52 protein-coding genes, 1 tRNA gene and 2 pseudogenes (1 of these 55 running past the window's edge) are annotated in these 57,671 nt (G+C 68.4%); 20 read left to right on the forward strand and 35 right to left on the reverse strand.

All coding sequences use genetic code 11. From position 1 onward, the window contains the following. Positions 1 to 91: 91 nt before the first annotated feature. Positions 92 to 823, reverse strand: coding sequence for a hypothetical protein (locus ACIBR0_RS25730; protein WP_396719823.1), 732 nt, complete (start codon positions 821 to 823; stop codon positions 92 to 94). 128 nt (positions 824 to 951) lie between these two features. Between ACIBR0_RS25730 and ACIBR0_RS25735 the strand changes: the two genes are divergently transcribed. The 3 genes from ACIBR0_RS25735 to ACIBR0_RS25745 all read left to right on the forward strand — a co-directional run bounded on the left by ACIBR0_RS25735 (position 952) and on the right by ACIBR0_RS25745 (position 3,523). Next, positions 952 to 1,389: a DUF6228 family protein gene (locus tag ACIBR0_RS25735; protein ID WP_396719825.1), complete on the forward strand. Its 438-nt coding sequence runs from the start codon at positions 952 to 954 to the stop codon at positions 1,387 to 1,389. 469 nt (positions 1,390 to 1,858) lie between these two features. Further along, on the forward strand, positions 1,859 to 2,419 hold the full coding sequence (locus ACIBR0_RS25740; RefSeq protein ID WP_396719827.1) for a hypothetical protein: 561 nt from the start codon (positions 1,859 to 1,861) through the stop codon (positions 2,417 to 2,419). Positions 2,420 to 2,533: 114 nt separating this feature from the next. Continuing rightward, on the forward strand, positions 2,534 to 3,523 hold the full coding sequence (locus ACIBR0_RS25745; RefSeq protein WP_396719829.1) for a DUF1152 domain-containing protein: 990 nt from the start codon (positions 2,534 to 2,536) through the stop codon (positions 3,521 to 3,523). Between the two features lie 103 nt (positions 3,524 to 3,626). Here the strand turns inward: ACIBR0_RS25745 and ACIBR0_RS25750 are convergent, their stop codons facing one another. After that, a complete protein-coding gene (locus ACIBR0_RS25750) occupies positions 3,627 to 3,968 on the reverse strand; it encodes a hypothetical protein (RefSeq protein WP_396719831.1) in 342 nt (113 codons plus the stop codon). 103 nt (positions 3,969 to 4,071) lie between these two features. Here ACIBR0_RS25750 and ACIBR0_RS25755 point away from each other — a divergent pair, with 103 nt between their 5' ends. After that, the gene (locus tag ACIBR0_RS25755; protein ID WP_396719833.1) at positions 4,072 to 4,581 is read left to right on the forward strand and encodes an STM3941 family protein; all 510 of its coding nucleotides are present in this window, start codon (positions 4,072 to 4,074) and stop codon (positions 4,579 to 4,581) included. 376 nt (positions 4,582 to 4,957) lie between these two features. On the opposite strand, the gene ACIBR0_RS25760 is transcribed toward ACIBR0_RS25755, so the two are convergent. Further along, the gene (locus ACIBR0_RS25760) at positions 4,958 to 5,191 is read right to left on the reverse strand and encodes a hypothetical protein (protein ID WP_396719834.1); all 234 of its coding nucleotides are present in this window, start codon (positions 5,189 to 5,191) and stop codon (positions 4,958 to 4,960) included. Positions 5,192 to 5,638: 447 nt separating this feature from the next. On the opposite strand from ACIBR0_RS25760, the gene ACIBR0_RS25765 reads away from it, so the two are divergent. Continuing rightward, entirely contained in the window at positions 5,639 to 6,607 is a 969-nt protein-coding gene (locus tag ACIBR0_RS25765) for a hypothetical protein (protein WP_396719836.1), read from the forward strand. Positions 6,608 to 6,853: 246 nt separating this feature from the next. Here the strand turns inward: ACIBR0_RS25765 and ACIBR0_RS25770 are convergent, their stop codons facing one another. From ACIBR0_RS25770 to ACIBR0_RS25780, 3 genes are all read right to left on the reverse strand, one after another. Continuing rightward, on the reverse strand, positions 6,854 to 7,192 hold the full coding sequence (locus ACIBR0_RS25770; RefSeq protein WP_396719837.1) for a hypothetical protein: 339 nt from the start codon (positions 7,190 to 7,192) through the stop codon (positions 6,854 to 6,856). Positions 7,193 to 7,620: 428 nt separating this feature from the next. Beyond that, entirely contained in the window at positions 7,621 to 8,121 is a 501-nt protein-coding gene (locus ACIBR0_RS25775) for an HPP family protein (RefSeq protein WP_396719839.1), read from the reverse strand. A 3-nt stretch (positions 8,122 to 8,124) separates the two neighbouring features. After that, entirely contained in the window at positions 8,125 to 8,994 is an 870-nt protein-coding gene (locus ACIBR0_RS25780) for an alpha/beta fold hydrolase (protein ID WP_396719841.1), read from the reverse strand. 89 nt (positions 8,995 to 9,083) lie between these two features. Between ACIBR0_RS25780 and ACIBR0_RS25785 the strand changes: the two genes are divergently transcribed. After that, positions 9,084 to 9,644, forward strand: a complete 561-nt coding sequence (locus ACIBR0_RS25785; RefSeq protein ID WP_396719843.1) for a TetR/AcrR family transcriptional regulator — start codon at positions 9,084 to 9,086, stop codon at positions 9,642 to 9,644. Between the two features lie 176 nt (positions 9,645 to 9,820). Here the strand turns inward: ACIBR0_RS25785 and ACIBR0_RS25790 are convergent, their stop codons facing one another. Next, positions 9,821 to 11,233 carry an MFS transporter gene (locus ACIBR0_RS25790; RefSeq protein ID WP_396719845.1) on the reverse strand — a complete coding sequence of 471 codons (1,413 nt, stop codon included), beginning with the start codon at positions 11,231 to 11,233 and terminating at the stop codon, positions 9,821 to 9,823. 84 nt (positions 11,234 to 11,317) lie between these two features. On the opposite strand from ACIBR0_RS25790, the gene ACIBR0_RS25795 reads away from it, so the two are divergent. Further along, complete coding sequence (locus ACIBR0_RS25795; RefSeq protein ID WP_396719847.1) at positions 11,318 to 11,923, forward strand: TetR/AcrR family transcriptional regulator; 606 nt, start codon at positions 11,318 to 11,320, stop codon at positions 11,921 to 11,923. A gap of 182 nt (positions 11,924 to 12,105) precedes the next feature. Here ACIBR0_RS25795 and ACIBR0_RS25800 read toward each other — a convergent pair. After that, positions 12,106 to 12,602 (reverse strand): annotated as a pseudogene (locus tag ACIBR0_RS25800) (YcxB family protein). Between the two features lie 243 nt (positions 12,603 to 12,845). Between ACIBR0_RS25800 and ACIBR0_RS25805 the strand changes: the two are divergent. After that, complete coding sequence (locus ACIBR0_RS25805) at positions 12,846 to 13,352, forward strand: hypothetical protein (protein WP_396719848.1); 507 nt, start codon at positions 12,846 to 12,848, stop codon at positions 13,350 to 13,352. Between the two features lie 167 nt (positions 13,353 to 13,519). Here the strand turns inward: ACIBR0_RS25805 and ACIBR0_RS25810 are convergent, their stop codons facing one another. From ACIBR0_RS25810 to ACIBR0_RS25825, 4 genes are all read right to left on the reverse strand, one after another. Continuing rightward, a complete protein-coding gene (locus tag ACIBR0_RS25810) occupies positions 13,520 to 13,969 on the reverse strand; it encodes a hypothetical protein (protein ID WP_396719850.1) in 450 nt (149 codons plus the stop codon). A gap of 153 nt (positions 13,970 to 14,122) precedes the next feature. Continuing rightward, the gene (locus tag ACIBR0_RS25815) at positions 14,123 to 15,097 is read right to left on the reverse strand and encodes a hypothetical protein (RefSeq protein WP_396719852.1); all 975 of its coding nucleotides are present in this window, start codon (positions 15,095 to 15,097) and stop codon (positions 14,123 to 14,125) included. A 96-nt stretch (positions 15,098 to 15,193) separates the two neighbouring features. After that, positions 15,194 to 15,805, reverse strand: coding sequence for a hypothetical protein (locus ACIBR0_RS25820; RefSeq protein ID WP_396719854.1), 612 nt, complete (start codon positions 15,803 to 15,805; stop codon positions 15,194 to 15,196). A 272-nt stretch (positions 15,806 to 16,077) separates the two neighbouring features. Beyond that, the gene (locus ACIBR0_RS25825) at positions 16,078 to 16,644 is read right to left on the reverse strand and encodes a hypothetical protein (RefSeq protein WP_396719856.1); all 567 of its coding nucleotides are present in this window, start codon (positions 16,642 to 16,644) and stop codon (positions 16,078 to 16,080) included. Between the two features lie 670 nt (positions 16,645 to 17,314). On the opposite strand from ACIBR0_RS25825, the gene ACIBR0_RS25830 reads away from it, so the two are divergent. Then, a complete protein-coding gene (locus ACIBR0_RS25830; protein ID WP_396719858.1) occupies positions 17,315 to 18,229 on the forward strand; it encodes an aminoglycoside phosphotransferase family protein in 915 nt (304 codons plus the stop codon). Positions 18,230 to 18,419: 190 nt separating this feature from the next. Here the strand turns inward: ACIBR0_RS25830 and ACIBR0_RS25835 are convergent, their stop codons facing one another. The 3 genes from ACIBR0_RS25835 to ACIBR0_RS25845 form a co-directional block, all read right to left on the reverse strand. Beyond that, entirely contained in the window at positions 18,420 to 18,890 is a 471-nt protein-coding gene (locus tag ACIBR0_RS25835; protein ID WP_396719859.1) for a UPF0158 family protein, read from the reverse strand. A 71-nt stretch (positions 18,891 to 18,961) separates the two neighbouring features. Beyond that, positions 18,962 to 19,177: a hypothetical protein gene (locus ACIBR0_RS25840; RefSeq protein WP_396719861.1), complete on the reverse strand. Its 216-nt coding sequence runs from the start codon at positions 19,175 to 19,177 to the stop codon at positions 18,962 to 18,964. A gap of 63 nt (positions 19,178 to 19,240) precedes the next feature. Next, on the reverse strand, positions 19,241 to 19,915 hold the full coding sequence (locus ACIBR0_RS25845; RefSeq protein ID WP_396719863.1) for a hypothetical protein: 675 nt from the start codon (positions 19,913 to 19,915) through the stop codon (positions 19,241 to 19,243). Between the two features lie 231 nt (positions 19,916 to 20,146). On the opposite strand from ACIBR0_RS25845, the gene ACIBR0_RS25850 reads away from it, so the two are divergent. Then, positions 20,147 to 20,707 (forward strand): GNAT family N-acetyltransferase, encoded by a 561-nt coding sequence (locus ACIBR0_RS25850; RefSeq protein WP_396719865.1) that lies wholly within the window; start codon positions 20,147 to 20,149, stop codon positions 20,705 to 20,707. A 49-nt stretch (positions 20,708 to 20,756) separates the two neighbouring features. Here ACIBR0_RS25850 and ACIBR0_RS25855 read toward each other — a convergent pair whose 3' ends face one another. Then, positions 20,757 to 21,026: a hypothetical protein gene (locus ACIBR0_RS25855; RefSeq protein WP_396719867.1), complete on the reverse strand. Its 270-nt coding sequence runs from the start codon at positions 21,024 to 21,026 to the stop codon at positions 20,757 to 20,759. Positions 21,027 to 21,031: 5 nt separating this feature from the next. Then, complete coding sequence (locus ACIBR0_RS25860) at positions 21,032 to 21,211, reverse strand: hypothetical protein (protein WP_396719869.1); 180 nt, start codon at positions 21,209 to 21,211, stop codon at positions 21,032 to 21,034. A gap of 261 nt (positions 21,212 to 21,472) precedes the next feature. On the opposite strand from ACIBR0_RS25860, the gene ACIBR0_RS25865 reads away from it, so the two are divergent. Then, the gene (locus ACIBR0_RS25865; RefSeq protein ID WP_396719871.1) at positions 21,473 to 22,405 is read left to right on the forward strand and encodes a hypothetical protein; all 933 of its coding nucleotides are present in this window, start codon (positions 21,473 to 21,475) and stop codon (positions 22,403 to 22,405) included. A gap of 133 nt (positions 22,406 to 22,538) precedes the next feature. On the opposite strand, the gene ACIBR0_RS25870 is transcribed toward ACIBR0_RS25865, so the two are convergent. Next, positions 22,539 to 23,072 (reverse strand): DUF4240 domain-containing protein, encoded by a 534-nt coding sequence (locus tag ACIBR0_RS25870; RefSeq protein ID WP_396719872.1) that lies wholly within the window; start codon positions 23,070 to 23,072, stop codon positions 22,539 to 22,541. A 155-nt stretch (positions 23,073 to 23,227) separates the two neighbouring features. Here ACIBR0_RS25870 and ACIBR0_RS25875 point away from each other — a divergent pair, with 155 nt between their 5' ends. The 6 genes and pseudogenes from ACIBR0_RS25875 (at position 23,228) to ACIBR0_RS25900 (ending at position 28,605) form a co-directional block, all read left to right on the forward strand. Next, the gene (locus ACIBR0_RS25875) at positions 23,228 to 23,602 is read left to right on the forward strand and encodes a hypothetical protein (protein ID WP_396719874.1); all 375 of its coding nucleotides are present in this window, start codon (positions 23,228 to 23,230) and stop codon (positions 23,600 to 23,602) included. A 104-nt stretch (positions 23,603 to 23,706) separates the two neighbouring features. After that, positions 23,707 to 24,068, forward strand: a pseudogene (locus ACIBR0_RS25880) (cyclic-phosphate processing receiver domain-containing protein). Positions 24,069 to 24,191: 123 nt separating this feature from the next. After that, positions 24,192 to 24,677 (forward strand): DUF1963 domain-containing protein, encoded by a 486-nt coding sequence (locus tag ACIBR0_RS25885; protein WP_396719876.1) that lies wholly within the window; start codon positions 24,192 to 24,194, stop codon positions 24,675 to 24,677. A gap of 919 nt (positions 24,678 to 25,596) precedes the next feature. Beyond that, positions 25,597 to 26,616: a hypothetical protein gene (locus ACIBR0_RS25890; protein WP_396719878.1), complete on the forward strand. Its 1,020-nt coding sequence runs from the start codon at positions 25,597 to 25,599 to the stop codon at positions 26,614 to 26,616. A 133-nt stretch (positions 26,617 to 26,749) separates the two neighbouring features. After that, entirely contained in the window at positions 26,750 to 27,088 is a 339-nt protein-coding gene (locus tag ACIBR0_RS25895) for a hypothetical protein (RefSeq protein WP_396719880.1), read from the forward strand. A 407-nt stretch (positions 27,089 to 27,495) separates the two neighbouring features. Continuing rightward, a complete protein-coding gene (locus tag ACIBR0_RS25900) occupies positions 27,496 to 28,605 on the forward strand; it encodes an IS110 family transposase (protein ID WP_396719882.1) in 1,110 nt (369 codons plus the stop codon). A gap of 111 nt (positions 28,606 to 28,716) precedes the next feature. Here ACIBR0_RS25900 and ACIBR0_RS25905 read toward each other — a convergent pair whose 3' ends face one another. After that, on the reverse strand, positions 28,717 to 31,356 hold the full coding sequence (locus ACIBR0_RS25905; protein ID WP_396719883.1) for a transcriptional regulator: 2,640 nt from the start codon (positions 31,354 to 31,356) through the stop codon (positions 28,717 to 28,719). 540 nt (positions 31,357 to 31,896) lie between these two features. Here ACIBR0_RS25905 and ACIBR0_RS25910 point away from each other — a divergent pair. Further along, on the forward strand, positions 31,897 to 33,561 hold the full coding sequence (locus tag ACIBR0_RS25910) for an Hsp70 family protein (protein ID WP_396719885.1): 1,665 nt from the start codon (positions 31,897 to 31,899) through the stop codon (positions 33,559 to 33,561). A 325-nt stretch (positions 33,562 to 33,886) separates the two neighbouring features. Here the strand turns inward: ACIBR0_RS25910 and ACIBR0_RS25915 are convergent, their stop codons facing one another. Beyond that, a complete protein-coding gene (locus tag ACIBR0_RS25915) occupies positions 33,887 to 34,222 on the reverse strand; it encodes a hypothetical protein (protein ID WP_396719887.1) in 336 nt (111 codons plus the stop codon). A 144-nt stretch (positions 34,223 to 34,366) separates the two neighbouring features. On the opposite strand from ACIBR0_RS25915, the gene ACIBR0_RS25920 reads away from it, so the two are divergent. Then, on the forward strand, positions 34,367 to 34,519 hold the full coding sequence (locus ACIBR0_RS25920) for a phosphatase PAP2 family protein (RefSeq protein WP_396719938.1): 153 nt from the start codon (positions 34,367 to 34,369) through the stop codon (positions 34,517 to 34,519). Between the two features lie 1,169 nt (positions 34,520 to 35,688). Here the strand turns inward: ACIBR0_RS25920 and ACIBR0_RS25925 are convergent. The 12 genes from ACIBR0_RS25925 to ald all read right to left on the reverse strand — a co-directional run bounded on the left by ACIBR0_RS25925 (position 35,689) and on the right by ald (position 54,328). After that, positions 35,689 to 41,928: an RHS repeat-associated core domain-containing protein gene (locus ACIBR0_RS25925; protein WP_396719889.1), complete on the reverse strand. Its 6,240-nt coding sequence runs from the start codon at positions 41,926 to 41,928 to the stop codon at positions 35,689 to 35,691. Between the two features lie 203 nt (positions 41,929 to 42,131). Next, complete coding sequence (locus ACIBR0_RS25930; protein WP_396719891.1) at positions 42,132 to 44,945, reverse strand: LamG domain-containing protein; 2,814 nt, start codon at positions 44,943 to 44,945, stop codon at positions 42,132 to 42,134. 350 nt (positions 44,946 to 45,295) lie between these two features. After that, positions 45,296 to 45,841, reverse strand: a complete 546-nt coding sequence (locus tag ACIBR0_RS25935; RefSeq protein ID WP_396719940.1) for an NlpC/P60 family protein — start codon at positions 45,839 to 45,841, stop codon at positions 45,296 to 45,298. Continuing rightward, positions 45,796 to 45,869: transfer RNA gene (locus ACIBR0_RS25940), tRNA-Pro, on the reverse strand. Before ACIBR0_RS25940 ends, ACIBR0_RS25935 begins: the two co-directional genes overlap by 46 nt. A 161-nt stretch (positions 45,870 to 46,030) precedes the next feature. Next, a complete protein-coding gene (gene der / locus ACIBR0_RS25945) occupies positions 46,031 to 47,434 on the reverse strand; it encodes a ribosome biogenesis GTPase Der (RefSeq protein WP_396719893.1) in 1,404 nt (467 codons plus the stop codon). After that, positions 47,431 to 48,111, reverse strand: a complete 681-nt coding sequence (gene cmk, locus ACIBR0_RS25950) for a (d)CMP kinase (protein WP_396719895.1) — start codon at positions 48,109 to 48,111, stop codon at positions 47,431 to 47,433. The genes der and cmk overlap by 4 nt, the downstream gene beginning before the upstream one ends. 178 nt (positions 48,112 to 48,289) lie before the next feature. After that, entirely contained in the window at positions 48,290 to 49,060 is a 771-nt protein-coding gene (locus ACIBR0_RS25955; RefSeq protein WP_357036370.1) for a pseudouridine synthase, read from the reverse strand. Next, entirely contained in the window at positions 49,047 to 49,985 is a 939-nt protein-coding gene (gene scpB / locus ACIBR0_RS25960; protein ID WP_396719897.1) for an SMC-Scp complex subunit ScpB, read from the reverse strand. Before scpB ends, ACIBR0_RS25955 begins: the two co-directional genes overlap by 14 nt. 5 nt (positions 49,986 to 49,990) lie before the next feature. Next, on the reverse strand, positions 49,991 to 51,070 hold the full coding sequence (locus ACIBR0_RS25965; RefSeq protein ID WP_396719899.1) for a segregation and condensation protein A: 1,080 nt from the start codon (positions 51,068 to 51,070) through the stop codon (positions 49,991 to 49,993). A gap of 41 nt (positions 51,071 to 51,111) precedes the next feature. Beyond that, positions 51,112 to 52,035 (reverse strand): AAA family ATPase, encoded by a 924-nt coding sequence (locus tag ACIBR0_RS25970; RefSeq protein WP_357040821.1) that lies wholly within the window; start codon positions 52,033 to 52,035, stop codon positions 51,112 to 51,114. Positions 52,036 to 52,208: 173 nt separating this feature from the next. Then, entirely contained in the window at positions 52,209 to 53,201 is a 993-nt protein-coding gene (locus ACIBR0_RS25975; protein ID WP_396719942.1) for a site-specific tyrosine recombinase XerD, read from the reverse strand. Positions 53,202 to 53,212: 11 nt separating this feature from the next. After that, positions 53,213 to 54,328 carry an alanine dehydrogenase gene (gene ald, locus ACIBR0_RS25980; protein WP_396719901.1) on the reverse strand — a complete coding sequence of 372 codons (1,116 nt, stop codon included), beginning with the start codon at positions 54,326 to 54,328 and terminating at the stop codon, positions 53,213 to 53,215. 243 nt (positions 54,329 to 54,571) lie between these two features. Here ald and ACIBR0_RS25985 point away from each other — a divergent pair, with 243 nt between their 5' ends. Beyond that, positions 54,572 to 54,877, forward strand: a complete 306-nt coding sequence (locus ACIBR0_RS25985; RefSeq protein ID WP_396719903.1) for a TM2 domain-containing protein — start codon at positions 54,572 to 54,574, stop codon at positions 54,875 to 54,877. A gap of 72 nt (positions 54,878 to 54,949) precedes the next feature. On the opposite strand, the gene ACIBR0_RS25990 is transcribed toward ACIBR0_RS25985, so the two are convergent. The 3 genes from ACIBR0_RS25990 to ACIBR0_RS26000 all read right to left on the reverse strand — a co-directional run. Further along, complete coding sequence (locus tag ACIBR0_RS25990) at positions 54,950 to 55,555, reverse strand: NUDIX domain-containing protein (RefSeq protein WP_396719905.1); 606 nt, start codon at positions 55,553 to 55,555, stop codon at positions 54,950 to 54,952. A gap of 88 nt (positions 55,556 to 55,643) precedes the next feature. Next, complete coding sequence (locus tag ACIBR0_RS25995; RefSeq protein WP_396719907.1) at positions 55,644 to 57,392, reverse strand: CTP synthase; 1,749 nt, start codon at positions 57,390 to 57,392, stop codon at positions 55,644 to 55,646. A gap of 150 nt (positions 57,393 to 57,542) precedes the next feature. Further along, positions 57,543 to 57,671, reverse strand: the 3' portion of a protein-coding gene (locus ACIBR0_RS26000) for a hypothetical protein (RefSeq protein WP_396719909.1). It continues 2,259 nt past the right edge of the window; only the last 129 of its 2,388 coding nucleotides appear in the window; its start codon lies beyond the right edge, outside the window; it ends in the stop codon at positions 57,543 to 57,545.

Below are 57,671 nucleotides of genomic sequence, written 5' to 3' on the forward strand. Positions count from 1 at the left end.
GTCGCTAACCCACTTACCGGAGACCTCTTCAGTTATCGATCACCGCCACGCCGTGACCCCACCCGGCCAACACCCACTTACGAAACGCGCCCTAGACGCGGCCGGTCCAGGGTCTTCCGATGCCGGCGCGTACCGCGCTACGCCCGGGCGGCAGGTCAAGCACGTCGATCAAGCTGGGGTCCTCGTCTACGGCATGGTGCAGGTGCCCGAGCTTGCCGATGCTGCCGGCCGCGTCGGAAGCTCCGACCAGCTGCCAGACTCCGTCGTCCGGGCCGTGACTGATCATCAGAACAGGCTCGTGGCGTTCGAAAACCTCAGGAGTCTGGATACAGGTGGTGCCCAGCAGCCAGTGCCGCATCCACCATGCTCGCCGATCGTGCTGCAGGACGTGGTCGGTGACCCACCACACGAACGGCAGGTCCTCGTGGGCGCGCGACTGGTCCGCAGTCAGGTCCGGGCCGCCCTGCGGGACCCGCTCGAACGGCTCGTCAGTGAGCGAGAACGCGTGGCCGTCCTCGTTCGCGAAGATGACAGCGTGGAAAGTGCCCCCGCCGGGATTGCCGGCACCGATCCCGATGGATAGGCGGGCGACGTGTGGGTCCGAGTCGGTGGTCCAGCCGAACGCGTACGAGGCCAGTTCACCACGCGGCCCCACGAACTCGCCGAACACGCGCCGGTCCATGCCTGTGACACCGGCCGTCGGCACCTCAACGAGCGCCCCCTCCAGCACCTGGATCTCCACGCCGGGAACATAGCTGATCGAAAGCATCGTCGCGCAGGCGCACACCACCGCTACCCAGCGCGCCACCCCGGCGACGATCACCGGCCCAACGCCGTGCGGTTCCCTGGCGGCTGTCGCGCTTGGGCCAGACGCCCGGACGACGGCAGAGTGAGCCGCCGCGACGCGGGAGTGGGCGTCAAAACGTCGCGACACCGGCAGGCACCAGTGGCATGCTCTTCCCGGTGTTGAGGCAGTTGGACGACGGGGTCGAAATCACCGCCGAGGCGGGGCGTGGTTCTGCCCGTCTTCGTAGCGCCGAGCGGCCGTGGCACGACGAGGTACTTGACTTGCGATGCGAGCTGGCCGATGACGGCGTCAGTGCGGTGACCTGGGTCCGGACTGTCAACGGCGACGGGACCATGTCGTGGGCAGCCGACCTCGCCGAGTCGTACGAGGGATGGGTCGGCGTGCGGGCCTGGGAGTCGCGAGAACACGACCTCCGCATCAACGCGACGCATGACCGACGAGGCCACGTCAATCTCCGTCTCGTCATCCGGGGCCCTCGGGGCCACGACCCGAGTGCGTGGGAGGCCTCCGTCGTGGTGACCCTTGACGCCGGCGAAGACATGCGACGTCCCGTCGCCGAACTCGGTGACTTGGTCTCGTAGCGGCTCCAAGTCGGGAGCGCTAAACGAACGGTGTGTCCCGGCACGGCCGGGCGACCAGCGGCAGATCCGGTGCTCTACCGTGCGGGTCCGTGGTGCTTGCCAGGCTTGTAAGGCATCTGTTTGGCTGCCTGGATGCCCGCGTACTCTGCACATACCCGCCGCGCATTCTGGGTCGACTCGGAGAAGGACCCGCGCAATACCGGCGAACCACCAGTGGGCGAGGTGACGACTCTGCGAAAGTACCTCGACCACTACCGGATGACCTTCGAGATGAAGTGCGATGGTCTCTCTTCGAAACAGATGGCCGCACCGGCCAGTAAGCCCTCGTCGCAGTGGCGGCCTTTGACCTTCATGCGGTACTCGTCATCGGCCCGGCCACTCCTGAACGAAAGCGGCGCGCCGCTGGAGCCAGTCCATCACGATGGCCCCTCCGATAGAGACAATCGTGACAACAATCAGGGGGACGTCGATGAGTCTGCTGGAGACGATGATTACGCAGGTGCCGACGCTGATCGGCGTGGCGGTCGGCACTGCCGGCACGATCATTGCCACGACAGTGGCCGAACGGGCGCGGTGGCGGCGCAGTCAAACGGTGCGGTGGGACGAGCGGCGGCTGGACGCCTACGCCGATTTCACGCGTGCCGTGAAGGAGATCCATCTGCTGGCGCTGGGAATGCTCAGCGCCCACCGGCCCGGCGCCCGTACCCCGCCACTTGGCCGCGAGGAGGGGTTGGCCCGGTTGGCTGAGGCGGATGTGCGGCACACGCTGACATGGGAGGCGGTTCTGCTGCTCGGTGATGAGGTCACCGTAGGGGCGGCGTCCGCATGGCGTCACGCCGTACGAGCTCTGGAGCAGGCGGCACGTTCCTTGCCGGACCCGCCCGACGATCTTGCGGGTCTGGTTCGGCGGGCCGATGAGACTCGTGACGGCTTCTACCGTGCCGCGCGAGGCAGCCTCGGTGTCCGCGGCGGCATCGTCGACCAGGTGCGACGGCCAGCGGACAATCGGGCGCCGGCCACTCGCCTCTGACGTAGGTCCATGGCACGAACACTTCGCGGCATGTGCGTACACCCGATCGCTGTTCCGGTCGCGGTGGGCCACGAGGGCTTGGAAGGGAGGGGCGTGGCTGATCATTGAGCGGTGATGAACCCTGCCGCGCTTCCGGCCGACCCCGGTGCGTTCTCGTTGGCCGTTCCGCCGCTGTTTGCCGCGCTGGCTCCGGCGCGGAGCATCCTCATCGCCGGAGCGGGCGGGGGGTTCGACGTGTATGCCGGCCTGCCCTTGGCGTTCGCCCTGTGGCGCGGCGGCGCACAGGTGCACCTGGCCAGCCTGTCCTTCTCCCAGCTCGAATTGATCGGCCGGGACGCGTGGGTAGCGGAGCACGTCGCGGCGGTGCAGCCGGACACCACCAGCCCGGACTGGTACTTCCCTGAACGGACGCTCGCCCGGTGGCTGGCGGCTCAGGAGCTGCCGTCGACCGTGTACGCCTTTCCGCCGCTCGGTGTCCAGCCGTTACGGGCGGCGTACCGGCACCTGGTCGAACAACTCAACATCGATGCGGTGGTGCTGGTCGATGGCGGCACCGATGTCCTGCTGCGCGGCGACGAAAGCGATCTCGGCACCCCGGTGGAGGACATCACCAGCCTGGCCGCCGTGGCCGCGCTGGACGTACCGGTCAAGCTAGTGACCAGTCTCGGCTTCGGCATCGACGCCTACGACGGCGTCAACCACGTCCAAGTGCTGGAGAACCTCGCCGCACTCGACCGCGACGGCGGCTACCTCGGTGCCCTGTCCATCCCCGGATCGAGCCGGGAGGCGGCACTGTACCGCGATGCTGTCGCCGACGCCCAGGCTGCCACCCCGGACCGGCCGAGCATCGTCCAAGGACAGATCGCCGCCACCAGCGGCGTGTTCGGAGACGTCCGGTTCACCCCGCGCACCAGCGGCGGCGACCTGTTCGTCAACCCGCTGATGGCGATCTACTTCACCGTCGACCTCGACAAACTCGCCGCCCGATGCCTCTACCTCGACCGCATCCAGAACACCATCGGCAGGCGACAGGTCATCACCCGCATCCAAGCGTTCCGCGACGAACTCCTCAGCGCACGCATCCCCCGCGCGTTTCCCCACTGAACGCCTGGACCGCGGCGGAAGCGTACATCTGCTGGCCGAGGTGCGATCCGCGGCGAAGCCGGGTCCGGTTCAGCCGGATAGTTTTCTGCGGTAGCTAATGTCATCATCCTGAGCGATCATCACGGCGGCGCTTGACGCTGCACCGGCGCAACGACGGCGGGTACTTGCTGACCTCGTGGTGACCGGTGGCGACTTCTCTTGGCTGAACGCTCGTGTCGAGCCGAGGGAAGGGCTCGCGGAGGTCCGGTCGCTCTTCGCCGAGGAACTGCGGCTGCTCGATGGTGTCGATGAGGATGTCGACTCCTGGGAGCATGCGTACGAGGCCGTCCGGAACGCCGTGACGCTTCGGTACCCGGATGGCCAGGAGGTTCCTGAGTTCCTTCTCCACATCGATGGTAACGAGGCGTGGTGGCGGTGGAGTGGCGAGCCGTTTGACGAGCAGCATGCCTAACCAGCGCGCCCGCCCGGCGTCAAGTGAGGATGGTTCGCTGTTTGCCGATCACCCAACGGTGTCGTGGTTCGAGGGCACGTGACAGTACGCTCTCATCGTGAAAACGGTCCGCGTTTACGCCCCCCGATCGAAGCTGCTGCTTCTGTTGCTCGCGTCCGCCGCCTTCGTGTTGGCAAGTCTGTGGATTATTGATGCCTCGCGTGGGTTTCTCGGCATCCTCACCGGAGTAGTTGGCATTGCGTTCTTTGGCCTGGGCGGCGTCTACTTTTTCCTCGAGCTGGTCTATCGGCGACCGACCCTGCAGATCGACGCGGAGGGCATCACCGATCGGGCGTCACTGGCCTCGGCTGGCCGGCTCGATTGGCCTGAGATCGGCACCGTGAAGATCCACTCCGTCGCGGGGCAACGAATGTTGGCGATTATGGTGCACGACCCGAATGCGGTGATTACCCGAGCCGGGCTCGTGCGCCGCGCCTTCCTGCGGATGAATCTTGCAACCGGCTTTCCGCCGGTCAATGTCCCAGAGTCCGCTCTGCCGTACTCGCTGGAGGCGCTCGTCGACGAGATGCGCCGACACAACCCCGACGTTCAGGTGTCCACTGATTAAACACGCCACGGTGACACCGGGTAGCGGGTCGATGCCTCATCACAGGCAGATGGCAATCGGCGAGCTTCGTCGAAGGGACCGGTCCAAGGCCTCCCGCAACTGTGGGTCTTTCGGCGCATCGATCCGTTGGGCCATCTCGGCGAGCACCTTCGGGTCGCGCTGCCCGTTCCGAATCGCAGCACTGACGATGTCAGCAATGGAGTCGCGAGCAACTCCGCAGCGGTCAACACCGGCAGTTCTTCAAGCTGAACAGGCGGTAGTTCTAACAGGATTGCTCAGGGTCCCGCCGGCATGATCGGAGGCACCGACATCGGCAGAGTCGGACGTCTGGGAGCCTGGCCGAACGCGCGCGTCGCGGCAAATGAGTGAACACCGCTCAGCTGGGCGATGAGTCGTCCGGCGCATTGAGGACCAATACCGTCATGTCCAACAGTCGCTGGTAGTACGCGGCCTCATCGTCGTCCAACTCCGGGATGACACGGAGGAGTTCCTGCTCGCATGCCGCAAGGATGTCCCACCGCCCGTCATCGTTGCTTCCGCCTCGATGCAGCCAGGTACTTACACAGCCAGCCACGTTGGAATCGAGCAACATCATGCTGACGCCGGCCACGTCAACACTTCTCGGCCGGCCAGGAAACGGGGCCCGCGTGTGCGCCTCCCAGAGTTCGGCGACTGCCGCCAGTCGGTCTGTCATGCGACCCAGCACTCCCATCATCGACCAGGTACCGAATGTAGACACACTCTTCTCGGCATGATCGGACGCTGACCTGGCGCGCGGTCAGCGGCATGTGCGGACACCCCTGGCTGGGCCGGGTGAACTACGCTTTGAGGCCGGCCTGCCCAACGCGCGGCGCCGGTACCGCGCGTCACTGAGCCCAGGGGTGGCAGCACCGTTCGAGTCGGGCCAGGCTCCGGGGAGCCCGCTCATAATGAGCGGGCTCCCGAAAACAACCCAGTCGGGCCCAACCGTGCATCTGCAACCGCGCGGAGCGCGCCGGCACGACAGGGTGGCGTATGCGATCTCCACTCGCGCACCTAAGCTCCTCTCGTGTATTTCGTGGAGCGGTCGCGTGTGGATTCTCCGTTCAGCAAGTTGGTCTTCTACGTGCCGGAAACGACGGTGCTCGGCTGGTTCCAGCGCGCCTGGCGCCACGAGGACCCGGAAGCGCTTCTCGACGCCGAGATCGGCGGCGGCGCCTACGGTTTCGACTCGATCTTCGAGGCGATCGAGGAGCACCGCCTCCCCTGCCCACAGACCCTCGTCGAGCTGCGCGAACTCCTGGACGAGCACCTCTGGGTCGAGTCTGACGACCCGATACGCCTCGACGAGCGGGGGCTGCGGGTGCGTACCAACGACGACGAGGTGGACCTGGCCTACTTCTTTTTCGAGGACGAGGCGATCGTCGCCCACGCCGACCGGCTCGCGTACCTCGTAAACGACACTTGGCCGCTGCCGTCCGGCGCCGCCGCGCCCGGCGCGACCTTCACCCCTGACGTGGCGCTCCGCATCGTCGGCCCACCCGGGCCTGGTCCGGATTCCGTCTACGCGGTCCGCATCACCTGGCAGCACCCCGACCACAACGGCACGAACCTGGACCAGCGGGAAGCGACCGTCTTCCCCGGCGTCCGCCTGCCCGGACTTGCCGACCACCTACGCGGTATCGCCGATCCCGTGTCCCGGGAACGCTTCGACGCCGACCTGCTGCGCTCCCTCGTCGGACCCGGCGACGATGGCATCGGCCCCGCCTTGGACCGTTACGTCTGCCTCGAACCATACGACTTGTCGATTTCCGGAAAGTGGACCGCACCCAGCCACGAGCAGATCCTGCAATGGAAGCTGCCGGAGCCACCACCGGAGGCCCGCGTCGCGGTGGATGAGCACCTCGCCCAGGCCGCCCGCTACATCGACGACTTCTTCGGCCACGAGCAACTGTTCCTCTTCGACACGCAATGGGCCGCCGCCCACCCCGACCTGGCGCTGTCCCTCCTCCGCTATGCCACCCACTGGGACCCGTTTGCGCCGTGACGGGTTCCCGAACACTGAGTTACGTCACGGGCTCCTGGCCACCCGAGTAGGTTCACCCCGGAGGCGGGGACTGAACTTGCCCTATCCGCTCTTCGGCACGAGCGCGCGCAGTGGGCATCGCGCATCGCGCCTCGTGACCACGTCTGCTGGCTGCCGCGCGCTCGGCGGCATGAGAGCGCGTTGCATCCCCGCCTTGCGCGGTGCCGACCGGCCTCGATGGCGCGGGCCGGACGCTGCCCCGACGGCCTACCGCAGCCACCGCAGTGCGGCGTCCGCGGTGTCCTCGGGGCTGCTGTTGAAGGCGATGGCCGCGCCGGGAGCATGCTGTCGGACAAGGTTGACCAGCTTCTCGAAGAGCTCGAGCAACGGCTCGTGCTTGCGAATGCCGCCCCCGACCACCACGCAGGCGTAGTCCTTCCGGGTCAGCGCCTCGACGATCGCTTCCTCCGGGTTCTCGTCGGGCGCAACCAAGCACAGGTCGGCATCGATGCCGAGATCGCTGAAACGGGCCTGACCGCGTGCTATCGCCGCCACAACCGGCTCAGGGTCCCAGCCCGGGATCCTGACGGGGTCGAGACCGATCACCAGCACTCGCCCAGTGCCATGCATCCTGCTACCTCCTACAAACCGATCTGGCCCCCAGCACCCCGACACGTGGGCACCGAGCTCACCTAACACCGTCAACTTCGTCGGAGGGGCGTGTCACGATTCAGATGCTGTCACGGGTGGCATCAGACTGCCCGATACCCGGCCCTCTGGTGGCGCCCGGCCGCGATGTGGAGTCTCCGCATCTTCAGCAGTCCCGGCCGTCTTCGGCCGGCCTGCACACGGCCTGTTCGTCGTGCTGGCACTCGCTCGGGCATCTCCAGGAGGCCGGGGGGGGGGGGGGGGGGGGGGCGGGGGGGGGGGGGGGGGGGTGGGGGGGGGGGGGGGGGGCGGGGGGCGCCGGGGCCGGCCCCCCCCCCCCCCCCCCCGGGGGGGGGGGGGCCCCCGGGCCGCGGCAGCCGGTTGGTTCAGCGCCAGGCCGACGGGTAGTCGTAGCGGGTGAGCAGCCGCCCGGCGAACAGTGCCGTGCCGAGCACGATCAGCACGGCGGGCAGCACCGTGTGCACTGGATAGCCGAGACCGGGGCCGGTCAGTCCGATGAACGCGGCGCAGACGGCGGCCGGCGCGTGCGGCGCCGCCAGTAGCAGCATCGCCACCACCGACGCCGTCGCGGACACCGACGCCGTTGCCACCGACGGGCCCATCGCAGCGGTGACCCCGGCCGCGATGATGGCGCACGCCGGATAGCTCACCAGCATCGCGGCCGGCCGGGCCAGCGGCGCGCGGGGCGCCATGGCGAGCACCGCGGCCGAGGCGACGAACGGAAGGGCGAAGACGTCCAGGCCGGTGAGCTTTTCCATCGTGGCCAGCACGGCCGTCGCGCCGAGCAGCATCGCGCCCGCGCTGAGCGCGACGGACCAGGCGATCCGCCAGTTGGTCGTCGGGCGGCGAAGGGTGGCGGAGGACATCCGCTACCGGGTACGGCGCAGGAAGGCGCGGATCAGCTCGGCGATCTCGCCGCCGTGCGTCTCCAGTGCGAAGTGACCGGTGTCCAGCAGGTGGATCTCGGCGTTCGGCAGGTCCCGGGCGTACGCCTCGGCACCTGCGGGGCCGAAGATCTCGTCGTGGCGGCCCCAGGTGACCAGCGCGGGCGGCTGATGCTGACGGAAGTAACCCTGGAAGTCCGGATAGACGTCCAGGTTGAACTGGTAGTCCCAGAAGAGCTGGAGCTGGATCTCCCGGTTGCCGGGCCGCTCCAGGCCGGCCTGGTCGAGCAGCCACGTCTCCGGGGCGATCCGGTCGAGGCGGTCCGCCGGCACGCCGTGGGTGTATTGCCAGCGGGTCGCCTCCGCCTCCAGCAGTCGCCGGACCGCCGGCTCGTGGGTCTGCCGGTCTTTGGCGTGATCGAACAGGACGTCCCAGAACGGCGTGAAGCCCTCGGTGTAGGCGTTTCCGCTCTGCGTGATCAGGGCGGTGATGCGGTCCGGGTTCCGGCTGGCGATGCGCAGCCCAATTGGAGCGCCGTAGTCATGCAGGTAGAGGGCGAACCGGTCGATGCCGAGCGTGTCGAGCAGGGACATGGTGACCTCGGTGAGCCGTTCGAAGCTGTAGTCGAACTCCGTCACCGGCGGTGCGGACGACTGTCCGAAGCCGATGTGGTCGGGGGCGATGAGGTGGTACTCGTGGGCGAGCGCGGGCATCAGGTTGCGGAACATGTGCGAGCTGGTGGGAAAGCCGTGCAGCAGGACCAGCGTCGGCCGGGACGGATCGCCGGCCTCTCGGTAGAACACCTGCTGGCCGGCAACCGCGACGGTGTGGTGACGGGTGGCGAACGCGGACATGATGACTCCTCGACAGGTGGGAGAACCGTCGTTCTCCGGTCGGCTGCTAATCTAGGAGAACAACGGTTCTCCGCGCAAGGGGCTTTGACATGGACCACACAACGGCCGAGGATCGGCTGCTCGCCGCCGCCGACGCGCTCTTCTACGATCGGGGCGTCCAAGCGGTCGGCATGGATGACATCCGGCAGGCGTCCGGCGTCTCCCTCAAGCGCACCTACCAGCTTTTCCCCTCCAAGGGGCACCTGGTCGAGGCGGTGCTGCGCCGGCGCGACCGGGCTATCCGCGCGGAACTCGACGCGTACACCTCGGCGCGGCCGACCCCAGCGGAGCGCCTGCTGGCGGTCTTCGACTACCTCTACGACTGGTTCAGCCAGCCCGACTTCCGGGGGTGCGCGTTCATCAACACGTTCGCCGAACTCGGTGGGGCGTCGGCGAACGTGGTCGACATCGTCCGCACCCACAAGCAGGCCGTCGCCGACCACATCGCCGCCCTCGTCGCGTCGGCCGACCGACCGCCGGCGCTGGCCGGGCAGCTGCTCATCCTGGCCAACGGCGCGATGGTCACCGCCGCGATCGTCGGCAGCCCCGAGCCGGCCCGCGAGGCCCGCGAGGCGGCGCGGCGTCTGCTCGACGTCGACACTCCAGCCTGATCGACCACTGCCGGAAGTACGGCATGACGAACAGAGCCGCTCGGCCGAATCGGCCCATGACAGCCTTCCACCTCAGGCTCCGACGTGGACGTCGGTACCCGACGTCCACGCCAGGGCATGGGTGTTCGGAAGGTAACTACGGCAGACCTGCAGGCACTGCGTGAGCGTTGCGCTTTTCAGTGTGCGTGGGCGTGAACGTCTGCGGGTGGTTTCACAGCCGGGACGATGAGCACTGCCAGGACACTGGAAGCCGCGGCCACGATGGCGGCAAAGGTGAAGCCGCGGGTGAAGCCGGTGCTGCCGCTGCCGGCGATACTCGCCGCCGCGATACTGGAGACCACGGCGACTCCGAGGGCTGCGCCGAACTCGTGAAAGGTGCTGAGGAGGCCCGACGCGATTCCCGCCTCGTGATGGGCGACCTGTCCCAGCGCGGTCGTGGAGGCGGCGACGAAGGCGGCGCCGATTCCCGCCGCGCCGACGCTGATCCCCGTCACCACCAAAACCGAACCGTCCCAGAACGCGGGTACCGCGGTGCCGAGGGCAGCGATCGCAAGGCCCGTCATCGCGACGGGCCGGGCGCCGAGGCGGCCAACGACATGACCGGCGACCTGCGCACCGATGATCGTCGCTACGGCGACCGGCAGGAACAGCAGCCCGGTCCGCAGCGCGCCGTAGCCCTTGTGATGCTGCAGGTAGAACGAGCCGAGGAAGAACACCGCGATCATCAGCGCGGTCGCCACCAGGATCAGGAACGTGCCGCCGGCCACCGACCGACGGGTCAGGATCCGCAGGTCCATCAGCGGCGACCGCACGATGCGTTGCACGACGGCGAACAGGACGTACAGAACAACGGCACCGGCCAGAGTCCCGAGGGTCGCGGCGGTCAGCCAGCCCCGGTCGCCGGCGTTGATCAGCGCGTAGATCGCCGTGCCGGTTGCGGCCGTGACGAGAACGGCCCCCGGCACATCCAGGCGCGCCCGGGTCCCGTGCGGCAGCTCCGCCGGCAGCATCCGGGCCAGTGCCCCCAGCACGATCAAACCGATGGGCACGTTGATGTAGAACACCCACTGCCAGCCAGGACCGGCGGTAAGTACACCACCGAGCAGGACACCGATCGCCGCGCCGCCGCCGCCCAGCGCCGACCAGATGCCGAGCGCCTTGTTGCGCTCCTCTCCGTCGAAGACTCTCGTCACCACCGACAGCGCGGCGGGTGACAGCATCGCCGCACCGACGCCTTGCGCGACGCGGCCTCCGATCAGCATCGCGGCACCCGCGGCCAGGCCCGTGAGCAGCGACGCGACGGTGAACAGGAGCAGGCCGAGCAGCACCACGCGGCGGGAACCGAGTAGATCCGCGGCTCGCCCTCCGAGCAGCATCAGGCCGCCGAACATCAATGTGTATGCGCTGACCACCCAGGTCAGCGTGTCGCGTTGCAGGCCGAGGTCCGCGCCGATGTGCGGCAGCGCGATCGCCACCACGGTGACGTCGAGGATGAGCATGAACTGGGCGACGCCGAGCAGCGCCAGCATGCGCCAGCGGCGTGGGTCGGTGGCAGTGGTTTCCGGTTGGTCGACGGCCTGAGCGGACACGGCGTCGCCTCCAATTCGAACAGCAGTGTTTGACTTGTGTCGGGTACAGTAACTCGTACACCACTGTTCAACAAGGGGGATCGGGTGACGGCACCGACGTCGGGAAGGTCGTCGGCCAGGCGAGCGGATGCGCAGCGCAGCATCGCGGCGATACTCGGGGCCGCCGTGAACGCCTTGAGTCGTAACCCGGATGCCAGCGTCAGCGAGATCGCGAAGGCGGCCGGCGTCGGGAGGGTCACGCTTTACGGCCACTTCCCGAACCGCGCAGACCTGGTCGAGGCGGCGCTCGCCCACGCCATCGAACAGGGCCACGCCGCACTCGACGCGGTCGACCTGACCGGCGACACCCGGCAGGCACTCGCGCGGCTGATCGACTCCAGCTGGTTGCTGGTCAACCAGTCCCGCTCTCTCTTGCTCGCGGCCCAGACAGTTCTCCCGCCAGGCCGGATCCGCGACCTGCACGCCGGCCCGGCCGAGCGCGTCGAAGGCCTCGTGAAGCGCGGTCAGGACGACGGCGTGTTCCGGAACGATCTGTCCACCTCATGGCTGGTCGGCGTCATGCACAATGTGATGCACACCGCCGCCGACGAGATCAACGCCGGCCGCCTCGATCCGGACCAGGCTGCGGCGTTCATCACAGCGACCATCCTGGCCGCCTTCACGCCGCCCGGACGTCGCGTCCCCACCTGAGAACCGCCAGCCCAACCGGCCCCTGCTCTACAGCTCGGCCGCCTCTCGCGCGCCCCGCCGGACAGCCCGAGGCGCGGAGCATCTGCAGGGTCCGCGCAGTAGTGAGGTTCCCGGTTTGCCGGAGGGTTGGTTACCTGGCGCCGGTATACGCACCAATGGCCACAATGAACGGCTCAGCCAATTCATCGCAGCTGGAGCAGCCCGCGTTCGGCCATGAAGGACCGCAATGTCTCGGCGTCCTCGGTGGACATCAGGCGGCGTGGGATCACCGTCGCCGGCATCCGGCCGACGTACACGATCCAGAACTCAGGGGTGTCTTCACCCGGGCCACCCCGTCCCAGGCGATGCCGCCAGACTCGGAGCCGCTGCGCATCATGATGTTGTCGTCGGTGATGTCGTAGGCGCCCTCGACAGCGTAGGCACTGGAGCGACGCCGGGCGCGCCACTGCACCCACGGCGAGTACACCATCGACAGCAGGCCACCCACGACCATCGCCATACTCACCGGCGCGATCCGGTCGCCCCATGCGAACCCCCGCGAGACGGCAAACCCGATCACCCCGACCGCCGCCAGTACCGCGCCGATATAGCCGAACCTTCGCAGCCGCACACTGCTGAGCGCAGCGGCCACGCGGCCTGGGTAGGCGGGATCGGCGGGGACGTCGAAACGGATGTGCACGTCAGAACGATAGTGCCCTCGCCCGTTTGTCGGCAGCGCCTGACTCGCACCGGCTGGCGGGATCGTCGACATCCGCCCGTGGCCAGCGGCAGATCCGCACGTCTGATATCCGCCACCGGGGACTACGAGCTCGCCCAATCCAGCGCCCCTCGTACACCGGGACCTTCCGTCCGGGACCGACCCGGGTTGACTCGATCGTCATGCTGAAGCGGTAAGCCCCACGCCCGCACCCAAGGAGGACCTGTGCGTAAGCCGGCCAAGACTGCCGCCGTCCTTCTCGGGCTCGGCGTTGGCGCCATGGTCGGTCCATCCCTCGGGTCGGCCGCCTTCCTGTCCGGCGTCGCGATCGCCACGCTCGGCGTCGCGCTCTCCCTGGTCGGTACGACGGAATCCGATCTCGTCGCGGACGGCCTGGTCGACCGCGACGAGGACGCTGGCACGGCAGCCGACGGGACGACCACAGGAACCGCGGTCGTCGCGGAACGACGACGACGGAACCGGCAGCGGCCAACCCTCAGCGGCCTCGGCACCCGGGTGGAACAGATACTCAAACTCGCCGAGGAGCAGGCAGACGACTACCGCGCCGAGGCGCGGCTCAAAGCCGAGGAGATCTTGACCGCCGCCCGACGGGTGGCGGAGGCGGTTCTGAACCAGGCGCACGAACAGGCGGCCGGCATCCCCCGGGATCTGTCTCCTGTACCACCCAGCCAGGCGGCATCGCCGGACGAAGATCCGAGCCGTCATGCCTGACGGAAGCGGAGCTCAGCGTCCACGCTGTGTCGTGCCACGCGCCGCCCACCGCCCGCGCCGGTGTTGACGGCGGCGGGTTGTGGAAGACGTAATGCAGATGCATGACTGGGCGTTCGATCAGCAGCGCGCTGTCCATCCCGGCGGTAGGTGATCTGCTGTTGGCGGCGTTACTGGCTCGCCGGCTCCTGATGCCCGTAGTGGTGCTGGTGTAGCAGCGGGTCGGTCGCCACGACGAAGTCGATCACTTCCCAGAACTCGTTGAGTGTCGGGTGAGCCAAAGCCTCGGCTCGAGTGAGCTTACGACCGTAGAGCGGGCCATCGGGTGCCACCGATGCAGCATCCACCGCGGTAGCCCCAGGCAGATCGCTGCCGGCGGTCGGACCGAAGCGACAGCCGAAGGTGAGGTGGTCGTCGTAGTCGGTGCCCTGACCCCACGTGCCGAATACCACGTCGATCCAGCTTTCGGCTACGCCAGCGTGGTTGTAACACGCGGCGAAGAACACCGCGTACGGGAGGCCGTCACGAGTCACCATGCACCAGGTGCGCCGGCTGGGTTGCCCGCAGCACTCACACGTCTTCTCCGCGCCGCCACGGTACGACTCATCAGTCTCCAGCACCGCAAGATCCTCCAGCGGAGGCGCTGTGCCGCAACACCGTGATCAACTGGTCGTTCAGGCATCCCCAACTCGTCAAGCCCTGGCGTCGAGCGTCACCACGACGTCTTGACGCGCGATCAGCGGCAGATCCGGATGTCTGATCTTGAATGGTGCTTACCCAGCGAGCTGGCGGCACGCACTCCGGCTGTGCGGTAATCCGGCCTGCTTGAAGACGAGGCCGCAACTGCCGTTCGCCGGGTCCCAGAGCCCGTCGTTGGTTACCAGCGCCCGAACCAGCGCGCGCTGCGGTTCAGTAAGGGGCCGGCTCGTCGCGTACGGCTTGGGGAACGCGAACCGCACCAACGCGCCCCAGCCGTCGTCGAAGCCGGCCCAACTGTCCCGACTGGCCACCTGGCAAGCAGCCGTGGCGATCTCGTCGAAGTCAGCGGCGACGCGGATCGCCGCGGCGACGAGCGCGAACTGGTGTACTCCCGGAGGTGGTGGCGCAGCCAGCGCGGCCAGGATCAGCTCACGGCCGCGCGGGTCGTCCTCGTGAGCCAGGGCGGCTCGGAGCCGGACCGCCGGGTCCGGGTCGATGAGCCGGTCGCGGAGGTCAACGCCGAGTTGGCCGAGGCAGCGCATCCACTCCGCCTGCGGCCCGGCGCCTCGTTCCGACCAATCCAGGACGAGCACCGCCAGTTCCTGGCGCCGGTCCGCTAGGGACCGCGTCCGCGCGATCGCCACAAGGTTCTCCGCGCGGAACAGCGCCCGGTCCGGCGGGGACGCCGCGAGCAGCGGAAGCACCACCGGGTACGCCTGCGCCACGGCATCGGAGAGGTCCGGCAGTATCCCGGCGAAGTAGCGATCGTCAGCGAGGTCGGTCACGCTCATGGCCGCGTCGCCGAGGAACTCCACAAGCGAGTCGACGGTGTCCGGGTGGGCTTGTCCCTCGGCGAGCAGCGCGGTCACGGCCCGAACTGCCGGTGCGGTCGCCGTCTCCGGGAAACCCTGATGCAGCACCACCATGTCGAGGTGATCCAGCGCGGCCTCCCGGGCCTCGGCGTCACCGAACTCCAGCGCAGCCAAGTGTCCCGGGGTGTCGGTCGCGCGGCCGTACGCGTGCCCGAGCCGACTCCAGTCAACCGTCATCACCACGTCCTCCGCAGTTCGTCAGCCGACCGGAAGTAGGTGCCTACCTTCGCCTGACGCCCGACTCGCCGCTAGACAGACGCAGCCCATTGCCGGTCACCGGCAGTACGGCCAGAGGTTTCGCGCCGCCGGTTGGCGTCGGCGCCGTCGTCGGTTCAGCGCCCAGCCAACTATGTGGTGCAACAGGAACGCGAATGCCACCGAACCAGAGGCGACGAGCAGGTTTGTGGGGTCGGGCCAGCCGCGGATGGTGGACAACACCAGTACGGCGATCACCGCGGCGGCGATCGCGGCCCAAACGAGCATGGCTGCCCTCGGACGTCGCCGGCCTACCACCACGGTAAGTGTCACCAGTTTCTGGTGGACCTGCCATTGCTCGACAGCGGAAGCAGGCACCACGCCGTAGGTAGCCAGGAAGCCGACGCTGACAACACCATCCCTTGACAACGTCGCAGGGCCGGTGGTGTGCCCGCTGCCAGGCCACTGCCGTGACAGGTAGGCGTAGCGTTCGTGGTCGGCGGGTTGGCGTCGGCCGCGCGCCTTGGCGTCCCGCCGGCTCTGGTCCCATCGGACCAGGTCAGCCAGCCACGCCTGCCGGCTCGTGACCAACGCTTCGGCGGCGGACGTGAGCTTTCCACCGTCGTCTATCGGGCCGAACCGGTGCTGAAGATGGTTCAGGGTCGAAGTGAACCCAAACGGTGCATACATCCCGACGCATCGGTGGAAAGCCGCGGCGCGCCGAGCGAATGGCTGTGACTCGTCTCGAACTCGACGAAGCTCCCGAGCAAAGCTCACCGCCGTACCGTACCCGTCTGCGGGTGACTCGCTGCTCAGCGAAGGCGATGCCGGAAGCACATCAGCGACTTACCAGGCACTTCGTTACGGAGCGTGAGCCACACCAGCTTGTTGCAGGCGGAAGCGCTCGGTCGGCGGCCAGATGCGCGTAAATTCCTGGGTCCGGCATGGGCGTCGGGGCTGCCTCACCAATGACTGGCCACGATGCCGGTACGACCGCCGAGAGCGGCGCGGATGTCTGTGGTGAACGCGGGTGACAGCGGCGGCCAGTTGTGGAACGTCACGGCGGGAGCGCCGATGAGCACGCTGAACTGCCCGGTCCAGTCACCCACCAACCCGCTCCAGCCGCACCGGTCGCAGGCGAACACCGGCTCCCGGCCGAGGGCCAACCACTCCTCCAGCCAATCACCGTAGGAGTCGGTGTAGGCCGCCGGTACGCCGGCCGCGCAATGAGGGCATCGCGGTGCCTCATCGTTCTCCACCGGGTGGTAGACATCGCGATCGCCGTAGATGTCGACGCCGCTATTGGCCGTATCGAGGAAGGCGTCGAACCAGTCGACCGGCTCGACGACTGCCGTACGGGCGCCGGGACCGGGCTTCCACGCGCTCGGCTGCCACAAGGCATCACGACGGTCGTTGGGGAGAATCACTCCGCGGGCAAGCAGGAGGTCCTGCACGCCGGCGATGACCTCCTCGCGCTCCGCCGACGAGGCGCTGTCCAGCCGGACCACAATCACGCTGTGCTCACTCACCATTGATCTCCTCCGACCCCGTCGGCCACATGCCTTCGCCACGGGTATCAGTTTTCAGAGTTTACTGGTCCGCCTCGGCCATGCATCGGCCTCAACCCTGAACCTCGCGCGTCGGCGTTCCTCTCCTTGCTGCTCCTCGTTCTGCGCGGCTCTTGCCGAGGCCGGACGGCATTGGCACCCTGGCCGCTTACTCCGCGCAACGCTCTACCGGCGGGGGATCCGCGCACCCGACCTTGGCCAACCGATGCCGCGAAGCGTCCAACTAGGATCTCGGAATGGGGGATGACATCGTTCTGCGGCTAGACCGCGCAACCGCCGAAGACCTTTACGTCGCGTTGTACGAGGCCGGAGAGCACATCGCAGCGGGCGCAGCCATCACTCCGCCCACCGCGGAGGAGACCGAACGGCTGGGCACTCTTCTGCGGGGCCTGGGCCACGCCCTTGGCCGTCGTTGCTCTCCGTACTGCGACCACCTCTAGTCCGAAGGGGTAGCGCGTGCTCAGCGGCAGTGAGCGGATGCGGGTCCGGCAGGCGCGGGTGGAGCGCGTCCTGTCGGGAGCACGAGGCGGCGGTCAACCAGACGAAGCGCGGTACGAGCCGGTGGGAGCAGTAGTTGACCGCGATCGCTGCGCGGTGAACAGGCGACGCTGCAGGACTACCGTTGCTCCGCATGACCCACGTCGACATCGAAATCACTGCGGAGCTGGCCCGGGATCTCGTACGCGATCAGCACCCCGACCTCGCCGATCGCCCGGTTCAGCTAGGCGCGCGTGGATGGGACAACCACCTGTGGCGGCTCGGTGACGACCTGGCCGTCAGGCTTCCGTGGGCGACTGGGTCCGCGGACGCGCTGCTGCGCAAGGAGTACTCCTGGCTGCCCACGCTTGCCCCGCGCCTTCCGCTGCCGATCCCCGTCCCGCAGCGATTCGGCGAGCCTTCCGAACGGTTTCCTCGGCCCTGGCTCATCACCACCTGGGTTCCGGGCACACCCGCCGACCGCGCCCCTGTTACGCGAGCCTCCGACGCGGCCAAATCCTTGGCGACTTTCCTGACGGCTCTTCACCAGCCCGCCCCCAGCGGCGCGCCCGCAGGCCGGGACCGCGGCGGGCCACTGGCCGACCGCGCCGACCAGTTCACCAAGGGGCTCACCTCCGCCACCGAGCGAGGACTGATCGACGACCCGGACGCCGTCGGTGCCGTCTGGCACGACGCGGTCGCCGCTCCCCCATGGACGGGCCCGGCGCTCTGGCTTCACGCCGACCTGCACCCCGCCAACGTCCTCACCGCCGACGGCACCTTCTGCGGCGTGATCGACTTCGGGGACCTCTGCGCGGGCGACCCGGCATACGACCTCGCTGCCGCGTGGCTCCTGCTACCGGACGACACCATCGACCACTTCTACTCGGCCTATCAGCCGACCGCGGACACCGCCATCATGCGCCGCGCCCGCGGCTGGGCGATGGCACGCGCCCTCGGCGGCATCCTCATCGGCGACGCCGGCGTCCACAGCCGCCCCGGCGGCAAGCCCACCTGGGGTCCACCCGCCCACGCCGCCCTGCAACGCCTCATCGCCACAAGTCACTGACCTGGCGCCGCCACTGCTTGTTGACAGGCGGCGTGATCAGCCATCCACACACCGCGGACCGAACGCACACGCTCATCGGCACGTCGGGACCTCGGCGACCGGCGCCGCCATCACTGTCGGTGACGAGCGCTTCGCGGCTACCTGATGCGTGCGTTCGTCGTACAGAAAGTCGCGGGGCGCGGGCGCCAGCTCAGGGAACGTCGGGATCGGGGTGCTCGGCCACGAAACGCTCGCCGGTTTCGTCGTCGACCAGCGAGTTGTCGACCAGCCATTCAACCGCCCGCCGCTTTGCGCGCACGTCGCGGAAGGCGTGCCATGCCTGCAGCAGGTGCGGATACTCCTCGTGCAACTCGTTCTTGAACCGGCGGAAGGCACCCTTGCCCTGGATAGCTCGCGCGAGTCGGTGGCCGGCCACCGCATCACTGATCCTCTCAGCGAAGTCGGCCATGTCCTGGTACCAGACGTAGGACGGCAGCGGGTCGATGGCGACCAGGTTGAGGTCGTCAGGGTCGACGGGCGTGTGTCCGTCGATGCCGCCGTCCGTCGTCCAGAACACGGTCTCGCCGGTCTGCGGGTTGATCAGCCATCGGTGCTCGTAGTCGGTCTGGTCCTCGAGCGCGGTGGCGACCTCCTCCAGGTCTAGCCTGCTCAGATCAAGCATCCGGCCACCATAAACCCGCTGCTAGGCGCGCTTCCACCAGCGACTGCGGAACCAGCGGCATGAGCGAATGTCTATGAATCTCGATGGCCGCCGGTCAGGTGGATGTGACGTAACCCGGGACTGAAGGCGGCGACGTGGTCCGACGTGCCGTGGTGCGCCTTCGATGGCGTGAAGCGGCCTTCACTGACTGCGAGGTCGTAGGCACCCCCGCCGGCGTACTCGGCCAGGATCCCGGTCACTTGGCGCTCCGCCGCCCAGGCAAGCCCGGCGTCCACGGTGTCGAACACTCCCGAGGCGTATCGGGCGCGGTCACCGTGGAAGATCCAGACGGTTGACCTGAACGGGCTCCCCTAATCAGCGGTGGGCCTGCGGTTCAGGCCCTCCGGCGTGAACGAGAACGAGCCGGGAAATTTTCCTGGGCGATGACGTACGGCGAGAACCACCGGATCGGGGTGCACGCCCCGCAGACCCGTCTCGGCTGCAGCGTTGGCGAAGGCATTCCACAGGTGGAAGCAGATCAAGTCGTGGTCATGATAGGCAGTGGTGTAGGCAAGCGTCTTGGGGTAGAACGGGTTCGTTCCGCCGATCCACAGCGACGGTGGCCCGAACGTCTCGATGACCTCGGGTAACGTTCGGTCCTGCGACACCCAGCCACCGATGTTGGCACTCAGCTGCTGATACTCCGCCTCCGACAGCGCACGATCCAGCTCGAGCCAGCCGAGGCGATGAGCGATCTCGGCGTAGACAGAGGACGCGGCATCCCGCACGGCATCTGCCGGCAGGATCGTGCTGTAAGCGCCCATGATGCCCGTCGCTGCGAACGCATCGCGGTCGCGTAGTCCGTCGCACTCCGCCCGCCACCGCGTCAGGCTCCCGTCCACGGCGGCCATCGCCTCCAGCAGAAGCCGTTCGGCCATCTCGTCCCTGCCGTACATCCCAGGGCGACGAAGCACACCGTTTACCTGCGTCAGGTGGTGACGACGCGCCTCACCGAGAACGAAATCGGAATGATCCCTGCTGCTCATTACCGCCGATCATGACACTCCAACGAGCTGCGGGACATCCGCTCATCGGCACGTCCGGATGCCCATCCCGTGCCCGCCGGCCACGCTCCGTGACGCTCGGTCCGCAGCGTGAGCGTGCGTCCTGTGCTGCCGAGGACACGGGGCGGCGGCCACCAGACAGTGCGCCATGTCGGGTCGGGCGGACCGAAATTCGGGCGTCTCGCCGGGGTGCGTCCACTAGCGTCCCGCCTCATGGAGAACACCACCGTACGCACTGAACGCCTCGAGCTTCGCCCGGTGCGGGAAGAGGACGTCGACCGGATCCTGGAGTACCGCAATCTGCCGCAGGTCACGCGCTGGCTACTCCGCACGCAGGTCGACCCTGCATCCTTCCGCGCGGCATGGCGACGCGCGGCCGCAGACCCCGACGACCACAGCGTGGCGGCCACACTCGACGGAGCGGTGATCGGAACCGTCTCGCTCGAAGTCGTCGACGGCATGGGTCAACCCGGCATGCCACCACGGACCGAGGCCCAGCTCGGCTACATCTTCGATCCAGCCTACGGCGGAAATGGCTACGCGACCGAGGCGGTCACCGCGGTGGTGGCGCACGCATTCGACCGGCTGGGCATTCGGAGAATCACCGCTGGCTGCTTCGCGGACAACCTCGCCTCGGTGCGAATCCTCGAAAAGGTCGGCATGCGTCGTGAGCAGCACGGCGTCGGCGATTCCTGGCACGCCGAACTGGGCTGGGTGGACGGCTACACCTACGCCCTCCTCGCCGAGACATGGCATCGAGAGGCAGCACCGTAGGAGCAGCCGAAGAATCTCAGGCTGGCATGAAGCCCTGGCCAGAATGTTCTCAGTGGGACCCAACTCGGTAGTACCTGTCGAGGAAAGCGGCGTAGTGTCCGGGGTCGTACGCCTCCTCCACCCACGTGATCACATCGAGGATCTCTCGGGCTTCCTCGGTGCATACGGTGGTGAGATACTCCTTGGTCCTGGCGACGCCCGCCCCCAGCATCAGTTCCGCGTCGATGGCGCCGGTCGCGTCCATACTGGCGCCGCGAGCGCGGTGAACCAACAGCGCGTCCTCGACGGCGCCGACGTGCCGCAGCTGGACGGCGCACATCCGCATCAGCTGCGTGTTGCCGGGTACACGGTGCCCGTTCCAGAGTAGGTCTCCGCCTCGCGCCGGGCTTCGCGCACGAGGACATCCCGCACGATCGAGACCTGGTCAGCGCCGACCCGCAAACCGTAGGCGGCCAGGTGCTGGTCGGCGTCCCGCTCGTACTGATCATAGATGTCCATCCCCATGCACCGTGTGTAGCAGGAGCGAAGCGCTTCGGCCAGACAGCGCTCCCGAACGGCGGCAGATCCGGACATCCGATCGAAGGCCGCCCGCGTGATTCCGGCTTCATGGGCACTGAACACAATGGGCTGCGGTCGGCCGAGTCACGTCCGCCCGTTTCCCTCCAACGGGCTGTGCATCAGGGCTTATGCGATTTCCACTCGCACACCTAAGCTCCTCACGTGTATTTTGTTGAGCGGTCGCGTGTGGATTCTCCGTTCAGCAAGTTGGTCTTCTACGTGCCGGAAACGACGGTGCTCGGCTGGTTCCAGCGCGCCTGGCGCCACGAGGACCCGGAAGCGCTTCTCGACGCCGAGATCGGCGGCGGTGCCTACGGTTTCGACTCGATCTTCGAGGCGATCGAGGAGCACCGCCTCCCCTGTCCACAGACCCTCGTCGAGCTGCGCGAACTCCTAGACGAGCACCTCTGGGTCGAATCTGACGACCCGATACGCCTCGACGAGCGGGGGCTGCGGGTACGTACCAACGACGACGAGGTGGACCTGGCCTACTTCTTTTTCGAGGACGAGGCGATCGTCGCCCACCCCGACCGGCTCACGTACCTCGTAAACGACACTTGGCCGCTGCCGTCCGGCGCCGCCGCGCCCGGCGCGACCTTCACCCCTGACGTGGCGCTCCGCGACGTCGGCCCACCTGGGCCCGGTCCGGATTCCGTCTACGCGGTCCGCATCACCTGGCAGCACCCCGACCACAACGGCACGAACCTGGACCAGCGGGAAGCGACCGTCTTCCCCGGCGTCAAGCTGCCCGGACTTGCCGACCACCTACGCGGTATCGCAGATCCCGTGTCCCGAGAACGCTTCGACGCCGACCTGCTGCGCTCCCTCGTCGGACCCGGCGACGATGGCATCGGCCCCGCCTTGGACCGTTACGTCTGCCTCGAACCATACGACTTGTCGATTTTCGGGGAGTGGACCGCACCCAGCCATGAGCAGATCCTGCAACGGAAGCTGCCGCAGCCACCACCGGAGGCCCGCGTCGCGGTGGATGAGCACCTCGCCCAGGCCGCCCGCTACATCGACGACTTCTTCGGCCACGAGCAACTGTTCCTCTTCGACACGCAGTGGGCCGCCGCGCACCCCGACCTGGCGCTGTCCCTGCTTTGCTATGCCACCCACTGGGACCCGTTTGCGCCGTGACGGGTTCCCGAACATTCAGTTGCGTCACGGGCTCCTGGCTGCCCGAATTGGCTTCACCCCGGAGGCGGGGACTGAACTTGCCCCATCCGCTCCTCGGCATGACGGCGCTTCGTGGCAGATCCGCTTGACGCGACTAATCCATGAAGAGCGCGGCGAGCCTCGGCAGACGCCGACGGACCTCGCCGTCGTCCTCGAAGTCCCAGCCCTGGCCGAGCTCCGGGTATCTGCCAGTGACCGCACTGGGCAGCTCCATGCTCCCTGTTACGACCGCGTATGCGTCCCATACGACGCCATACATGGATTCGCATTCGAGATCGAACCCGCCGTCGACCGCAACGCGTTGGAGCACCGGCAGGTCGGCGAGCGTATCCGGGTCTGCCACTGCGCGTTCGAACGTCTCACGCCCCTGTGTGAGCAGCCAGCCGCGGAAGTACTCGAAGCCGTCGTCGGAGCAACCGCCGTTGATTAGATAGGCCGCCTGCCACAGGTCCCACCCGTACGACTGCGCACGCAGATCCCACAGCGGCTGCGCCAGTTCCGCGATCCTGTCGGCCGGCAGGGCAGTCAGCAGCCGCAGTGTCTGCTCGGCGACGTCCTCGGCGTCCGAGGGGTCGGCCGCAGACTCTCGTGCCTTCGCCACTACGTTCCAGAACTCGGCAACACTCATGACGCGGGAGTATGGCAGCTGTCTCCGACTTCGCCGCCCACCATTCGCCGTCGTGCCCGTGCCTGACCGCCCGTCTAGCGCACGGAGCCCTGGAAGATGAGCTGATCGCGGCAGAGGAGTGCTTCACGAGCGGGTAGCCGATACCGTTCCGCCACATGGATGACCACTGGCGCGAGCCGGACTGTCAGGCGCCGTTGACCGGTGTGCAGGCTGCTGACGTCGTTCGAAGACGAATCGGCCACGGAAGGCTAGAAACGTGGTTCGAGCACGACCGAGGACGACTGCTCGCTGTCGTTAGCAACGGCACTCGCGCCCTGGTCATGCTGCTGGATGAACCGGGCGACCCCGGTGAGCACGCCATCGACCCGACCGGGACCGGCCAACAGGACGGGTTCGTCCTCAACAACGGGCAGCACGACTCATACAGCGACCGTGACAGTGTTCCGCTTGGGCAAGCGCTCGCGATCGTGGAACACATCGTCGATCACGGTCACCCGCCGGCCAGCGTCGGCTGGCAGGTCGACCGGTAGCTACCAGCGGTTCGATCGATCGGCGGCAGAAGAGTGCGCCCGATGTCCGAGGTGATCGCCCCTGAGCCCTCGGATCTCCCGAGGAGGTGCGGCACGATGGTCCCGTGGACGGCAGCAAGCTTCGGCGAATCATTCTGGTAGACGACCTGCGCTCCTTCGCTGATGGCCGTAATGCCGCGGTGGCACGCAGCAGCGCCGCCGGGGTCGCCCTCCTCGAACGCCACCGCGACGAGCGGCTGGACGAGCTGTGGCTCGATCACGACCTCGGTGACGCCGACACGATCTGGCCGGTTGTGGAGGTGTTGGAGCGTGCGGCCTTCGAAGGGCGTCCGTTCGACATCGGCGTCGTCCACGTCCACTCCGCCAACCGGCCGGTGCGGGCAGGATGGCTCAGGCTCTGCAACGTTGGGGCTACCGCGTCCGGATCGCATCCGGCTCCGCGGCAGTCGGCTATCTGAACGAGTAACCGAGAGTCTCGGTGTGGAGGGGGTTCGAGAAGTCAGCGACGAATCAGTGAGTCTTGTCAGCCCCGCCGAAGAACGGCATTCGTCCGACCGCTCGTTCGAAGGGCGCCGCGTACCCTGCTCGCGTGGTGACGCTGCTGATCTACGCCGGCCCCGCGGCAGCAGACGCGTCGGGAACCCGTACGGGCGGAGTCCGGCTCACGCCGCCGGAGTTCGAGTGGCCGCGGTGCCGCGAGTGCGAAGGGCCGATGCAGTTCCTGGCTCAGATCTGCCTCGCTGACGCCGATCCCGGCAGTACCGGGCTGCTGTCGGTCTTCATGTGCCAGAACGAGCCGGGGCTCTGCGAAGAATGGGATGCCGCCACGGGCGGAAACAGCGCCTTCGTGTTCGGGTCCGATGCCACGCGGGCCGCCCCGGTACCCGATGACGGCGTCACGCTGCTCGACGAGACGTCCGCGATCGGCTTCGCGCAGATCGAGGGGTACGACTATCTGGGAGCGCGGGACCGTTGGACTGCGAGACCGGTCGGTCCGTGCCGCAGTGCTTGGCCAGGTCGGTGGTCAGCCGGCGTGGCTGCAGAACGACGAGACACCCGACTGCGCCGTCTGTGATCAACCAATGTCGTTCGTCGTGCAGCTTGAGGAAGGACACGATTACCGAACCTCGGCGAACTTCGGCGGTGGTGGCTGTGGGTACGGATTTCGTTGCCGATCCTGCGGCGACGCCGCGTTCCTTTGGCAACGATGAAGCGACTGAGGCCGACCCAGGACCGTCACCCAGGGCAGCGCGGAGCGGGCACGCGACGGTGGCACCGCCGCACAGCACGACGCGGTAATGCCTGAACCACAGCAGGCGCACGGTCGGCGGCATGACCGGATGCCTGCATTAGGCTCCGCGCCGTGAAGTCGACGGTGTCGGTAAGCAGGAACGGCGCATCGCTGCGACCCCGGCCGCGGTCTGGTACGTCATCTCTACGCCGGAGATGCACGACCGACTGGACCCTCGATGTCACCTGGAGTCGACAACGGGCAACGGCGACGTCGGATCGGAGTACGTCCTCAACGTTCGTGTCGGTCTCGCGCAGGCACGCCTTCACTACGTGGTTCGCGAAGCGATCCCGCAGACGAGATGGGTGGGCCGAGATTGATCGAGCGGGCAAGTATGCCGGAGTCCAGCGAGCCGAACTCGTGCCCGAGACGGCAGGCACGCTGCTGCGGTGGACCGTGACTCAGCCGACCAGCCGTTTGACCCGTCGTCTCGTGACTGCATGGTGCGAGCGCGAGTTGGACAAGTGGCTTGCCGCCGTCGACCGTCACTCACGATCCACGCCGGGCGGCACTGCCTGAGCATAACGACCGCCCATCGGCAGATCCGGTTGCTCACCGACGAAGGTCAGCGCCCGGACTGCGGCATGTTAGGGCGTTGGGCGGCGCCTGGGACGCGAGCACGGTCGCCAGCCGTCGGTCACTAGCGTGAGCCGGGTGATCCGAGGGAAGGTGCGGCGTGGAAGCTCCCGCTAGGCTCGCGCCGGTGATGACCCGGACAACCCCTGCACGGCCTCTGGATCTCAGTGAATTGTTCTCCGGCGTTAACGCGTTTGCGCGAACCGCGACGCGGCTGCATCCGCGGCCCGGCGACCCCGACGTAGGAGGAAGCCACGTCGGCGGGAGGTTGTTGTGGCCCGCCGATGAGCCGTGGCCGGTCTGCGCAGGGCCGCACGTTGTTCGCCAGGAGACCGCGATTGCGCCGGATCTCGTCGCCCGGATGCAGGCGGGAGACTGGGCCGCGATGCAGCAGCTGGCTCGGGACGTTCCCGGCTTCGCCGGAACGATGACCACGGACCAGGGCTCGGTCGCGATCGGCTCCGTGACCGTGTCCGAGCCGACGCCGAGCCCGATGGTGGCGGTGGCCCAGTTGCACGCCGCCGATGTTGCGGATCTGCGCTGTCCCGATGACGCCGATCTGTTGCAGGTGCTGTGGTGCCCGCATCAGCACCGCGACGGGGACTACGCGGGACCGGCAGTCCAACTGCGGTGGCGCACGGCTAGCGGCGTCACCACCATGCTGCCCACCCCGCCGCCGCCGCCCACTGTCGCTCGCGAGGAGGACTATCTGCCCCGTCCGTGCGCTCTACACCCAGAACAGGTCGTCGAGTATCCCTGGTGGCAGGAGCTACCGGCGGAGTTGGGCCAACGGATCCGGCAGTGGGACGACAGCCGCCAGTTTGGTGAGGAGACCTACTTCTCCGTGTCACAAGCGCCGGGGTGGAAGGTCGGCGGATACGCAAACTGGGAGGTGTCCGATCTGCGGCCGATGGACTGCCCTAACTGCCGCCAGCGCATCGACCTGCTGCTCACCATCAGCTCCAGCGAATCCGACGGTGGGAGCTGGATGCCGGTGGAGGAATCCCACCTGCAGCCGTCGTGGACCGACCCCCAGTGGAGGGCCGTCAACGAGCCAACCGGTATCACGGTCGGCCGCCGCGGCGACCTTCGGATCTTCGCCTGCTTCAAGTGCCCTGCAACGCCATACAGGCTAAACCTGCAGTGACCAGCCCGGACCGACGCCGTCTCCTCGCCAGCGAGCGACCCGCGGCAGATCCGGATGCTGTGGGTCGCAGGCGCTAATCTTCCTGCAGCCACGCCAGTGGCGCGGCGCTGAACAGCGAGTCTTGGAGCATGGCGTGAGGTTCTCGCTCTTGTGGCGGTATGGAGCGTCGTCGAGTCACGACGAAGTACCTGACGAGACGCTCCGCGAACTCCTGTCGGAGCTGGATGACGACGAGGACGATGCCGAGCACGGTGACGTCTGGCTGTCGGAGGACGCCACCGGATGGGGGATCGGCGTCTTCGCCGGCGATCGCGGGCTGGTTGTCTTGGAGAACAGCGAGCCAGGTGGCAGCGCATTTCATCGAACTGGCGTGTCACGCGAGGATTCGTTCACGATGCTTCGGCGTGCCGCTGCCGGGGAGATGAGCGTCATCCAAGCGGAGGCTTGGCACCCGGGCTACGGCTCGGAGTAACGCTCTCCCGAACGGCTTGCGCTCCGAACCACCGGATCGGTACGGCACAAACGGTTCGCCGGGACGATAGGACGCGCACCGCCGGGGGGCTCACAACACACTCACATCGGCTACTTGTTTCATTGACCTGCGACCGTCGCCCGGCCAGGCTTCGGTCGAGGCGTCCGGGCTGTCGCTCTCACATCGGCTGCCCACGCTGGTCGTGTGGCTCTCATTTGGCCTGCGCAGACCCGGGCGCCGCCCCAGGGCGGGGAGAGGCTCAAGAGGGGTTTGCTCGGCTCGAAGTAGCGTTGCCCTCCCGGCTCGACAACCAGGTGGATCGAGCATCGGAGGACGCGTTGAGTGTCACGTCGGACCGCGTGGTCATCGGTATGGACCCGCACAAGCGTTCAGCCACGATCGAGGTCATGGCCGGCGACGAGGCCGTCATCGGCGGGGGCCGCTTCGACACCGACCGGGACGGCTACGCGACGATGAAGAAGTACGCCAGCCGGTGGCCGCAACGGGTCTGGGCGATCGAGGGCTGCCAGGGCATCGGCCGGCACATCGCCCACCGGCTGTTGGCCGATGGCGAACAGGTCGTCGACGTTCCACCGAAGCTGTCCGCGAGGGCGCGGGTGTTCGCCACCGGGCAGGGCCGCAAGACCGACGCCACCGACGCCCACTCCATCGCGCTGGTCGGCACCCGGATGGCGGGACTTCGCCCGGTCGTCAACGACGAACAACTCGCCCTGCTTCGGATCCTGGTCGACCGGCGTCGCTCTTTGGGTGAGGACCACACCCGGATGGTCTCCCAACTGCACCAGCTGCTGCTGGAACTGATCCCCGGCGGAGCGAAGAAGAGCCTGTCCGCCGCCCAGGCCAAAGCACTGCTGGCCACCGTCCGGCCCCGAGACGCGGTTGGCAAGGCCCGACGGCGGGTCGCCGCGGAGCTGATCGCCGACCTCGAACGGATCTACCGACGCTCCAAGGAAGCCGACAAGGAACTCAAGGATCTGGTCGCTTCCACCGCCACCACGTTGATGGACTTGCACGGCATCGGACCGTCCGGTGCCGCCCGGCTGCTGGTCGAGGTCGGCGACATCACCCGGTTCCCCAACCGGGCCCACTTCGCCTCCTGGAACGGGACCGCCCCCATCGATGCCTCCTCCGGCGAGCAGGTACGACACCGGCTCTCCCGTGCCGGGAACCGGCAGATCAACCGGGTGCTGCACATCATGGCCACCGTCCAGCTGCGCAACCCCACCGAGGGCCGCGCCTACTTCGACCGCAAGAAAGCCGGCGGCAAGACATCGATGGAAGCGATGCGGGCGCTGAAACGACGCCTGTCCGACATTGTCTACCGGTGCATGATCGACGACGCCACAGCTGCCACGGCGGCGGGCCCGGGAGGACACCGGGGAACGACCACTGGCTCCAGCGTGACCGACTCTCATCCCCCAGCCGGCTCTTCGGAGAAGTCACTTCCCGGACCCGCCACCACCCAGGATAGAACTCTCCTCCCGGCGGTGTCTTGACACAGAGGGGAGCCATGTCCGGACGCCGGGCATCTCTCCCCGTCATGGTTCTGGATGGCCCCGGCAGCCGGCGTCAGTCCTTGGCTTGCTGTACGCCGGTTCCCGTGGTGATTACCTGTTGGCGAGGTTGGTCCGAAGTTGGTGGGCGAGCGTGACGGTCGCTTCGTTGGGTTGGGCGTCGAGGTCGGTGAGGGCTTTGGTGAGGGCGCGCAGGAGGGTGCGGATGCCGTCGGTGTCGCCGAGGGCGTGGCGGGCGTGCATCGCTTTGGTGTAGAGGGTCTCGTTGTAGCGGTCCAGTCCGATCGCCTTGTCGAGGAGGTCGGATGCGGCCTGTGGGTCGGTGTCGATGAGGTCGTCTGCCAGGAGCAGGTGGGCCTCGGTGGCCCAGCGGCGCACGGTCTCCCGGTGTGGGGGTAGCCATTCGTAGTCTTGGCCGTCGGCCAGTGGCGCGGTGTAGAGGTCGCAGGCGGCGGTGAGCAGGTCCCAGCGGCGTGGGCCGGTGGCGATGGCGGCGGCGCGGAGCAGGTCGCGCAGCGTCCAGACATCGACGTCAACGGCGGCTGGGTCGAGCCGGTAGCGTCCGGCGTTCTTGACGACGTAGGCGTTTCTCGCCTCCAGGGTGCCGGCTCGGGCGAGGACGTGTCGCAGGTTGCTGGCGTTGGTATGGACACGCTGGTCGGCTTGGCTGAGTCGGGCGTCGGGTTCGAGGTATTCGCCGATCTCTCGGGTGGTGACGCCGTCGGGGTGGCAGGCCAGGAACACGGCGAGTTCGAGGGCTTTGGCGCGCAGGGGTCGGCCGGGTTGGGTGATGTTGTCGATGCGCGGCTGCCCGAGCACCCGTAGGTGCGCCTTGCCGGCAGCCTTGGGCTCGACGGTCGCGGTGACCGGTGCAGGCCGGTCGGGCGGAGCGGTGTGGGTCCGGCTTGCGTGCAGTGGGACGACGGGATCTGCGGCCGCGTTGGAGGGCAGCGCCGTGGTTGCCCCGGTCTGCGCCTCGCGCAGGGTGGTAAGGATGCCGATGGCAGTGGGGGTGTCGAGTACGGGCAGACGTGGGGGGATCGATTCGCTGGCCGGCCCGGAGGCATGGGTGGTGTGGCCGTCCGGGGCGACGTCGAGGGTGACGCCGTGCTGCCACTGACCGAGCAGCACGGCGGACACGCCCAAGGTGCCGCCGAGTGTGAGAGCGGTCTTGGTCCGCATGGATGCGACGGCGGACGGGGCTGCGGTGATGAGGACAACCGGCGGTAGTGCTTCCTCTTCGGGGGCCCGCTGGCGCAGGGTGTCCAGGTCGGTCAGTGCGTGCTCGTCGAGAATGCGGCTGCGCTGCAGGAGCCGGGCCTCGATCGCGGCGAGCGCATGGTCGAGGCTGTCGGCGATGTGCAGCCGTGGCCACGGTTGCAGGGCCGTTGCGTCGGGGCCGAAGAGCGTGACCAGGGTGGCGGAGTCGACGATGACTTCACCGCGTGCATTGGGGTGGTGCAGATCGCCGGATGCCAGGACGGCGACGACAGCGGCGCGGGCGGCGGCATGCGCGCCGTCGCCGACGACAGCGATTCCGCCTGTCGGCAGCGACACGAGTCCTGGTACGAGGCCGGATGCCTCGCCGTCGATGTCGACTGGGTTGGGTCGCTCGGGGCTGTGGGCAGCCACGGCGCGGCGGACCTGGACAACGGGCGGCGGTAGCTCGACGGCTGGTTCGGCGTCCGGTTCGCCGGTGTAGCGGCGCCGGCGTTGAAGCCACACCATCGCGGCAGCGGCACTGATCGCGGCGGCGAGGGACCAGGGCAGCCAGGTGGAGGCCGACAACTGCACTCCGTCTTCGTCGGTCGTCAAGGTCGGGCTGTTCGTGCTGATGACGGTGGGAGCAACTGGCGGCGGTGCGGCGACGCTGGGGGCCGATGAGCGCGCCGGCGGTAGGGACGCGCTCGGGGTTGCCAACGGTGTGGTGCTCGGACCAGCGGACGGCTTCCCGCCGGTCGTGGGCGGCGGCGCGGTGGGACCGGGTGGCTCTGGATGAGCGCTCGGCTTCTTGGACGGGGGCGTGACTGTCGAGGGTGGCTTGGGTGGCGTTGCGGGCCGGGCGGTCTGTGGTGGGCGGGCATCACCGGGCAGTCGAAGTTCCCAGCCGGGGTAGATGAGGTTGCAGTCGCGCAGCCTGCCGCCGACCTCCGGGAAGTGGCGGTGCTTGTTCAGCTGGCAGATCTCCGGCCACCGGTTCGCGTCGCCGAGCCACTGCCTAGCGACCTTGGACAAGGTGTCGTGCCGCTCGACGGTGTAGAGGTAGCTCTGGTCGGCGACGTGGATGACCGCGGGGCCGCGGGCGGCGGCCTGCCGAGGGACATCGGCGCGCTCCGTCGCGGCAGCAGAGGTAGCTGGCACGTCGGAGTTCGCCGCGCGGTCGAGCGAGCCTGCGGACGTGACGGCAAGCGCGGCGGTGCCCGCCAGGCCGAACACGAGCCGGTGCAGCGGGGCCGGCAGCCTAAGCACGGGAATACGTCGGCGGGTCAGCGCCGCGACGATCTCAGCGAACAGGAGCAGCGCGAACACGCCCCACAGCAGCCACATCGCCCAGAGAGCCGCTCCGATGAGGACGTCCGGGGTGAATCGTCCGCTGGAGCGTTCGAACCAATCGGGGATCTGTGACCACGTGGGCAGCCGCCGCACCGGGTTGCCGCCTGCGAGCCAGAGCAGTGTCGGCACCACCACGAGGAAGGAGCCGGCGCCGATGACCGCACGCAGACGGCTGACCAAGGAACCTGATGTCGACCTCCGCCGTGAAGGTAAGTCGCGTGGTGGGTGCACCGTGGCCCGTGCACCGTACTCGGCGAGCCTGTCGCTCTTGTCCGCAGACATTCACGGCACCCCCTCTCCTCGACGGTTGATCCTCAGCCTCCCCGAATACACGAGAGCCAGTGGCTTCCGCCATCCCGCCAAGAAGGATTCTCACCATACGCGCACAAAGGATCACTCGGAGAGGATCACGTTGGCGTCACCTCGCCCTCACGCGTGAGACTGCCCCTCATGCCAAGCGGGGGCGTCAGGGCGTCGATCGACCTCAGTTCCTCGGCCGTGGCCGTCACGGTCAGCCAGCAGGGTGTCCGGATCCCGATCCTTATTGACGGTCGCCCCGCCATGCCCGCAGGTGTCGCCATCGGCCCTGCGGGTGAGCTCTACGTCGGTCTCGACATCGCAGCCGCCAGATCCCTACCTGCGGATCACCGCTTCGTCGATGACCCCGCCGCCCTGCTCGGCAGGCCCGCTGGCACCGAAGACACGACACAACCCGACCCTGTGGATCTGCTCGCTGCCGTCCTGCGGCATGTCAGCCACCATGCGGCCCACCAGGTCGGCCTGCCGATCGCTGAGCTCACCGTGACCATTCCACCGAGTTGGGGGCCACGCCGCCGCGGACACGTCAGCGAGGCGGCAAGCCGAGCGGGACTACCGGCTCCCGTCCTGGTCACCGCACCCGCCGCCCTGGCCGCGTACGCCACGACGCTCGGCCTCACCGCACCCGAGAACTCCTGCGTGCTCGTATGTCAGGCCGACCGCCATCCGACGACCTTCACCATCCTGCAGGCGGTCGACGACGGCTACCGCGAGCTGGCAACACAGCAGCTCAACGGCGTAGCCGACCTCGACAGGCTCATCACCCAGCACGTCGTGCAGGCAGCTACCGCAGAGGATGATCCGCTGCGAACGGCGAACAACTCGCCCGCGAATGGCGACGGTCGTCTGGCCGTCCTGGAGTCCGTCCGCGCCGCCAGAAACCTGCTCGCGACCCAGGACCGCGCACCGGTCCTGCTACCCGCACCCCGGCAGCCCGCGGTCATCACCCGCGACGACATCACGAGCGCCGCGCAGCCGCTCCTGGATCAGATTCCCACCACGGTGATCGGACTCCTCGACGCCGCCGATGTCGAAAAGGATCAGCTGGCTGCGGTCATTCTGCGGCCGGCCCGCGACCTGCCCGTGCTGACAGACCGGCTCGCCCACGCCACCGGTATCAGCCCCGTTCTGGTCGATCATCCTCACGCCCACGCCGACGGAGCCCTGAACCTCACCGCCGCCCACCAACCCGGCCCTCGCGCCGCCGCCGCACGGCTACCCCGCGTACGGCTCCGCGTCAGCGACCTCACCGGCGCCCTGCTCATCGGCGCATGCTCCCTGACCCTGCTCCTGCAGGCCGTCCTCACCGCGGACATCACCACCATCCTCAGCTCTGTCATCGGCGCCCGGACGTCCCTGCCGCAACTCGGCGTCGCCGGCGCGCTCGCCATGCTCACCGCCCTCGCCGTCGCGCACCTGGCACCCACCACCTGGCTCGCCGGCACCACCGCCGCGTCAGGACCGGAGCCCACCACCGGCAGTCTCATCCGCCGCGGATACCTGGCCGCCGCCGTCGGCGGCACCGTCGCCGCAGCCCTCTACGGCCTCGCCACCGGCACTGCCGTCGGACTCGACTACACCCCCTACCTGAAATGGACCCTGGGCGCCGCCCTACCCCTGGCCGCCTGCGCCGCCCTCATCGCCGTCACCGCACCACGGATCCCCGCCGAAACGCTGCCCACCTGGCTCGCCCTGACCCGCCCCGCCATCACCCGCACCATCACCGCCGCCGCCGGCATCTTCCTCATGCGCGCCGCCCTCACCATCACCACTCCCGTTGACCTGACCGGCATGCCCGGCCTCGCCGGCAGCCTCGGCGCAGCCCTGCTCGGCGCAGCGACCGCCCTCACCGCCAGCCGCAGCCGCGTGACCCGCGCCATCACCGCGCCCGGCCTGGCCATCGGCTACGCCCTCGTCTTCAGCAGCAACACCAGCAGCGCCCTGATCGTCGGCTACCTCATCGCACTCACCTGGTGGGCCATCCGACTCACCACCCACACCCTGCGACTCGCCTTCCCCCACGTCACCGCAGTGGTACGCCGCCTGACCGATCGCGCAAGCGGCTGAGACCTCAGAAAGGCGACCCTACGCAGCCCTGTCGGATGGAAGCAGCGGTGGCCGATCGCGGCTCTCCCGCTACAGCCACCCCAATCGTTGCACCTGCGGACCGATGCCGGGCGTCCTGAACCCTGCACAGCATCGGCAGGGGTTCGGACGTGTCGAGCGACTGTCAGCAGGTCCCACGTCCGGAAGTAGGCAGTTCGGTCGTCATGCCACAGGCCGGCCTCAATACGGTGCTGCAGCACATCCACCGCGTCGGCCAGGTGCTGCCGTTGGGCGCACGTGAAGACCCTCCCGTCGCGAGGCAAACGGTGACGCAGGAGTCGACCTGTCACGCTATCGGGTCGTGCCAGGCCAGCAGGGCGGGCAGGCGCTCGTGACGCCAGATCCTCAAGGCGTGAAGGGCAGCCTGCTGCGGTGCCCCGTACCAGCATCGTGGGCCCTGGTTGGGGTTCGGATCGTTCGGGTGAGGACTTCGGCGCCCCATATGTTTGGCGGCGCGGCGCTCCGCAGCGTACTCGTGGAGTTCGCTGTGCCAGCCGGCCCGACTCGCACTCAGGGCGTCGAGCGCGCGCAGCAGGGCCGCCTCGTCACGCTCGAATGGCCCGGCTAGCACTCGCAGGAAACTCAGGGTCGCGTGAAAGCCAATCGGCCGGTACAGCTGCACGCAGGACCGTAGGGCCGACACCCGGCGTCGATGGGGCAGCGCCAGGTTGCGAATACGGCGGGCGTAGGCGCTGAAACTCGCTCGGCGAGGCTACGCAACTGACCGCCTGCGGGGAATCCGGCTGGCCGCCGGCCCTTGCGCATCGTGTTCGGGCTGGCGCTGATCCCGTCACTGGCGCTCGTCGCCCTGGTGGGTTGGTCTCGGGTGCGGTTGGGCGACCATACAATTGGCCAGGTTGTGGCAGGTGCGCTCGTCGGCGTCCTCATTGCTATGCCGACGTTCCTCCTCCTATATTGAACCGAGCTTGGCGTTTACCCGGCTGCGACACCGCATACTAGTCGATCAAGCGTCACCCACCGCCACCGCCGAGTGGTGATACAGAGTCGTTAGCGAACAGCCTGGTTCTGAAGCTCTCAATTCGCTCCGAGGCTTATGCACTGAATGATATTGGAGTGCTCCCCGGACTGCCACCTAGCCAGCGACGCCGAACCGGCTCAGGCCAACACCTGAGCCGGTTCTCGAACCATCTACAAGTCGCGCGGATGCGAGATTCCCTTAGGACTTTTGGCTAGGCTCCAAGGGAACGTAAATAGGTCTACGACGAGCATACGGCTGAACCCAATTTGACGTTGAATCGGCCCCCTCCCGAGTGGATTGACCGAAAAATGGGCGACCTGAATACCGCCCGTAATGATTACCGCTAGCACGGAGGCGCAAAACACGATGATCATCGGCACGATCAAGGCAACCAACACCGGGCGACTGATCAGATGAGTGGCCCAAATGATCTGAGTCAAAGCACCGGAAGCAGCAGCTACTAACATGATCCGCCATGACAGAACGAGCAGACGATAGGACTTACGACTCCTGGTTGCGGCAATGTTTTGGCGATATGAGCTTGTCATCTCTACAAACCCGTCGCGATATTACCAGTTAGACCAACACCCCGCCGAGGCATACGAGACTTCGTCCGCACACCCATCGCTCCAAACCATCCCGCTAGCAATCCTGGGAATATTCACGACTTTACAAAAGGCATGTGAGACGTTACCCGGAAAGGCTCAATGTGCATACCCGATCACACGCGCTGATGTATGCGCCCTATGCAGAACGGCGGAAGCACTTGGCTCCCGCCGTTCTGCGTATTTTCCAAGTCAGGCAAGACTAGTCAGCAAATAGGCTCCCACGATTATCGATGCAATCCCAGCCAACGCGACCAACAGGCCGAAAGCTCTGTCGAAAGCAACGAAGCGGGCTCGACGCCGCATGACTCGATCCTCACTCCACTCCTTTTTCTTGTTAGGAGTAACAGAGTTCACGAGACGGGAAGCGATCTCTATATGCTTCGTCGCAGCGCCCCGATAATTGGCTGCGAGGACAAGACCCAACACGGCTAGCAGCATACCCCATAGGATCCCGATCAACCCTCGCCACACAATGAGACCCTCCGCGAATTAGACCTACAATTAGGGAAGAAACCAACCCTCCCTGGTGCCAATTCTCCACCCGCCCCAATTATAGGTCCCACCGGCCCACAGCGTAACGCCCGCCCCGACAGCCGCACCATGGTACGTCTCCGCATGCCCATACTTATCTCCATCACCACTTTTTACTCCGCCAACATAGCAGCCACCGGGCCCATCACCGAAACATGCCATCCAACCCTTAGGGCTTTGCTCGGATGGCCTCGCACTGACACCCCCAACGGTCCCACTTATACCAGCACCGACTCCGAAACCGACCGAGCTACTAATGTAGCCATCCTGGTAGGTAAGAGTAATGCAGAACATAAAGCATGCTGAACCGCTAACCTGCCCGTAGCGATGGACACGCTTCCAGAAGTTATTCAATGGCTCTACATTCGCCGAGCGAGACCTCGACGCTACCTGCCTTGTTGGACGTGGACGTTCGGTTGGGCTTTCCGTCGGCACCCAAGGATTCAACTGCATCTTCGGCTCGACAAAATCCGGAGCACCAATGGGGCGCAGCAACCGTGGCACGGGGTTAGGTCGGAGGCGAAGGAATGGGGAATCTTTATAAAGAGGGGTCCATGCCTTCTGCTTTCGCGGCTTCGGGCGATGGTCTACCACCCTATTCTTTGCACTAGGTGCCTTATAGTTGCGCAACTGACCTTCATTATCCCCGGTGGCGTAAAGCCCGCTGGGGTCGGATTTGGTGGCAGGACTGTTGTTGCTGTAAGCGTAACCGTTCCACTGCTCAGGGTCGGCGAGATCAATTATTGGATCGACAGAAATAAACCTGCCGATATGCGGGTCGTATTCGCGGGCGTTGAGGTGTGTCAGACCGGTGGGGTCTTGGGTGCCGCCGACGAAGCCCTTGTCCATGCCTGTGGCCCAGGTGCCGGTGGTGGTGCCGCGTTGTTCGCCGTAGGGGAGCATGCGTCGTTTGGCGACGGCGAGGGTGGTTGCGTTGATGGTGAGTTCTGCGGTGCCATGGTGGTCGCTGGTGATCCAGCTCAGGCCGGTTGCGGTGCGGATGGCGATGGTTTGGCCGGCGTGGGTGTAGTAGCGGGTGGCTTTCTTGGTGGCGCCGCTCGTGGTGTAGCGGACTTCGGTGCCGCCGGGCAGGTAGAGGGTTTTGCCGGTCGGGTCGGTGCGGATGAGGCGGTTGCCGTCGGCGTCGTAGATGTAGCTGGTGGTGGCTGAGTCGGTGGAGCTGAGGACTTTGCCTTCGCGGTCCCAAGTGAGGGTTTGGGTGGCGCCGGTGGTGGTGGGTCGGGTCTTGGTGTTGCCGCCGTTGTCGTAGGTGTAGTTGCGGGACCAGGTGGCGCCGCCGCTGGCGGTCACATTCGTGACGGCGTGTGGCCTGGCCGCGCCGGCGGCCGGGTAGGTGTAGGTGTAGGTGGTGTTGGTTGTTCCGCGGCGGGTTTCGGTCTTGCGGTTGCCGGTCGGGTCGAGGGTCCAGCTGTGCCAGTACGGGTAGGCGGAGCCGTCGACCTGGCTCCAAGCGGTGGGTTTGGTGGTGCAGCTTCCTGTTTCCGGGGTCCAGGCTTCGGTCATCCGACGGAGGTAGTCCAGCGTGAAGCACTGGTGATCGGCGGTGCCACCGGTGGGGGTGTCGTGGATTTCGGTGACGTTGCCGGCATTGTCGTACTCGTAGTTGTAGTTGGCCGCCTCGGCCTTGAGTTCGGGGACGACGTTAGTGCTGGTGAGCCGGCGGGTGGGCTCGTCGATGGTCGAGTTGATGACGACCCGAGAGCCGAATTGGCCGAGTTGGCGTTGGGTGAGCTGACCGAGCTTGTCGTAAGTGACGTCGTAGACGTAGATCTGGGCTGCCGACAGCAGTCCGCCGGTTTCACCAACGTCGGTGTAGCCGAGAGTGAGTTTCTCGGAGGCGAGGTCGGCGGCGGCCGGCATGGTGACCTGGTAGGGCTGGCCGTTGGCCCGGTAGCTGGTCGTCGTGGTGTAGGTACAGGTGTTGGGCGAAGCGGCAGCGCACAAACTCGACTCCGCAGCGGGGAGCGCGACGGAGGTGGAGGTTGGCCGGCCGTGCGCGTCGTAAGCGTCGATCTGGGTGGTGTAGGGGTTACCGCCGGAGTAGCGGGTGGCGGAGGTCAGTTTGCCCTTGCCGTAGGGCAGGGTGTCGTAGGTCCACTGGCCGCGGATGCTGCCGGTGACGCTGTCGGCGCGCATGGTGGTCTTGCGGCCGAGTTCGTCGTAGGTGTAGGCGAGGGTGGCCGTGCCGGTGCCGAGAGGGCTGGTGGTGGTTTCGACGTTGCCGGCGGCGTCGTAGGTGGTGTTGGTGGTGCCCTTGTCGGGGTCGGCGGCTTGGGTCTGCCGGCCACGCAAGTCGTAGGTGTACGACCAGACGTTCACTCCGGTCACGTCGGTGACGGACTTGAGCTGCCCCAGCAGGGTGTAGGTGTGGGTCGTCTTGTCGAACTTCGTCGGGTCGTCGCTGCCGACGTCGGCGCGGTTCTTGTACTGGCGCAGCGCGACGGTGCGACCTTGGGCGTCATTGATCGTGGTGGTGGCGGTGCCACCAAGCGGCGGGGTGGTGTGGACGCGGTCGCCGCCGTAGGCCGTGGTGGTGCGCCACTTTTCGACGCCGTTGGCGATCAGGGCTTGTGCGGTCTGCCGTCCGGCACCGTCATAGCTGGACTGGGTGATGGCGGGAATCTGTCCCTGCGGTTGGGCCAGCGCTGTGTCATCAACCGGTGCGTTGGTTACGTCGTGGTAGGGCGCGGACGTCCACGCGGTGGCGCCGAGACTATTGGTCACGGTGTCGGAGATCGTTCGTCCGCCACCGGTGGCCTGGATCTGCTTCTGCCTCAGGCGCAGGAACCCGTCATACAACTCCACCGACTTCCGGTACGCCGTCCCGGTCGGCAGAAGGGACTCAGTTGTGACCGCCGATGGTCCACCACTCTTGCGCACGCGGTAGGTGAACTTCATGCTCGGCGTCTGCGTCGCCTTGCTTCGTCCCGGAACCCAGGCGTTGGTGAGCCGCCCCAAGCCGTCGTAGGTGAGCTCGTTGACCGCGCCGTTGGCGTCGGTGACCTTTGTCGGAGCGTCCCACGCAGGCTGTACCAGGGTCGTGGTCGTGTGGTCCTTCGGGTCGGTGACGACGGTCTGGGTGATCAGGCCACCGTTGGCGGTGCTCCGGTCGGTCGTGGTGGTGTAGCCCCGCGGGTCGGTGACGGAGCTGACGCGGCCGTTGGTGTCGTATGTGGTGGTGGCGGTTCGGGTGTAGACGGGGGTGGTGCCGTCGAACCTTTCCAGCTCCTCGGTACGGACCACGTTTCCGTCGGTGGGTGCTTGGCCGAAGGACGTGTCGCCGACGTAGGTGTCGTAGAACGACCGGGACCGGCTGAGCACGGTGGTCGGGTTCGCCGGGGTCGGGGCGCCGGCACAGCGGACGGACAGGGTTTCGGTTTGGGATACCCGGTCGAGCATCCACGTGGTGCTGTTGCGGGCGTAGGTGGTGCGGGTGCAGGTGTCGTCGGTGGTGATGGCCTCGTCGCCCTGGTCTTCGACGGTGGTGGGCAGGCCGCTGTCGGTGTCGTAGCTGGTGATGGTCTTGGTGTAGCGGTGTCCGCCGGCGGCGAGGGCGGTGCGGGTGCGGGCGATGTCGGTGTTGGTCATCCACGCCCGGGTGGTGATGTCGTTGTTGTTGACGTCTTTGCGGGTGCGGGTGGCGGTGGGTCCGTTGATCCATGGGTCGTTGCGGGTGGAGGACACTTCCGCGCCGGTGGGGCCGTTCTTGGTGATGGTCTGCAGCTCGAAGCCCTGCAACGCTTCGTGGTCCTCGACGCTGCCGCCCCATGAGTCGGTGACCCATACGTCCTTGACGCCGCTGGCGGCTTTGTCGCCGTCGAGACCGCGCAGGTAGCGGTGCTCGACGGCGGTCTGCTGTCCGGCGGGGTCGCCGTGGCGGACGGTGACCTTGCCGTAGCCGCGCCAGTCGCTCCAGGTGCGGTGCTTGTCCTTGGTCAGCTCGTCGGTGTTGTACGCCCAGGCGGGGGTGTCGTAGTCGTACTGGGTGACCTCGGTCGGCTGGTCGGTGACCGTGTCGTCGAGGTCGATGCGGGTGACGACGTACTTGTGAAACCAGTCCAGGCTCAGTTCCTGGCCCAACGGGGCGTAGAAGGAGGGCATGCACCGCTTGGTGTTACTGGCCGGCGACGGCAGGGTCGAGCTGGTGCAGTCGGCGCCGGAGTAGTGGACGATGATGTCGCCGCCGGTCTCGGTGTGCACGGCCTTGATCCGCCACCGGTTCAGCGACGATCGCTGGTCGTTAGGGCCGTCGACACGGTTGGGAAGTGGCAGTGACCCGGTGTCGAAGGTGATTTCCGGGTCGGAGACGGCCGCGCCGCCAGCGGTGGTGACGTGACCGGTGCGGGTGATGCCGCGTAGCCACATCGGGGTGGACTCGCCGGTGCCGGCGTTGATGAACTCCTGCCGAAGCGCCCACGACTCCACGTCGGCGTAGCTGGTGGTGCCGCTGCGGGTCTGCGCGGTGACCTTCGTCAACCGGCGGGCGGACCAGAACGTGGGCGATCCCTGGGTGGTGCATCGTGTGCCGGGCTTGCAGTACTGGTCCCACGGCGTGTCATACCAGTTCGCCGTCGTGGGGTCCGAGGTCCACGCCGTCCCGGTCCAGCAGTTGACCAGGCATCGCTCCGCGGTGTCGAACACGACCCGCAGCGGCGCGGCTTGGGCGTACTCGGCGTTCTCGCGCATGCCGTACTCGATGCGCTTGAGGTAGCCGCCGCGGTCGTAGGTGGTGCGCTGGTCGGGGTTGAGATCGCGGGCGTAGGCGCCGGTTTCCTTGCCGTAGAAGTAGGCCATGGTGTTGGAGTTCGGGTCCACGACGTAGTCGAGGTTCCACCGCCACGCCTGGGTGCAGTGCGCGTTGGCGAAGGTGGCGTTGTAGCAGGGTTCACCGGAGTTGTTGCCGAACACCGGCACGGTCCACGTCGAATCGGTGACCGGGTTGGTGCTGCTCCAGCCAGGCAGCTTGTGGTAGCCGAAGTAGTACTGGGTGCCGTCGGTGGTGGTGACCTTCCAGTACTCGTTGTCGTTGTCGCCGTTGCCCCGCGCCGAGTTCGACAGCTTCTCAATCTTGGTGCCGTCGTCGTTGCGCAGCCGCCACACTGACCCGTCCCGGATCAGTTCCCCGGCGTGGCCATTGAGCGACAGGGTGGCATTGTCGTTGAAGTAGCAGAGGTCGCCGGTCTTGTGACCGGGGTTGTCGTCGGCGCACGAGGCGTACCGGCGCTCAATGAAGCCGGGCCAGGTGTCCCAGCCGTCACCGATCCAGGAGCCCTGGTTGTTGGTCAGCGCGGTCTTGCCGTCGAGGCTGCCCGAGGAGTGGGCGAAGCTGATGTCCGGGGCGGGGCCGCCGAGGGCGGGCGGCACCCGCAACGGGTACGACCAGGAGAAGTCACCGCTCTGCGTCGACACCTGCCACTGCCCTGCCGGCGACAGGCTCGTCGCGGTGTAGTCACCACTGTCACCGGACGCTGCGCCTTCGACGGCCAGCAGCGTGGAAGTGCTACCTGCCAGGGAGATGTCGGTGGACAGGAGGCTGTCGGGAACGTCGTTGACCGTCGGCAACGGTGTGCGCTTCTGGCACGACGCCACGTCGGGAGTGCTCAACGCACACCCGGGAAGGGCGACCAGCCGCAGGCGGGACGCCCAGTCACCGCCGTAGGCGTCGGCGAATCCGGCGTAGTCCACCTGCAGGCCGGTGCGGCCTGTGGACGCCTTGCCGTCGGCCCGGCCGACGGAGACCAGGATGCCCTGCACCCCGGCCTTCCGGGTGACCGTCCGGTCATGCACCGTCACCGCCACGGATTCGGGGGCCTCGTCCGCGGTCCTGTTGCCTGTGCCGGCGGAGGGCGGTGAGATCATCACCGGGAGCGATCCGGCGCGTGCCCTTACGGGCCCGGTCAGCCCGGCTCTCGTGCTGCGGGCGTTGCCAGCCGAGGCGGTGGCCGCAGCCAGGTTCGCGGTGCCGGTGCCCGCCGGCCACGCAACCGTCCTGGCGCCGGTCACTACGCTGGAGGAGGCGTGGAAGGAGCGAGACACGCCAGGCTTGGCGTCGCTCACCACCACCCCAGCGGCCTCTTTCGGCTTCGGCGGGTCCCACTTTGGCGCCGCCTCGGCCCGCTGCACGGGCTGGCCCAGCCCGCTCACCGTCATCACCACCGACAGACCACCGGCAAGCATCGACGTCAACATCCGCCGGCGGAGTGCCTTTCCACTGCTCCGGCTGGAACCTATCCCACTTGCCACGACGCTCCCCCTGCGTAGGGTCGATGACCGAATTGACGTTGCCGATGTGGTTGCGATGTCTTGAAGCGGGTGGCCGTCACCCGCGTCCTGCTCGGCCGGTAGGCGCCGCGGCCGGGAGTCGCTGTTTTCCGGCCGCGGCGGTACCTGGGTCACTGTGATGCCTGCTGGCAGATCTCGGAGTCCGACAGCACCCGCTGATAGGCACGGGCGTCGTCGATGTCGCCACGCCAGTACGAAACACCCGCGCCGCCCGACCAGCCGCGCCCAATCACGAATGAGCCGGTGGCCGACCAGGACGCCGGGGCGGTGGCCTCGGCGACCTCACCTGCGCAGAACTGGGTGTCGCCCATCACGTAGACGCGCATCTTGCCGGTGACCGTGTCGTAGCGTCCCGCGACGTGAACCCAGGTGTTGTTGTTCGACGGCACCCCTGCGGACTGCCCGTCGGCGCAGGCGCTGACCGCGCCGCCGCCGCCACTGTCCCCGGTCATGGTCATGCACCAGCCACCCGCACCACCGTTGGCGTCCTGCCGGAACTGCAGCTCGAAGCGTGAGGCCGTCGCGCCGTCCTGGGCGAGGATCGTCTGCTTGGTCTGGGCCGCCAGGTCTGCAGGGCGCACCCAGGCCATCACGGTGAAGCTCTTCGTCGTATCCAGTACCGGCCCGCTGGTCGTCACTCGGTCCGCCGTTGGCCCGTACAGCCGCACCGCGTTGCCGAGGTAGCCGGAGGCGAAGTGGGCACCACCGCCGAGCGCCCCCGGGTTCATGGCGCTGAAGCCGCTTCCCGTGTCCGCCGCGGTCTTGACCGGATCGGACTCGTCGAACGTCCAGTGCGAGTAGGCGTTGGGAACGGGGGACACCCAGAACTGGTAGTCGTACGTTGCGCTGGTGTTGCCGGCGCGGTCCTTCGCCTTGACGTGCAGGGTGTGGACCATGTCCGTGGCCGGTGTGTGACTCGCCGACGCCGTGGTCGTCGTCGTCGCGCTACCGCCGTTGACGTCCCAGGTGTATTCCTCGGCACCGGAGGCGGTGAAGGTGAACGTGCCCGCCGTACCGACCGTCGCACCCCACGCCTTCCACGGATACTGACTGGACGACACGCTCGACACCGTCGGCGGTGTCGTGTCGACGGTGAAGCTGTACCAGGGACCCCAGCCGCTCCACAGCCCCGCCTCATCGGCGGTCGTGGCATGCCAGTAGTAGGTGACGCCGGACGTCAGCTTGCCCGTCGGCACCTGGGACGTCGCCGTGGCGATCGCGTTGCCCACCGTTGTGACGAACGATCGTGGCATCGTCGTACTGCTCACCACGATCGGTGCCGCCAGATCCGCCGCCGTGCGGATCTCGAACGCCGTCTGCAACGTGCCACCGTACGGGTCCTGCACCTGCGCCCGCAGCGTCGGCGTCACATTCCGCACCAGCGCCGGAGACGAACACTGCTTGTAACAGTCCGACGTCGTCGTGAACGCCAAGCCCACCGGCGGAACAGGCTTCAGATCGAAGGTGGCGACCAGGTACGTCTTGTCGGTGTAGAACTTTTTCCACCGACTCGCATACGACTCGCCCTCGCCGGTCGACGCACAAGCGCACAAGCCCACGTAGTAGCCGGTCGTGACACTCGCCTGTGTCTGCACGTCGTTGCGCAGGGTCGGGCCCTCGAAAACCGCGTCCGCGTCCTGCTGGATCGACCCGCACCCACCGGCCTCGTTGGCGTGGCCCGCCCACCCGTCCAACAAAAGCACCGAATCCACCGCGCCCAACGGTCGATACGACCACGCCTGCCGACCAGCATGAGCCGTCGACCAACTCATCGTCCGGTACAGGTACACCCAGGTGGCATCACACGAGTGGGAGTGATCCAGCTTCATCTGGATTTCGGCGGTCAACACCGTGGTGTCGCTCAACGCCGAGATGTCGAAGGCGAAGTACGACCGGTACAAGGCACCGGATTCTGGGCTCAACCCCACCCGCGCTGCCGTGGAATCGTTGTTCTCACCGTTGCTCGTCGCATACGACCACCTCTGCCGGATCTTGTTGAACGCCGGATCGATGAACAACGGAAACGCCGACGCCGATGCCGCCAGCATGCCCGTGTCCGGCGTCAACACCAGATCACCCGCCGACACCGCAACACCGACCCCGGCAGTAGCGGCAAGCTCACCAGGGCCCTGCGCCGTCGAAGCCTCCGCCGTCAGCTCAGCACCCGGAACGACGTCGCCCCCGACGAGCGCCGCCATCGACGATCGCGCATTCAACGGAGCTACAGCGGGCTGTACCGCATCGGCGGACAACGACGAATCCCACATCACCGCCGGCGATGCCTGCAACAGTGGCTCGCCATCCGCGCCGGCAAGATCCAGCCCTCCCTCAACGGTCCGGGCCACCTGCATGTCACCGCCGAGCGTGTAACGGACCCGCCGCAACGCCGGATTCGCCGCCGCCTCAGGCGTCAGCACCTCCAACACATGACGAAACCCATCACTGTCCGCAATCACATGCAGATTGACACCCGGCAGAACACCGTCGTAGATCGCTGTGTCACCCGCGATCCGAGGTGCCGGCAGTGCGCCAGGCCAACCCAACTCGAACGTCGATCCCGCCTCACGCCACGTCACCAACGGACCCGCGCCACCGTCAGACAGCGTGATATCGGCCGTGGACGCCACCGGCGCGAAGCCGTCAGCCACAGACTGCAGATTGGTGTCGATGTCAGCCCAACTGCCGTCTGCGCGGTGCACCCGTTGCGGCGCCACAGACGACTCCAGCCTGCCGACGCCTGACGCGTCAACGAACACCCGCGTCGTCTCCGACCGCTCACTCAACGCTTCGACCGTCTTGCCGCACGCCGCCGCCAACCGCTTCGCGGCCTGGGCATCAGCCACCACCGCGACCGAGCAGTCCTGCCCGGCAGCAGAAGCGGGTGTCGCCACCACTGCTGCGGCGACAGTCGTCGCCAGCGCCACCACAAGCGGGTACACACCCACATGGCGACCCCACATCCCTCGCCGCGCAGACCTTCTCATGAACTTCACGCCCCCGTCGATCGATACGTGCCGAGAACGTAGATCAACCAACGGGACGGCGGTAGACCTCAAACAGGCACCAGGCGTCGCCGCGCCCCTCACCGCACCCACACAGACAGCCGGATGTGTCGTGAGTGGACTCCCGTGGCCTAGGAAACTGCTGGTCATGGCAACGCCACTGAGCGACACGATTCGACTGCCACAGCAGTGATCTAGACCACTGCGAGACGACGAAATCTATGTATCGGCACGCTTAGATCGACTGTCAGGGCTTGTATTGGGCCAACATGTCATTGCCACAGCGACCTGCGGATGGCGGCGACCTGCCGGCTCCAATTGCTGACGGCAACGACCTTCACGACACCCCCGGTCTTGGGCGCCTGAACAAGGTACTGCCGCCCGCCACGGTCGGTACCGATGTACATGCCAACATGTCGAGGCCGGGACATCGTGCCGTCGGAGCCGGGGATGAAGATCAGGTCGCCGGGCCGCATCGCCGCCAGGGTGGGAACGGCGACGCCGGTGTGCACCTGGTCGGCAGTGACCCGGGGGATCGCTGGCGGCCTGGGCCGGTCACGCGGACGGCGGCACGCTCGCCAAGCGGGTCTACGTCCACCCCGACAGCAGCCACCTGAAGGTGGCAGCCGAGCACCTCGAATCAGGGCTGTTCGGGTGACTTCTGCACCCCGAAATTCAGCAGTACGAGCGTACGTGATGATTTGTGAGACGGAACAGCAAGAAGGCCTCGACCCACCGAAGTGAATCAAGGCCCTGACCTGCTGTTTTACTGTCGGGACGGCCGGATTCGAACCGACGACCCCTTGACCCCCAGTCAAGTGCGCTACCAAGCTGCGCCACGTCCCGATGCCCCCGCGCGGTTTCCCCCGCGACAGCCGGTACAGCTTAGCGCAGGATCTTCCGCCCGTCCGCACCCGCCCCTCCGGTCCCGGCGCGCCCCGTCACTCCCCCTAGAGCGTCCTAGGAGGGTGGGTGACGGGGCGTCCGGGTGGAACCAGAACGGCGGGTCAGCCGTGCGCCTTGCCCCGGCCGCCGGGGCCGAGCTTCTTGCGCGGGCGTACGGAGATCTCGATCGGACTGCCCTCGAAGCCGAACTCCTCGCGGAGCTTGCGCTCGACGAAGCGCTGGTAACCGGCGTCCAGCGGGGCAGTGGTGAACAGCACGAAGCGCGGCGGGGCCACGCCCGCCTGGGTGGCGAAGAGGATCTTCGGCGCCCGGCCACCGCGTACCGGGTGCGGGGTGGCCTGCACCAGGGCGGTCAGCCACGAGTTGAGCTGGGCGGTCGGGATGCGCGTCTCCCAGCTCGCCAGGGCCTTGCGCAGCGCCGGGGCGAGCTTGTCCACCGCGCGTCCGGTCATGGCCGACAGGTTGAGCCGGATCGCCCACGGGATCCGGCGGAGTTCCCGCTCGATCTCCTTGTCCAGGTAGTACCGCCGGTCGCCGTCGACCAGGTCCCACTTGTTGAAGGCGATGACCAGCGCCCGGCCGGTCTCGGTGACCATGGACAGGATCCGCTGGTCCTGCTCGCTGATGACCTCGCTGGCGTCGAGCAGCACCACGGCCACCTCGGCCGCCTCGATGGCCGCGGCGGTGCGCAGGCTGGCGTAGTACTCGGTGCCGCTGGCCTTGCCGACCCGCTTGCGCAGGCCGGCGGTGTCGACGAGCTGCCACGTCTCGCCGCCGATCTGGACGAGGCTGTCCACCGGGTCGACGGTGGTGCCGGCGACCGAGTCGACCACCGCCCGCTCCTCGCCGGAGAACCGGTTGAGCAGGCTGGACTTGCCGACGTTGGGCCGCCCGACCAGGGCCACCCGCCGTGGCCCGCGCGGCCGGTTCTCCACGATCTTCGGTGCCTCGGGCATCGCGTCGAGGATGGCGTCGAGCAGTTCGCCGGAGCCCCGGCCGTGCAGGGCGGAGACCGGCATCGGCTCGCCGAGACCCAGCGACCAGAGGGACGTGGCCTCCATCTCGATGGTGGTGTTGTCCGCCTTGTTCGCCACCAGGATCACCGGCTTGGCGCTGCGGCGCAGCATCTTCACCGCGGCCTCGTCCACATCGGTGGAGCCGACCATCGCGTCGACCACGAAGAGCACCACGTCGGCGGTGCCGATCGCCGCCTCGGCCTGCGCGGCGATCGCCGCCGCCCGGTCCTTGGCGTCGGGCTCCCACCCGCCGGTGTCCACCACGGTGAACTGCCGGCCGTTCCACTGGGCGTCGTACGGCACGCGGTCGCGGGTCACCCCGGGGACGTCCTCGACGACCGCCTGCCGGCGGCCGATGAGGCGGTTGACCAGCGTCGACTTGCCCACGTTGGGGCGGCCGACCACGGCCACCACGGGCTGCGGGCCGGTCAGCTCCTCGGTCTCGACGTCCGGCTCGCGCAGCTCCACCCATCCACCGACGTCGCTCATGCCACACCCCGCTCGGTCAGTAGTGCGTGCAGGCGGGCGACGACCTCGTCGATGCCCAGCTCGGTGGTGTCCAGCACGACCGCGTCGGCGGCCTGGGCGAGCGGGTCGGCCTTGCGGGTCGAGTCGAGCCGGTCCCGGCGGGCCAGGTCGGCGGCGGTCACCGCGACGTCCGCGGCGTCCTCGGCGCTGCGCCGGGCGGCGCGCGCGGCCTCGGAGGCGGTCAGGAAGACCTTCAGGTCCGCGTCCGGTGCCACGACCGAGCCGATGTCCCGGCCCTCGACGACGATCCGGACCGCGTGGGCGATCATCTCCCGCTGCCGGGCGACCAGGAGCGCGCGGACCGCCGGCACGGCGGCCACGGCGGAGACCGCACCGGTCACCTCGGGCCCGCGGATGTCCGCGTCGACGGTGACGCCGTCGACGGTCACGCCGTACCCCTGGGGGTCGGTGCCGATGCGCAGGTCCACCTCGCCGGCGACCTTGGCCACCGACTCGGCGTCGGCCAGGTCGATACCGGAGCGCAACGCCGCCCAGGTGATCGCCCGGTACATCGCGCCGGTGTCCAGGTAGCGGGCACCGAGCCCGGCGGCGAGCCGCCGGGAGACGGTGGACTTACCCGAACCGGACGGCCCGTCCACGGCGACCACACAGCGCCCGATCCGTTCGTTTTCCTCCACCGTCGTCCTCCTCAGCCCGTACCTCACGGAACATCCTGTCCCGCAAGCGGTAACCACACGTTGTCAATCATGCCCGGCGCCACGCCGGGTCCCCACGCGCCGTCGCAGAAGGCGACGCCCGCCACCCGCCGCCGGGCGGCACGCAGCCTACCGGCAGCCGTACCCCGGCAGGCCGCCGTCAGTCACCCACGGTCTTGTACAGCGCGGCGACCTCCGCGTTGGTGAGCCGCCGGATCCGCCCGGTCCGCAGGTCACCGAGCTTGATTGGCCCGATGGACGTACGCACCAGCCGGCTGACCGGGTGCCCTACCTCGGCCATGAGGCGCCGGACGATGTGCTTGCGCCCCTCGTGCAGGGTCAGCTCCACCTGGGCGGTCTTGCCCAGGGTGTCCACCACCTTGAACGAGTGCACCTGCACCGGGCCGTCCTCCAGCTCCACGCCGGCCATCAGCCGCTTGCCCAGGTTGCGCGGGATCGGCCCGGCCACCTCGGCGAGATAGGTCTTCAGCACCTCGTACGACGGGTGCGTGAGCTTGTGCGCGAGCGCGCCGTCGTTGGTGAGCAGCAGCAGGCCCTCACTGTCCGCGTCGAGCCGCCCGACGTGGTAGACCCGCTGCTCCACCCGGTTGCCGATGAACTCGGCGAGCTCGTTGCGTCCCTTGTCGTCCGCCATGGTGGTGACCACCCCGCGCGGCTTGTTCATCGCCACGTACACCAGGCGGTTGTCGGCCTGGAGGCGCTCGCCGTCGACGTGGATGACCGCGGTGGCCGGGTCGACCTTGTCCCCGAGCTGCGCCACCCGCCCGTTGACGGTGACCCGGCGGCGGAAGATCAGGTCCTCGCACGCGCGTCGGGAGCCCACGCCGGCGGCGGCGAGCACCTTCTGCAGGCGTTCGGTGCCGGTGTAGACGGGGGCGTCGGACTTCGGGGCGCGGTCATCGCGTGGCATCGGCAAGCTCTTCTACGTCGTCGGGGAGGAACGGGGCCAGCGGCGGGAGATCGCCGACGCTGTTCAGCCCGAGCTTCTCCAGGAACATGGTGGTGGTCCGGTAGAGGAAGGCACCGCTGTCGGATTCGGTGCCGCACTCCTCGATCAGGCCGCGGGAGACCAGCGTACGGATCACGCCGTCGCAGTTGACACCGCGGATGGCGGAGATCCGGGACCGGGTGACCGGCTGCTTGTAGGCGACCACGGCGAGGGTCTCCAGCGCGGCCTGGGTCAGCCGGACCGACTGCCCGTCCAGTACGAACCGCTCGACGTACGTCGCGTATTCCGGCCGGGTGTAGAGACGCCAGCCACCGGCGGCCCGGCGCAGCTCGAACCCGTGCCCGGCGGCCGTGTACCCGGCGGCGATCTCGTCCAGCACCGGACCGATCCGCTCGGCCGGCTGCTCGAGCACCTGCGCGAGGACGAGCTCGCTCACCGGCTCGTCCACGACGAGCAGGATCGCCTCCAGCGCGCCGCGCAGCTCCGCGTCGTCCAGCTGCGGGGCCGGCTCCGGCACGACCGTCGCCCGCCGCCGAGGTCGAGGCGCCCCGTCAGCCGGCGCGCCGATCTTGGTACGTTCCGGCCCCTCCGGGGGCGCTTCGGTACCACGATCCGGGCCGGCCTCCGCCGACTCGCCGGACGCCGAGGAGATCTTGGAGGATTGTGGCCCCTCCAGGGGCCGATTCCTTCCAAGATCTCTTCCAGGCTCGACGCCGGAGGCGTCGGGGCCGGCTGCGGCGTCGGCGGGGTCGGGGCCGGCTACGGCGTCGGCGGGGGCGGTGGGGGCAGGGGGGTCGGTGGGGGCAGGGGGGCGGGGGCGGTCCCAGGGTGGGACCCAGGCGGCGGCCTGGTCGGCCAGGGAGTCCCGGCGCTCCTCGTCGTTCATCGCGCTCACTCCTCGGTCCTTCCCGTGCGCTCCGCCTCGGCCACCTCGGCCGCATCCCCCACGCCGGCCGGCTCGGCGGCCACCTCGGGGGCGGACCCGGCCGGCTCAGCCACCTCGGCCGGCGCTGCCCCATCGGCAGGCTCGGCCGGCTCAGCCGGGACGGCCCCGCCGGCCTCCGGTGGCTCGGGGGTGCCGGCGTACTCGTCGATGTGCAGGTCGGGGCCGCCGTCGGCGGGGCCGGTCCAGCGTACGGTCAGCTCCTCCAGGGCCTGCTCCTGCACGAACGCCACCAGGCCCTCGCGGTACAGCTCGAGCAGCGCCAGGAACCGTGCCACCACCTCCAGGGTGATCTCGCAGTCGGCGCAGAGCAGCGAGAACGCGGCGGTGCCGGCGCGGCGCAGCCGTTCGGTGAGGATCGCCGCGTGCTCCCGGACGCTGACCCGGACCATGTGCACGTGCGCGATGGAGACCTCGGGCACCGGCTTCGGCGTCATGGCCCTGATCGCGAGTTTCAGCAGCCGCTCCGGGCCGATGCCGAGGACCAGGTCGGGCAGGGCCTCGGCGTACCGGGGCTCCAGGGTGACCGCGCGCGGGTAGCGCCGCCCGCCGACCTCCTCCAGGGCCGCGATGTGCGCCGCCGCCTCCTTGTACGCCTTGTACTGCAACAGCCGGGCGAACAGCAGGTCCCGGGCCTCCAGCAGGGCGAGGTCCTCCTCGTCCTCGACCTCGGCGGCGGGCAGCAGCCGGGCCGCCTTCAGGTCCAGCAGGGTCGCGGCGATCAGCAGGAACTCGCTGGTCTCGTCCAGGTCCCACTGGTCGCCCATCGCCCGGATGTAGGCGATGAACTCGTCGGTGACCTTGTGCAGCGCCACCTCGGTGACGTCCAGCTTGTGCTTGCTGATCAGTTGCAGCAGCAGGTCGAAGGGGCCGGTGAAGTTCGCCAGCCGTACGGTGAACCCGCTCGTCGCGGCCGTGTCGTCCCCGGGGGCCGGCACCACGCCGTCGACCTCGGCAGCCAGCTCCGCCGCCACGGCCGGGTCGGCGGCCCGGTGCCCAGTGGTCGGGTCGAGGGGTGGCGCGGTCACCGGAGAACCGTAGTCCACGCTGCGGACACCCGGTGTTCCGGCTACCGCTCGGACTGCGCGGCGATCACCTCGCGGGCCAGCTGCCGGTAGTTGCGGGCCCCGGACGACGCCGGGTCGAGCGAGGTGATCGGCGCACCGGCGACGGTGGACTCCGGGAACTTCACCGTCTTGGTGATCACCGTCTGGTAGACCTTGTCGCCGAACGCCTCCACGACCCGCTGGAGGACCTGCCGGCAGTGGGTGGTGCGGCTGTCGTACATGGTCGCCAGGATGCCTTCCAGCTCCAGGTCGAAGTTGAGCCGCTCGCGGACCTTGTCGATGGTGTCCAGCAGCAGCGCCACACCGCGCAGCGAGAAGAACTCGCACTCCAGCGGGATGAGGACGCCGTGCGCGACGGTCAGCGCGTTGATCGCCAGCAGGCCCAGCGAGGGCTGGCAGTCGATCAGGATGTAGTCGTACTCCTTGCGGACGCTGCGCAGCACCCGGGCCAGGGCCATCTCCCGGGCGACCTCGTTGACCAGCTGTATCTCGGCCGCCGACAGGTCGATGTTGGCCGGGAGCAGGTGCAGGCCCGCCACGTCGGTCTTGATGAGGACGTCCTCGGCGGTGACGTCGTCCTGCATCAGCAGGTTGTAGACCGACAGGTCGAGGTTGTGCGGGTTGACGCCCAGGCCCACCGAGAGGGCGCCCTGCGGGTCGAAGTCGACCAGCAGCACCTTGCGGCCGTACTCGGCCAGGGCGGCACCCAGGTTGATGGTCGTGGTGGTCTTGCCCACCCCGCCCTTCTGGTTGGCCATCGCGATGATCCGGGCCGGGCCGTGCCGGTCGGTCGGCATCGGCTCGGGGATCGGCTTGCGCATCGTGTAGGCCGCCGGGTCCGCCGGACCGAGGTCCGCCCCGAGCGTGGCCTGCTGCTCGCGGAGCTCCGACGTCCAGGTCTCGGCACGGTTACCGTTGCCCGCCATGTCCTCGTTGCCCCCTCCCGACGACCACCGGGCGTCGGAGTCGACCGACGTCCCTTCGCGGCGCCGCCGCGCACCCTGGGTCCGCGTCGCCCCGCCAGGTCCGCGCCGATCCCGACTGTACGCCACCGACCAGCAGGCCGTTCGGCACCCGTGCGGCGTGTCGGCGGCCGGCCTCAGCCGCGGGCCCGGGGGTGGGCCGTCGCGTACACCTCGCGCAGCCGCTCCACGGTGACCAGCGTGTAGACCTGGGTGGTGGTGACCGAGGCGTGCCCGAGCAGTTCCTGCACGACGCGGACGTCCGCGCCGCCGTCGAGCAGGTGGGTCGCGTACGAGTGGCGCAACGTGTGCGGGGAGACCGCCTCCGGTCCGTCCACCGGCAGCCCGGCGCGCTGTGCCGCCCGGCGCAGGATCGTCCAGGCGCCCTGCCGGGAGAGGGTTCCGCCGCGCGCGTTGAGGAAGACCGCCGGGGTGCCCCGGCCGCCGGCGGCGAGCAGCGGACGGGCCCGCACGAGGTACGCGCGCAGCGCCTCGACCGCGTACCCGCCGATCGGCACCAGGCGGGTACGTCCACCCTTGCCGTGCAACAGGGCGGCGCCCTGGTCGACGTCCAGGTCGTCCACGGCCGCGCCGACCGCCTCGGAGATGCGCGCGCCGGTGCCGTACAGGAACTCCAGCAGTGCCCGGTCGCGCAGCGCGAGGGCAGCCCCGTCGCCGGTGGCGGTCACCGGGCCGGCGGTCTCCAGCAGCCGGACCACGGCGTCGACCGGCAGCGCCCGGGGCAACCGGCGCGGCGGCGTGGGCGGTCGGACGTCCCGGCTGGGGTCGGCACCGGCCAGGCCCTCGCGCAGCGCGAAGCGGTGCAGCCCGCGCACGGCGCTGGCCGCGCGGGCGGCGGAGGCGGCGGCCAGGGGCGGGTGCCCGTCGTCGCCGGCGCGCAGCCGCGCCAGATGCGACTCGACGACGCCGGCACTGACCGACGCGAGGTCGGCGATGCCGGCCCCGGTCAGCGTCGTGACGTAGCGGTCCAGGTCGCGCCGGTACGAGGCGAGGGTGTTGGTGGACAGTCCCCGCTCGACGGTGAGGTGGTCGAGGTAGCCGCGGACGGCACGCCGAAGGGCCGGCGCGGGCTCCACGCCCGTGCCGGCCCGATCCGCTGTGGTGCTCAGGCTGTCGCCCGTCAGGACAGGACCTCGGCCAGGGGCAGCGTGGCCATGCCGTGCGCCTCGGCGACCGGGCCGTAGACGACCTGACCGTCGTGGGTGTTCAGGCCCAGGGCGAGCGCCGGGTCGCGCCGCAGCGCGTCGCGCCAGCCGTTGTTGGCCAGTTCGAGGGCGTACGGCAGGGTGACGTTGGTCAGCGCGTACGTGCTGGTGTTCGGCACCGCGCCGGGCATGTTCGCCACGCAGTAGAAGATCGAGTCGTGCACCTTGTAGGTCGGCTCGGCGTGCGTGGTGGGACGCGAGTCCTCGAAGCAACCGCCCTGGTCGATGGCGATGTCCACCAGCACGCTGCCCGGCTTCATCCGGGAGACCAGCTCGTTGGAGATCAGCATCGGGGCCTTCGCGCCGGGCACCAGCACGGCGCCGATGACCAGGTCCGCGTCGAGCACGGCCCGCTCGATCTCGTACGCGTTGGAGGCGACCGTCTGCAGGTGACCCCGGTAGATGGCGTCGGCCTGGCGCAGCCGGGCCACGTTCTTGTCCAGCAGCAGCACCTCGGACTGCAGGCCCAGCGCGATCGCGGCGGCGTTCATGCCGGAGACGCCGGCGCCGATGACCACGGTCTTCGCCGCGTACACGCCGGAGACGCCACCCGGCAGCACGCCCCGCCCGCCGCCGGTGCGCATCATGTAGAAGGCGCCCACCTGCGGGGCGAGCCGGCCGGCCACCTCGGACATCGGGGCGAGCAGCGGCAGCGACCGGTCGGGCAGCTCGACGGTCTCGTACGCGATGCCGGTGACCTTGCGGTCGATGAGCGCGTCGGTGCACGTCTTCGAGGCGGCCAGGTGCAGGTAGGTGAAGAGCACCTGCCCCTCGCGCATCCGGTGGTACTCCTCGGCGACCGGCTCCTTGACCTTGAGCACCAGCTCGGCGGTGTCCCACACCTCGTCGGCGGTGGCCAGGATCTTGGCCCCGGCGGCGGCGAACTCGTCGTCGCTGATGCTGGACCCGACTCCGGCGCCCGATTCGACGAAGACCTGGTGACCGCTGCGGGTGAACTCGTTGACACCCGCCGGCGTGATCGCCACCCGGTACTCGTGGTTCTTGACCTCGCGGGGGATTCCGACCTTCACGATGCAGACACCTCTCTTCGGGGCCGCTCACCCCCGACTGCCTCGGCGCCACGACGGCCCCGTTGCCGCCGCGGTTCACCGGTCCCGCCGGCGGCAGTCTAGGCGTGCCCGGCGCCTCCAGGAGCCAGCACAGTGACATCCGGTGCCCGGCCGGCCTGACGAACTGTCAGGTGCCGCCCCGGCCGACGGTGGAGACCGACTCAGCCGACAGGACAGTGTTCGACCATTATCGTCCCACCGGGCGTGTCCCGCCGGGGACAGGAGGCAAGTGGATCACTAGTGTGTCGCCCCATGACCACTCCTCCGTACCAGCCGGGGTACCCGGCGGGCGTTTCCGACAAGAGCAAGATCGTCGCGGGCATCCTCGGCATCCTGCTCGGCACCTTCGGTGCCGGTCGCTTCTACACCGGCCACACCAAGATCGCCGTCCTGCAGCTCGTGGTGAGCCTCGTGACCTGCGGCGCCGGCGGCCTCTGGGGCCTCATCGACGGGATCCTGATCCTCGTCAACGGCGGCACCGACGCGCAGGGCCGGCCGCTGCGCGACTGACCCGACCATCGACGGAAGAAGGGGCCGCGCGGCGAACCGCGCGGCCCCTTCTCGCGTACCTCTTCCGGGTTGTCAGCGGGGCAGCGGCGCGTCCGGGCGGCGCAGCACCGACCATCCGGTGTCGCGGGCCCGGGCGGCGGCGAGCAGCCCGGCCACCGCGGAGGCGTTGGTGATCTCGCCCGCCACGACCATGCCGACCGCCTCGTCCAGGTCGATCCGGAGGACCTGGAGGTCGGCCTCCTCCTCACGGCGGTCGTGCCGCTCGTCCGCCGGTACGTCCGCCAGGTCCCGGGCCAGGAAGACCCGGACCACCTCGTTGCTGAACCCCGGCGAGCTGTGCAGGTCCACCAGGACGTCCATCCGGCCGGCGGTCAGGTCGGCCTCCTCGGCCAGTTCCCGCGCCGCCGCGACGGCCAGGTCCTCGCCGGTGACGTCCATCAGCCCCGCCGGCAGCTCCCACAGGTGCCGCCCGACCGGGTGCCGGTACTGGCGGATGAGCACCACCTGGCCGGCGTCGTCGAGCGCGACCACGGCGACCGCACCGACGTGCCGGACGTGGTCCCGCACGGCGGTGCCCCCGCCCGGCATGGTCACCTCGTCGCTGACCACGTCGAAGATCTTCCCGCGGTACCGCTCGGTGCGGGAGCGCACCTCGTACCGGTGCTCGACGGCGCTCACGCCGCCGCCCCGGGTGTAAGGAAGGGCCCCTTCTTAACGCCTCCGGTAGAGGAAGGGTCCCCTCTTAACACTCGCCCGCCCGGCGCGCTCACGAGGTCGAACCCGCCTTCGCCGCAGCCGCGGCGCCGTTGCGGCCGGCCTTCTCCGCCGCCGGGACGGCGTCGAGGTCGACCGGAAGCTGGTCGGCCTCGGAGTACGCGACGGCCGCCTTCACGAACGACGCGAACAGCGGGTGCGGGCGGGTCGGCCGGCTCTTCAGCTCCGGGTGGGCCTGGGTGGCCACGAAGAACGGGTGCAGCTCCCGGTCCAGCTCGATGAACTCGACCAGCCGGCCGTCCGGCGAGGTGCCGGAGATGTGCAGGCCGGCCTTGGTGAGCTGGTCGCGGTAGGCGTTGTTGACCTCGTACCGGTGGCGGTGCCGCTCGCTGACCTCGGTGCTGCCGTACGCCTCGGCGACCAGCGAGCCCTCGGCGAGCGTCGCCGGGTACGCACCCAGGCGCATGGTGCCCCCCAGGTCGCCGCGACCGGCGACGATGTCCTCCTGGTCGGCCATCGTGGCGATGACCGGGTGCACGGCCTCCTCGTCGAACTCCAGCGAGTTCGCCCCGTCCAGGCCGCCCAGGTGCCGGGCCACCTCGATGGTCATGCACTGGAGCCCGAGGCAGAGGCCGAGCAGCGGGATGCCGTTCTCGCGGGCGTACCGGGCGGTGCCGATCTTGCCCTCGATGCCGCGCACGCCGAAGCCGCCGGGGATGAGGATGCCGTCCACGCCGGCCAGGGCGGACGCCGCGCCGGCCGGGGTGACGCAGTCGTCGCTGGGCACCCAGCGCAGCTGCACCCGGGCCCGGTGACCGAAGCCGGCGGCCCGGATCGCCTCACTGACCGACAGGTACGCGTCGGGCAGGTCGACGTACTTGCCGACCAGGGCGACGGTGACGGTATGCCGGGGCTGGTGCACCCGGTCCAGCAGGTCGTCCCAGCTGGCCCAGTCCACGTCCCGGAAGGAGAGGCCCAGGCGGCGCACCACGTACGCGTCGAGACCCTCGCGGTGCAGCACCTTCGGGATGTCGTAGATGCTCGGCGCGTCCGGCGCGGCGGTGACCGCCTCGCGGTCCACGTCGCAGTAGAGGGACAGCTTCTCCTTGACCTTGTCCGGGATGTCCCGGTCGCAGCGCAGCACCAACGCGTCGGGCTGGATGCCGATGCTGCGCAGCTGCGCCACCGAGTGCTGGGTCGGCTTCGTCTTCAGCTCGCCCGACGGCGCCAGGTACGGCACCAGCGAGACGTGCAGGTAGAAGCAGTTGTCCCGGCCCAGGTCGTGGCGGATCTGCCGGATGGCCTCCAGGAACGGCAGCGACTCGATGTCGCCGACGGTGCCGCCGACCTCGGTGATCACCACGTCCGGCACCTGGCCGTCGGCGTCCGGGTCGGCCATGCCGAGGATCCGGGACTTGATCTCGTTGGTGATGTGCGGGATGACCTGGACGGTGTCGCCCAGGTACTCGCCGCGCCGCTCCTTGGCGATCACCTCGGAGTAGATCTGGCCGGTGGTGACGTTGGCCTTGCCGGACAGGTCCCGGTCGAGGAACCGCTCGTAGTGCCCGACGTCGAGGTCGGTCTCGGCGCCGTCCTCGGTCACGAAGACCTCGCCGTGCTGGAACGGGTTCATCGTCCCGGGGTCGACGTTGAGGTAGGGGTCAAGCTTCTGCATGACCACGCGCAGGCCGCGCGCGGTGAGCAGGTTGCCGAGGCTGGAGGCGGTGAGGCCCTTACCCAGCGAGGAGGCAACGCCCCCGGTGACGAAAATGTGCCTGGTCGTCCGTGCTGATGGGGCCAAGGCCTGCTCCCGTGTCGTCCGTCGCGGTCGTGCAGACCGCCGTGCCGATCAGCAAAGTGATCACGCGATCCACGGGATTCCACGGTAACACCTCGTCGGGCCGCACCACCGGGCGCACCCGCAGCACATCCGCCGGTGTCCCCCGCCGTGTCAGCTCGCCGTGACCTCGGTCGATACGCGGGCGACCGCTCCGCCCCGGTCCGCGCCGCGGTCCGCCGCTCCCCCGTCGCCGGGGCGACCGGCAGCCGCGCCGTCCCGACCGGGACCGTCCGGGCCGTC

Origin of the sequence: Micromonospora sp. NPDC049497, assembly GCF_044465805.1 — a bacterium.
Classification (GTDB): Bacteria; Actinomycetota; Actinomycetes; order Mycobacteriales; family Micromonosporaceae; genus Micromonospora.

Excerpts from the sequence above, each read along its gene's own strand:
- ACIBR0_RS25735 (WP_396719825.1), top strand. The coding sequence starts at position 952 with ATGCTCTTCCCGGTGTTGAGGCAGTTGGACGACGGGGTCGAAATCACC.
- ACIBR0_RS25740 (WP_396719827.1), top strand. The coding sequence starts at position 1,859 with ATGAGTCTGCTGGAGACGATGATTACGCAGGTGCCGACGCTGATCGGC.
- ACIBR0_RS25745 (WP_396719829.1), top strand. The coding sequence starts at position 2,534 with ATGAACCCTGCCGCGCTTCCGGCCGACCCCGGTGCGTTCTCGTTGGCC.
- ACIBR0_RS25750 (WP_396719831.1), bottom strand. The coding sequence starts at position 3,968 with ATGCTGCTCGTCAAACGGCTCGCCACTCCACCGCCACCACGCCTCGTT.
- ACIBR0_RS25775 (WP_396719839.1), bottom strand. The coding sequence starts at position 8,121 with ATGTCCTCCGCCACCCTTCGCCGCCCGACGACCAACTGGCGGATCGCC.
- ACIBR0_RS25780 (WP_396719841.1), bottom strand. The coding sequence starts at position 8,994 with ATGTCCGCGTTCGCCACCCGTCACCACACCGTCGCGGTTGCCGGCCAG.
- ACIBR0_RS25785 (WP_396719843.1), top strand. The coding sequence starts at position 9,084 with ATGGACCACACAACGGCCGAGGATCGGCTGCTCGCCGCCGCCGACGCG.
- ACIBR0_RS25815 (WP_396719852.1), bottom strand. The coding sequence starts at position 15,097 with ATGACGGTTGACTGGAGTCGGCTCGGGCACGCGTACGGCCGCGCGACC.
- ACIBR0_RS25820 (WP_396719854.1), bottom strand. The coding sequence starts at position 15,805 with ATGTATGCACCGTTTGGGTTCACTTCGACCCTGAACCATCTTCAGCAC.
- ACIBR0_RS25830 (WP_396719858.1), top strand. The coding sequence starts at position 17,315 with ATGACCCACGTCGACATCGAAATCACTGCGGAGCTGGCCCGGGATCTC.
- ACIBR0_RS25835 (WP_396719859.1), bottom strand. The coding sequence starts at position 18,890 with ATGCTTGATCTGAGCAGGCTAGACCTGGAGGAGGTCGCCACCGCGCTC.
- ACIBR0_RS25845 (WP_396719863.1), bottom strand. The coding sequence starts at position 19,915 with ATGAGCAGCAGGGATCATTCCGATTTCGTTCTCGGTGAGGCGCGTCGT.
- ACIBR0_RS25850 (WP_396719865.1), top strand. The coding sequence starts at position 20,147 with ATGGAGAACACCACCGTACGCACTGAACGCCTCGAGCTTCGCCCGGTG.
- ACIBR0_RS25855 (WP_396719867.1), bottom strand. The coding sequence starts at position 21,026 with ATGTGCGCCGTCCAGCTGCGGCACGTCGGCGCCGTCGAGGACGCGCTG.
- ACIBR0_RS25860 (WP_396719869.1), bottom strand. The coding sequence starts at position 21,211 with ATGGGGATGGACATCTATGATCAGTACGAGCGGGACGCCGACCAGCAC.
- ACIBR0_RS25870 (WP_396719872.1), bottom strand. The coding sequence starts at position 23,072 with ATGAGTGTTGCCGAGTTCTGGAACGTAGTGGCGAAGGCACGAGAGTCT.
- ACIBR0_RS25875 (WP_396719874.1), top strand. The coding sequence starts at position 23,228 with ATGGATGACCACTGGCGCGAGCCGGACTGTCAGGCGCCGTTGACCGGT.
- ACIBR0_RS25900 (WP_396719882.1), top strand. The coding sequence starts at position 27,496 with ATGGCCGGCGACGAGGCCGTCATCGGCGGGGGCCGCTTCGACACCGAC.
- ACIBR0_RS25925 (WP_396719889.1), bottom strand. The coding sequence starts at position 41,928 with ATGTTGACGTCGATGCTTGCCGGTGGTCTGTCGGTGGTGATGACGGTG.
- der (WP_396719893.1), bottom strand. The coding sequence starts at position 47,434 with ATGAGCGACGTCGGTGGATGGGTGGAGCTGCGCGAGCCGGACGTCGAG.
- ACIBR0_RS25955 (WP_357036370.1), bottom strand. The coding sequence starts at position 49,060 with ATGCCACGCGATGACCGCGCCCCGAAGTCCGACGCCCCCGTCTACACC.
- scpB (WP_396719897.1), bottom strand. The coding sequence starts at position 49,985 with ATGAACGACGAGGAGCGCCGGGACTCCCTGGCCGACCAGGCCGCCGCC.
- ACIBR0_RS25970 (WP_357040821.1), bottom strand. The coding sequence starts at position 52,035 with ATGGCGGGCAACGGTAACCGTGCCGAGACCTGGACGTCGGAGCTCCGC.